Source organism: Kineococcus sp. NBC_00420 (genome assembly GCF_036021035.1).
Classification (GTDB): domain Bacteria; phylum Actinomycetota; class Actinomycetes; order Actinomycetales; family Kineococcaceae; genus Kineococcus.
In genome coordinates this window covers 4,647,919-4,704,843 of sequence record NZ_CP107930.1, presented here as the reverse complement: position 1 = coordinate 4,704,843, position 56,925 = coordinate 4,647,919, and the positions used below count along the sequence as shown (strand labels likewise).

The following is a 56,925-nucleotide window of genomic DNA, read 5'->3' as shown; positions in this document are numbered from 1 at the left end:
GTTCCTCATCGTGTTCGCGGTGGCGTTCGTCTTCATCAAGTTCCTGGGCGCCAACGTCACCGAGCAGCGGGCACCGAAGACGAAGAAGGCGGTCTGAGATGGCGATCACGTCCCGCAGCACCGCGACCGGGCGCAGCGGCAAGGTCACCGCGTCCGGCGTGGAGGTCGTCCAGCGCCGCAACGTCCCGGGCGCCGTCCTCACCTACGCCGGGGTGGTGCTCATCTGCCTGTGGGGCCTGCTGCCCTTCTACTGGATGATCGTCACGAGCTTCCGCGACGTCGGCTTCACCTTCGACACCACCCCGTGGCCGACGCACGTCACCTGGGAGAACTACAGCACGGCCTTCTCCACCGCCCGCGGCAACCACTTCGGCCGGGCCCTGCTGAACAGCGTGGTCATCGGGGTCATCACGACCGTGGTGGGTCTGGTCGTCGGCGTGTTCACCGCCTACGCCCTGGCGCGGCTGGAGTTCCGCGGGAAGTTCTACGTCCTGGGCCTGATCCTGGGGGCCTCGATGTTCCCCGGCGTCGCCCTCGTCACCCCGCTGTTCCAGCTGTTCACCAACATCGGCTGGATCAACACCTACCAGGCCCTCATCATCCCGGACATCTCGTTCATCCTGCCGCTGACGGTCTACACGCTGACGGCGTTCTTCACCGAGATGCCCTGGGAGCTGGAGGAGTCCGCCCGCATGGACGGGTGCACCCCCGGCCAGGCCTTCCGCAAGGTCATCCTGCCGCTGGCCGCCCCCGGGATCTTCACCACCGCGATCCTGGCCTTCACCGCGGCCTGGAACGAGTTCCTGCTCGCCAGTCAGCTGGGTGGGGACAAGGTGCAACCGGTCACCGTCGCGATCGCCAGCTTCGCCGGAGCCCAACCCCACCAGGAGCCGTACACCGCGGTCATGGCGGCCGGGACGATCGTCACCGTCCCGCTGATCATCATGGTGCTGGTGTTCCAGCGCCGCATCGTCTCCGGCCTGACCGCCGGCGGCGTCAAGAGCTGACACACCCCCACTCGACCAGGAGACCGCCGTGCCCCGCTCCCCCCGCCCCGGCGCCCCGACCGACGTCGTCCGCGCACGCCGGAACGCGCAGCACCTGGAGACGTTCGGCGGTCTCCTCGTCGCGATGACGGTCCTCGTCCTCGGCGTGACCATCCACGCCGAGGTCACCGGGGCCCCGGCGCTGAAGCTCGTCGGGATCCTCGTCCTGCTGCTCCTGGCCGACGTCGTGGTCGTCCGCGCCGCCCGCTCGCAGCGAGGACGCGCCGAACGGTGAACGCCACCGGGTGACGGTGGGCCGTCGTCCACCAGGTCGACGCCCGCTCCTGCGCGGCCCTCCCGCGCCGCCTGCGCCGACGCCGGCGAGCCGCCGCGCTCACCCGTTCGGCCCACCGTCCCCTCCAGTCCCCCTCCTGTCCCGCCCCGCGGGGCACGTTCCGTCCGAGCTCTCCCCTACGGTTCTCCGAGCACCACCGCAGACCGCAGGACATGGATCGGGGACCGATGAGCAACATCCGCGACGACCTGGCGCGCGCCACCCAGGCGTTCGCGCGGCCGACGCTCAACCTCCTGCGCCGCCCCAGCGGTCCGCTGGTCGTCGCCGTCCTGACGTGCGCCTTCGGCGGGCAGCGCACCCGCATCCCCGCCGACCGCTTCCACGCCCAGGTCCAGGGGCTGCTGGAGGAGGTGGCGCTGCACGGCCACGAGATCCCCGACACCCCCTCGCGCGAGCTGGTCCGGACCTGGGTCCGCGAGCAGTGGCTCTCCCTGGCCCCCACGGGCGAGGACGGCGAGGAGGAGTACGCGCTGACCTCGCACACCCAGGACGCGATGGAGCAGGTCTCCCGCCTGTCCGGGCAGCGTGTCCTGCTGGGCGAGTCGCGCATCCGGACCATCCTCGAGGTGGCGCGCCGGTGCGCCCTGGAGGCCACCCAGGACCGCGACGTCCGCGTGCAGCGCCTCGACGAGCAGATCCGCCACCTCACCCTGGAACGGGACCGGCTGCTGGCGGGGGGCGAGGTGGAGCACGCGTCCCGGGAGCAGATGCTCGGGGAGTACCTCAACCTCGAGGACCTGCTCTCGGCCCTGCCCGGCGACTTCCTGCGGGTCTCCGAGGAGGTCCGCCGCATCCACCGCGAGATCGTGGGCGACTTCCGCGCCGAGACGCGCCCCTCGGGTGACGTCCTCGACGACTACCTGCGCCGGGCCGAGGAGATGCTGACGGAGTCGATGTCCGGGCGGGCGTTCGCCGGTGCCGTCGAACTCGTCCGGGACGAGGCGACGGCCCGCGCGCTGGGCTCGGACCTCACCTCGATCCTCGACCACGACTTCGCCGCGGACCTGAGCTCCGAGCAGCGCTCGGCGTTGCGGACGACGCTGGAGACCATCGCGGAGGGCATCGAACTCGTGCTGGAGCAGCGTCGGCGGTTGTCCGCCTCGTTGCGTTCGCACATCCTGCGCCACGACCCGCTGCGCGACCGGGAACTCGACGACGCGCTGCGCGCGGCAGCGGACGCCCTGACGGGGTGGGTCGCCACCGCCGGGCCCCGGGCCACCCTCGACCTCGACCTGCCGGTGCCCGCGGCCCGGATCGCGATCACCACCCTGCGGACCCGCCTGCACGACCCCGCCGACGACGCCAGCCCCCCGCCGTTGCGCGAGCACGTGGACACCCCCGCCGCGTCGTCCTCGCTGGAACAGCTGAAGCGCTGGGGCGGACCGGACTTCGAGCGGTTGCGCGCCGCCCTGACCGGAGGGCGCGAGGACGGGGTGACCGGCACCGGCGAGCTGTTCGACGAGCTCCCGGGCGACCTGCGCCGTCCCGCCGACCTGATGGGGTTGCTGCACCTGGCCGTCTCCGCCGCCGGCGGTGACCCGGACACCTCCCCCGGCGCCACGGTCTACACCACGACCCGCCCCGACGGCGTCGTGCACCGCTTCCGCGGCCCCGACCTGACGTTCGCCACCCCTGAGCAGGAGATCGAGACCCCCGCATGAGCACGCCCGAGGACGAGTGGACCGACGCCGAACCGGAGGCCCTCGAAGCGCTCGACCAGGGGTCGGAGACCACCCTCGACGAGGACGGTCTCTTCCCGGGCGACACCGGCACCCTGCCGCAGGCGGTGCGGGCGGTCCTGGTGCAGCTGCTGAAACGCCGCTACCTCTCCGCCGAGGCGCACCCCCGACCCTGGCGGATCCTGCTGGAGCACCAGCGGGCGGTCCGGGCCCGGCTGAACGACCTGTTCCTCGACCTCGTGATCGACACCGACCACCAGGTCGCCTACAAGCAGCAGGCGGCCGCCCGTGACGGCCAGCGGTTCCCGACCCTGCTCTTCGACCAGCCGTGGTCGCGGGAGGAGACGATCCTGCTGATCTGCCTGCGCCGCCTCGCCCGCTCCCGCGCGGCCTCCGGGGAGGCCCAGGTGTTCGTCGAACGCGCCGAACTCGTCGACGAGGTCGGCCACTTCCGGCCGTTGAGCAGCACCAACCGGGCCCGTGACGAGCAGCAGGCCGCGACGGCCGTCGACAGCCTGCTGCGCCAGGAGGTCCTGCTGCGCACCGGGACGGAGAACCGCTACCGGGTGTCCCCGATCCTGGAACTCCTGCTGCCCGTGGACGTCGTCCAGCGCATCGTCGCCCGACTCACGGGCCCCGAGACCCCCACCCACGATTCGCCCGAGGCCCTGCAGGAGACGCTGTGAACGACGGACCGATGATCCCGGGGCTGGCCCTGGCCGGTGCCGGTCACCAGCAGTGGCACGTCGCCCACGTCCAACTGGTGAACTGGGGTGGTTTCGACGGCTACCACCGGGTCGAGTTCGACCCCCGGGCGAACCTCATCACCGGCGCCTCCGGCACGGGGAAGTCGACCACGCTGGACGCCTACATCGCGGTCATGATGAACACCACGACCGCGTTCAACGGCGCCAGCAACGACGCCACCACGGGCCGCGCCCGTTCCTCGACCCAGCGCAACCCGCTGTCCTACGTGCGCGGGAAGCTCGACGAGGTCCTCGACGAGGACACGGGCAGGAACCGCGACGAGACGTTGCGCGGTCGCGACGCCGGTGGGAACGCGACGAACGCCTGGTCCGGTCTCGCGTTCACGTTCCGGCACACCGGAGGTCAGAGCGTCACGACGATGCGGCTGTACTTCGCGCCCGCGTCGGCGAAGGACCCGCGCGACGTCAAGGACCACCTCGCGGTGTTCCGCGGCGACTTCGACCTGCGCCTCGTCGAACCCTTCGCGGAGCGCCGCTTCGACCACAAGCTCCTGCGCCGCCAGTTCAGCGGCCTGGAGTTCTACGACTCCTACTCGAAGTTCGCCGCCTTCCTGCACCCCCTGCTGGGCATCGGCGCCGACGGCGACGGCACCGCCGCGATGAAGCTCCTGGGCCGCATCCAGGCCGGCCGCGAGGTCGTCTCCGTCGACCAGCTGTACCGGACGATGGTCCTGGAACGCCCCCGCACGTTCGAGGCCGCCGACGCCGCGATCACCCACTTCACCGACCTCGAGGCGACGTACGAGACGATGAAGACCGCCGAGGAGCAGATCACCATCCTCGGCGAGGTCCCCCGGCTGCACGCCGAACTCCGGGGCGCCCGCGAGGCCATCGCACTCGTCGACGCGCTCGACGTGGTCGGGTCGTCGCGCCACAGCGTGTTCGGGGCGTGGGTCGCCCGCACCGAGCGCGACCTGCTGGACGTCGAGGTGCGCCAGGCCAAGGCCGTCGCCGACGAGGCCACCGAGTCGCTGCGAGCGGCCCGCGCGGCGCGTCTCGCGGTGGACCTGCAGCTCGACGACACGAAACGGCTGCTCGAGGCCCAGGGCGGTGGCGCGCTGGAGACCCTCGGGCTGCAGGTGAAGGCCGCCGAGCAGGAGCACGCCGACACCGAGGCCGCCTGGAGGCGGTTCGCCGAGCACACCCGCGTCCTCGGGGAGCTCCCCCGGGACCAGGCCGGGTTCACCGCGCAGCAGCGCGCCTCCGCCGACTTCCTGCGCGAACTGCCCGCGACCCTGCAGCGCCTCGACGAGCAGAGCCGGGCCCTCGACGAGTCCGCCGCACCGGACCTCGTCGACCGGCAGCGGCTCTTCGCCGAGCAGCGCTGGTTCTCGCAGCGCTCCGACCTCGTCCCCCACGACCTGGACGCGGCCCGCAACGCCATCGCCGACCAGCTCGGGATCGCCCCGCAGGACCTCCCCTTCGCCGCCGAACTCCTCGACGTCGCCCCCGAGCACGAGCAGTGGCGCAGCGCCGCGGAACTCCTGCTCGGGGGTTTCGCCCGGACCCTCGTCGTCGAGACCTCGTTGCGTTCCACCTTCCGCGAACGCGTCGACCAGCTCCGGCTGCGCAAACGGGTGCAGTTCCGCTTCGCCGAGGCCCACCGCCCGGTGCCGGACCTCGACCCGGCGACCCTCGTGGGCAGGCTGCGGGTCGCGGAGGACTCTCCCTACCGGGGGTGGCTCACCGCGCTGCTGGCCCAGGACTTCCCCCACCTCGCGGTCGAGGGGCCGGACGCCTTCCGCGACGACCGCGTGCGGCGCATCACCCACGCCGGTCAGGTGCAGAACGGCGACCGGGGCGCGCACGGCGGGCAGGACGGCCTGCGGGCGATCCTGGGGTTCTCACCCCAGGCCCTGCTGCAGCGCATCGGGGACGAGCTCACGGACGTCGACGCCCGCCTCGCGGGACACCTGCAGCGCCAGCGGGACCTCGCCGGGCAGCGGGAGTCCCTGCTGCGCCAGGAGAAGGCCCACCAGCGGCGCGGGGAGGTCCGCTGGGCCGAGATCGACACGGCGGCGACCGCGGGTGCCATCGCGCGACGCCAGGCCGAGATCGACGCCCTGCTCGCCACGAACGACCAGATCGGGGTGCTGGGCGCCGAACGCGACCGGCTGGAGTCCGAGGCCGACCTCGCCCGGCAGGTCGAGGCCTCGGCGAAGGTCGCGCGCAGGTCCGGCGAGAAGGTCTGGGGCGACCTCGTCGCCGTGCAGGACGAGGTGAACGACCTGCTCCTCGAACTCGAGGAACGCGGCGTCGGCGTGACCGAGGAACAGGTGGCCCACCTGGACGGCCTGCACCAGCGGTACCGGACCGAGGACACCCTGGAGAACTTCCGCCGGGTGCAACCCAAGATCCAGCAGGCCACCTCCGAGGGACGGGTCGCCGCCGTCGGGCGCGAGGCGGACGCCGCCGCCCGCTTGGAGCGCGCCTTCCGGGCGTTCCAGAGCCGCTGGCCGCAGCCGAACCTGGGCCAGGGCGTCGGCTCCTACGAGGGGTACCGCGAGATCCTGGACGAGCTGACGAAGCAGGGACTCGCGGCGCGGGCCGAGGAGTTCCGGTCCCAGGTGCTCAGCTGGTCCAGCGACGACCTGCTCACCCTGCAGACGAGGTTGCGCCAGGCCGGCGCCGAGATCGTGAACCGGCTGGCCCCGGTGAACGAGATCCTCGCCGGCCTCCCGTTCGGGCCGCACCAGGACCGCCTGCACATCGAGGTCCAGCCGCAGGTGATCCCCGAGGTCGCGGTGTTCCAGCGGGAACTGCGCGAGCTGGCGTCGGGCACGACGCGGATCGACGACCCCGCGGCCGTCGAGGCCCGCTTCCTCGCCCTGCGCGGGTTCATCGACCGCATCCGCAGCGGCGCCGGGGCGGCCTCGGAACGCGAACTGCTGCTCGACGTCCGCAAGCACACCTCGGTCCGGGCGCTGCGGGTCGACGCCGAGACCAGGGCGACGCTGAGCATCTACGACCACCTCGGTGGCAAGTCCGGCGGCGAGGTCCAGGAACTCATCGCGTTCATCGTCGGTGCCGCGTTGCGCTACCAGCTCGGGACGAGCCGCAACGCCCTGCCCGTCTTCGCCCCGGTGTTCCTCGACGAGGGTTTCGTGAAGTCCGACGGCGAGTTCACCGCCCGCGGGGTGAACGCCTGGCGCGGGCTGGGGTTCCAGCTCGTCATCGCGGCGCCGCTGGACAAGGTGCCGGCCATCGAACCGCTGATGCAGCGGGTCATCGAGGTGACCAAGACCCCCGGCGGCTACGCGAAGGCGATCACGCTGGTCGATGCCGACGCCGACGCCGACGCCGCAGGGGTGAGCTGATCAGAGCTCGTCGTGGTGCTCCGTGAACGCCCGGCCCATGCCGGTCAGGAAGCGGTGCACCACGTCGAGCTCGGCGTCGTCGAACTGGTCCATCACCGCGGTGGAGCGCCGGCCGAGGGGTCCGAAGAACTCCTGGGCCAGAACCTGGCCGGGTTCGCCGTAGCGCAGGAACACCTTGCGGCGGTCGGTGTCGCCGCGGTCGCGGCGCAGGTGGCCGTGCCGTTCGAGGCGGTCCACCACGCCGGTCGCGGCCCCGGTCGTCACGTTCAGCAGACCGGCGAGCTCGCCCGCGGTCAACGGGTCCCCCGCGCCTTCGCGCCGCATCACGTGGATGAGGGCCTGCAGGTCGGTGGGGTGCAGGCCGTGCCGGGCGGCGAAGGCGTGCGCGATGCGTTCGGAGACGCCCACCAGGTCGCGGAGGTCGTCGACGACCTCCTGCTCGCGGCGGGCGCGGGGAGTGTCTCGGGGCCGGTACATGCTCATCGGTTTGCCATCCTACTCCTCGACCGGTAGACATCTCAGTCACTGAGAGATTCACTGAATGAGGTGACCATGCGTTTCCTGACCGGCCGTCTGACGGCGTGGCTCGTGCTGCTCGCCGCGGTCCTCCTCGCCGGTGGGGTGAACGCCTTCGGTGGCGAGGCCCCCGCGGGCACCTCCGCGACCAGCGGGCCCCCCGCCTCGGCGGAGTCCGTCCGCGCGGCGGAACTCGCCGCCACCCTCCCCGACGACGGGGCCGGGAGCCTGCTCGTCGTCTACTCCCGCGACTCCACCCTCACCCCCGCCGACCTCGCCACCGCGAGCGCCCTGGGGACCCCGATCCCCAGCGAGGACGGGCAGGCGGTGCTCGTGACCGTGCCCGTCCAGGTCGACGTCCCCCGCGAGGAACTGGCCGCCACCGTGACGGACCTCCGCGCCCGGGTCGCCCGCGACCTGCCGGCCGGGCTCACGGTCGAGGTCACCGGTGGGCCGGCGTTCAGCGTCGACATCGCCGACTCCTTCAGCGGCGCGAACACACGGCTGCTGCTGGTCACGGCCGCGGTGGTGGCGCTGCTGCTGCTCATCACCTACCGCTCCCCCGTGCTGTGGCTGATCCCGCTGGTCGTCGTCGGGATCGCGGACCAGGTCACCACCCGGTTGCTGGAGATCGTCGGGCGCCTCACGGACTCCCCGGTCGACCCCTCCGCGACCGGCATCACGAGCGTCCTCGTCTTCGGCGCCGGGACGGACTACGCCCTGCTGCTCATCGCCCGCTACCGCGAGGAGCTGCGTCGCGAACCCGACCGGCGCGCGGCGATGCGCAAGGCCCTGCGGGGGGCCGGGCCGGCGATCGCCGCGAGCGCGACCACCGTCGTGCTCGCGCTGCTGACCCTGCAGGCGGCCGTCCTGCCGGCGGACAAGACCATCGGCCGCGACGCCGCGATCGGGATCGTCGTCGCCCTCGTGTTCGGGCTGCTGGTGCTGCCGAGCGCCCTCGTGGTCTGCGGACGACGGTTGTTCTGGCCGTTCGTCCCGACGGTGGGCTCGGTCGAGACGACCCGCACCGGGGTCTGGGCGCGGATCGCCGGGGCCGTCCTGGCCCGCCCCACCCGCATCGTCATCGGCTCCGTGGTGCTGCTCGGGGCGCTGGCCACGGGGCTGACCGGCGCGTCGCTGGGCCTGCAGCAGACCGACCAGTTCCGGGTCTCCGCGGAGTCCGTGGACGGCTCGCGCACGCTGTCGGAGCACTTCCCCGGCGCCGCGGCCGAACCCGCGCAGGTCCTCGTCCGCGGGGACGCGGGGAAGCTGGGCGCGGTGCTCGCCGCTGCCGAGGGTGTGACCGGCGTCGACGGGGTCAGGCCGGGACGCACCGCGGACGGGGTGAGCGAACTGCTCGCCACCCTCGACGCCGAACCGGGGTCGGCGCAGAGCCGGGAGACCGTGGAGCGGCTGCGGAGCGCCGTGCAGGCCGTGGCCCCGGACACCCTCGTCGGCGGTACGGAGGCCGAGGCCCTCGACACCCGGACCGCGACGGTCCGCGACCTGCTGGTCGTGACGCCGCTGGTGGTCCTCGTGGTGCTCGTCGTCCTGATCGCGCTGCTGCGCTCCCTGGTGGCCCCGTTGCTGCTCGTGGTGACGGTGCTCGCGACCTACGCCGCCGCGCTGGGGGCCGCGAACCTGCTCTTCACCCACGTCGCGGGGATGCCGGGCCTGGACAACCAGGTCCCGCTGCTCTCGCTGCTGTTCCTCGTCGCGCTCGGGGTGGACTACAACATCTTCCTCGTCACGCGGATCCGGGAGGAGACCCCGGAGCTGGGGACGCGGGAGGCGGTCCGGGTCGGCGTCGCGGTCACCGGTGGGGTGATCACGAGCGCCGGGATCCTGCTGGCCGCGGTGTTCGCCGTCCTCGGCGTCCTGCCACTCATCGTCCTGACCCAGATCGGGGTCGTCGTCGGCATCGGCGTCCTGCTCGACACGCTGCTGGTGCGAACGGTCCTCGTGCCGGCGCTGTTCGCCCTGCTGGGCCACCGGGTGTGGTGGCCCAGCGCGCTCGACTCCTCGGACGAGCGTCAGACGCGGTTGACGGCCAGCACCTCGGACGTGCCGTCGGCGCGGTAGCGCAGCAGGGTGCGCGAGCCCGGGTCCACGTGGATCCGGCGCTGCATCCGCCCGTCCACCCCGAGGACGGAGCGGAGCAGCACCCGCAGCGGGTCGCCGTGGCTGACCAGGACGACCCGCTTCCCGGCCCAGCGCCGCAGGAGCGCGTCGCGGGCGGCGAGGACCCGTCGTTCCACGGTCAGCAGGGACTCCCCGCCGGGCGGGGCCGCGTCCGGGGAGTCGTTCCAGGCGGCGAACTCCCGGGGCCAGCGCTTGACGACCTCACCGGCCGTCAGGCCGTCCCACTCACCGAAGTCGGTCTCGTCCCACTGCGGGTCGGTCACGACGTCGACACCGAGGGCGTCGGCGATGGCCCGCGCGGTCTGCTGGGAACGGCGCATCGTCGAGGAGACGACGACGTCGGCGCCCGCGACGTCCCTGCAGGCCGCGGCGGACCGCACTTCGGCGAGGCCGCTCTCGGAGAGTTCCGGGTCCTCGCCGTAGCGGCCGGAGACCCGGCGCTGCTCGGTCAGCAGGGTCGAACCGTGGCGCACGAGGACGAGGACGGTCGGCGCTGCGTCGGGGTCCGCCGCAGCGGCGGAACCGCCGGAGGCGGCCGCCGGGGCGACGGTCGCGCGCTGCCACTGCCGGCCCGCCGCGGCCGCGTCCATGGCCTCGTTGGCGAGACGGTCGGCGTGGGAGTTCTGCGCCCGCGGGATCCAGCCGAAGTCCACCAGACCCGGCCGGACCAGCGCGCGGGCCTCCTGGGCCAGGGTGCGCATGTCGGCGTGCTTGATCTGCCAGCGTCCCGACATCTGCTCCACGACGAGCTTGGAGTCCATCCGGACCTCGATCCGCGCGTCCGGGTCGATGGCGTGCGCCGCCCGCAACCCCGCGACCAGTCCGCGGTACTCGGCGACGTTGTTGGTGGCCCGCCCGATCGACTCCGCGACCTCGGCGAGGACCTCACCGCTCGTCGCGTCCTTCACGACGGCGCCGAAGCCGGCCGGTCCCGGGTTGCCCCGGGAGCCGCCGTCGGCCTCGATCCGCAGCACGCGGGCCATCCTCAGAGACCCGACTGGTCCGTGCGCACGAGGATCCGCCCGCACTCCTCGCAGAACACGATCTCGTCGGAGGGCGAGGACCGGATCGTGGAGATGTCGGAGGCGTTGAGGTCGAGGTGGCACCCCTCGCACCGACGGGCCCGCAGCATCGCCGCACCGACCCCGCTGCGGGGTGCGCGGACCTTCTCGTAGAGGGCCACGAGGGCGTCGTCGATCCCCATGACGATGGCCTGGCGGCGCGCCAGGGTGGCGGTCTCCTCACCGGCGATGGCCGCGAGCGCCGCGTCGCGACGTTCGGTGACGTCGGCGATCTGCTCGGCGAGCTCGCTGTCGGTGGTGGTGAGCTCGGCCGCGGCGAACTGGACCTGCTCGAGGCGCTCCATGACCACGAGCTCCTCGTCCTCCAGCACCCCCTGCCGGCGTCCGAGGGACTCGAGCTCGTGCTCCAGGGCGGCGGCGTCCTTGGCCGAGACCCCGCCGGACTGCAGCCGCTTGGTGTTGCGGTCGGCGCGGTCGCGGACCTGCGCGACGTCACCCTCGGCCTTCGCGACCAGTCGTTCGACGTCGCTGACGAGGGTGCGGGCGGCGACGAGCATGTCCGCCGAACGACGGCGTTCCTTCTCGAGGCCGTCCAGCTCGACCTGCTCGGGCAGCGTCCTGCGACGGTGCGCGAGCTGTGCGAGACGGGTGTCGATGGCTTGCAGGTCCAGCAGTCGCTGCTGGTCGATCGCCGGAGCCTTCGGCATGCGCCGGCTCACTCTCCTCGGCTGGGGACGCGCAACGTCCAGGGGTCGGTGCGCGTGGTGGACACGTGGGCGACCACCGTACGGCCGAGAGCGGCCAACGCCACCACCAGGCGGTCCGCGCACCCCGCCAGCCACGGCCACTCGCTGGCCCAGTGGGCGACGTCGACGAGGTACGGGCGCCCGTCCTCGAAGCCCGCCCGCTCGCGGGCCTCGGAGGCGGGGTGGTGGCGCAGGTCGGCCGTGACGTAGACGTCGGCGCCGCTGGCCCGGACCTGGTCGAAGAGGCTGTCGCCCGATCCCCCGCAGACGGCGACCCGCTGGACCATCGCGTCGGCGTCCCCCGCGACGCGGACGCCCTGCTCGGTCTCGAGCAACGCCTGGGCCACGCGGTCGGCGAAGTCCCCGAGCCGTTCGGGGACGGCGAGGTTGCCGACGCGACCGATCCCGAGCTCCGGGTGCCCCGGCAGCGGGTCCAGCGGGACGAGGTCGTCGAGGTCGAGGACGCGCGCGAGGGCGTCGGAGACGCCGGGGGCGCCGGCGTCGGCGTTGGTGTGGGCGACGTAGATCGCCAGTCCGGAGCGGATCGCGCGGTGCAGGACACCGCCCTTGAACGTCGTGGCCGCGATCGAGTTCACCGGCCGCAGCAGCAGCGGGTGGTGGGTGACGAGCAGGTCCGCCCCGGCGGCGATGGCCTCCTCCACGACGGCCTCGACGGGGTCGACCGCGAAGTGGACCCGGCGCACCGGCACGCTCGGGTCACCGCAGACGAGACCGACGGCGTCCCAGGACTGCGCCCATTCCAGCGGGTGCATCGCCTCGAGGGCGTCGGTCACCTGGCGCAGGGTGGGGGGCTCGCCGTCCGGGGAGATCACGGGGGCTGACCCTAGCGGTCGGGCGGGCGCTACGGTGGTCCGGTTGGGGCCTGTAGCTCAGTTGGTAGAGCACCGCGCTTACACCGCGGCTGTCGTCGGTTCGAGCCCGGCCGGGCCCACCTCAGAGCTGGTCGAGCGCGCTCAGGTGCGTCGCCAGGGACCGGGGCGCGCCGAGTTCCCCGCGCAGGCTCCAGCGCACGGTGTCGTCGACGACCAGCAGCGACACGCGCTGCGACACGCCGAGGTCCTCGTCGAAGGCGCCCAGGTCGCGGGACACCGTCCCGTGCGGCCAAAAGTCGCTGAGCAGCGGGAAGGGGTAGAACCGGTCCTCGGCCCAGGCCTTCAGGGACGTCACGGGATCGCAGGACAGCGCGGCGACCTGCACGCCCGCGTCGTCGAAGCGCTCGATCTCGAAGGCGAGGGAGCCGAGCTCGGCCGTGCAGTGCGTCGAGAACGCGGCCGGCACGAGGACCAGAAGCGCGGGCCCCTGGGCCCACAGCTCACGCAGGGCCAGCCGCTCGCCGTGCTGGTCTGGCACCACCGCGTCCGGGACGGGGAAGAGGTCTCCCCGTCCCGGCGTGGTGCGCAGCTCGTTCAGCGACGGCCGTTCTTCGGCGTCGTCATGCGTGTCCCCGCCCAGTTGGCGGAGGCGCTCACGCTCGTCGTCGCGTGCAGGCCCGCCGTGGGGGCCGCTTCGTCGATCTCGGCCGCGGGGACGTGGCCCGCGCGGTTCTTCTTCGGCGTCAGGAGCCAGACGATGCCGCCGTCGGCGAGGTTGGTGATGGCGTCGACGAGTGCGTCCACCAGATCACCGTCACCCTCGCGGTACCAGCAGATCACGACGTCCGCGACGTCGTCGGCGTCCTCGTCGAGCAGCTCGCTGCCGACCAGGTCCTCGACGGCCTGCCGGAAGTCCTCGTCGACCTGCTCGTCCCAGCCGAACTCCTGGACCAGTTGCCCGGACTTGAAGCCCAGCTTGGCCACTGCAGCCTCATCGGCCGCAGGGTCCGCGGTCGCACCCACTCGTGTTCCTGCCTCTCTCAAGGCCCCACTCCCGGTCGGTGGGGACGCTGAACGTGCTCGTGACCTCCTAGTGCACCGGAGAGTGCACCCCCAGCGCAAGGCGAACCGCCCGCACGGTGGGATCACGACCCCATCACGACTCGTCCACCGATGCCGCGGCGGGGGCTGCCGGGAGGCCCCGGGGGTGGCACTCTGAGCACGTGGGAAGGGTCACCGTCCGTACGCGCACCGTCCGTCTCGACCTCGCCGAGGGGTCCGCCAGCGCCCGCCCGGACACCCTCGCGGTCGAGGAACCGCTGCAGCTCGAGGTCGACGGCGAGCAGCTGACGGTCACGATGCGCACCCCCGGCGACGACGTCGACCTCGCGCTGGGCTTCCTGCACGCCGAGGGCCTGCTGACCGGCGCCGACGACGTGGTCCAGGCGATCCACTGCACCGACGTGGGCCCCGACGGCGAACCGACGTACAACCTGCTCCGGATCACCGCCCGTCCCGGCAGCCGGCTCGCCGGTCCGCGGGTGGCCCGGCCCTTCACGACGACGTCGGCCTGCGGGGTCTGCGGCTCGGCCAGCGTCGAGGACGTCCTCGCCCGCGTCCCCGCCCCGCTGCACGAGGACGCGGTCGCGCTGCGCACCGACGTCCTCGCCGTGATGCCCGACACGTTGCGCGCGGCGCAGGCGACCTTCGAGCGCACCGGCGGGCTGCACGCGGCGGGACTGTTCGACGCCGACGGCACCCTGCTCTGCCTGCGTGAGGACGTCGGCCGGCACAACGCCGTCGACAAGGTCGTCGGCTGGGGCCTGCGGGAGGGGCGCCTCCCGTTGCGCGGCAAGGTGTTGGTCGTCTCCGGACGCGCGTCCTTCGAACTCGTCCAGAAGGCCGCGATGGCCGGGGTGCCCGTCCTGGCGGCGGTGTCCGCCCCCTCCTCGCTCGCCGTCTCACTGGCCCGGGAGGTGGGGATGACGCTCCTGGGTTTCGTCCGTCCCCCGCGCGCCAACGCCTACTCCCGGGAGGACCGGCTGGTCCCTCCCGGGGCGCCGGAGGAGACCGGGGTGGGTCGGTGTCCGACGTCGGTCCTAACCTGAGTCCAGGAAGAGCTGGGCCCCCGCGGCTTCCAACCGGACCGCGGGACCCTCGACGACAGCGGGAGGACCACCACCGTGGCCAGACGCGATGAGGCGGGCAACGGCCCCGCCGGCAAGGGACCCATCCTCAACGGGATGCCCTCGCAGTTGCCGGACATCGACCCCGAGGAGACGGCCGAGTGGCTCGCCTCCCTCGACGGCGTGGTCGACGACCGCGGGAGCACCCGAGCGCGCTACCTGATGCTGCAGCTGCTGCAGCGCGCCCGTGAGCGCCAGGTCGGCGTCCCGAGCCTGACGGCGACCGACTACATCAACACCATCGGCCCCGAGAGCGAACCCTGGTTCCCGGGCGACGAGGACGTCGAGCGCCGCTACCGCGCCTGGATCCGCTGGAACGCGGCGGTCATGGTGCACCGCGCGCAGCAGCCGGGCATCGGCGTCGGCGGCCACATCTCCACCTACGCCTCCTCCGCGACGCTGTACGAGGTGGGGTTCAACCACTTCTTCCGCGGCAAGGACCACGCGGGCGGTGGCGACCAGGTCTTCATCCAGGGCCACGCCTCCCCCGGGGTCTACGCCCGCGCCTTCCTCGAGGGCCGCCTCAGCGCGGAGCAGCTCGACGGCTTCCGCCAGGAGGTCTCCAAGGCCCCGAACGGGCTGCCGTCCTACCCCCACCCCCGGCTCATGCCGGACTTCTGGGAGTTCCCGACGGTCTCGATGGGTCTCGGCCCGGCGAACGCGATCTACCAGGCCCAGTTCAACCGGTACCTGCACAACCGCGGCATCAAGGACACCTCCCAGCAGCACGTCTGGGCCTACCTCGGCGACGGCGAGATGGACGAGCCGGAGTCGCGCGGCTTCGCCCAGCTCGCGGCCTACGAGGAGCTCGACAACCTCACGTTCGTCGTGAACTGCAACCTGCAGCGCCTCGACGGCCCGGTGCGCGGCAACGGGAAGATCGTCCAGGAGCTCGAGGCGTTCTTCCGCGGTGCCGGCTGGAACGTCATCAAGGTCCTCTGGGGCCGTGAGTGGGACACCCTGCTGGCCCAGGACAACCAGGGCGCCCTGGTGAACCTCATGAACGCCACCCCCGACGGGGACTACCAGACGTTCAAGGCCGAGAACGGCGCCTTCGTCAAGGAGAACTTCTTCGGGCGCGACCCGCGCACGGCGAAGCTCGTCGAGGGCATGTCCGACGACGAGGTCTGGAACCTCAAGCGCGGCGGCCACGACTACCGCAAGGTCTACGCGGCCTACCAGGCGGCGGTGAACCACACCGGTCAGCCGACGGTCATCCTGGCCAAGACCATCAAGGGGTACGGCCTCGGGCCGCACTTCGCGGGCCGCAACGCGACCCACCAGATGAAGAAGCTGACGCTGGAGGACCTCAAGCTCCTGCGCGACTCGCTGCGCATCCCGATCAGCGACGAGCAGCTCGAGAAGGACCCCTACCGCCCGCCGTACTACCACCCGGGTGAGGGCGACGAGTCGATCCAGTACCTGCGCAAGCGCCGAGCCGACCTCGGCGGGCCCGTCCCGCAGCGACGCGTCCAGCACGCTCCGCTGCACCTGCCGGGCGAGGACTCCTACAAGATCGCCGCCAAGGGGTCCGGCAAGCAGGAGATCGCCACCACCATGGCCTTCGTCCGCCTGCTCAAGGACCTCATGCGGGACAAGGAGTTCGGCAAGCGCGTCGTGCCCGTCATCCCCGACGAGGCCCGCACCTTCGGGATGGACTCGCTGTTCCCGACGATCAAGATCTACAACCCGCACGGGCAGCAGTACACCTCCGTGGACCGCGAGCTGATGCTCGCCTACAAGGAGGCCACCGACGGGCAGATCCTGCACGTGGGCATCAACGAGGGCGGTTCGATGGCCGCCTTCACCGCGGCCGGGTCGTCCTACGCCACGCACGGGCAGCCGATGGTCCCGATCTACGTCTTCTACTCGATGTTCGGGTTCCAGCGCACGGGCGACAACATCTGGGCCGCGGCCGACACCATGGCCCGCGGGTTCATGATCGGCGCGACGGCGGGACGCACGACGCTGACGGGTGAGGGCCTGCAGCACGCCGACGGCCACTCGCTGCTGCTCGCGGCGACGAACCCGGCGGTCGTGTCCTACGACCCCGCCTACGCCTACGAGATCGGCCACATCGTCAAGGACGGTCTGCGCCGGATGTACGGCGAGGACCCCGAGAACGTCATCTACTACCTGACGGTCTACAACGAGCCGATGATCCACCCGGCCGAACCGGCGGACGTGGACGTCGAGGGCATCCTGCGCGGCATGCACCGCATCTCCGTGGGCGAGGGCGACGGTCCCCGGACCCAGCTGCTCGCCTCCGGTGTCGGCGTGCCGTGGGCGCTGGAGGCCCAGCAGCTGCTGAAGGACGACTTCGGCGTCGTCGCCGACGTGTGGTCGGTGACGAGCTGGAACGAGCTGCGCCGCGACGGCCTGGAGAGCGACGAGCACGCGTTCCTCAACCCCGGTGAGGAACGTCGGGTGCCCTTCGTCGAGCAGAAGCTCGGGGAGACCACCGGCCCCGTCGTCGCGGTCAGCGACTGGATGCGTCAGGTGCCCGACCAGATCGCGCAGTGGGTCCCGGGCGACTTCGCCTCCCTGGGAGCCGACGGGTTCGGCCTGTCCGACACCCGCGCGGCGGCCCGTCGCCACTTCCACATCGACGGCCCCTCCGTCGCGGTCCGGGCCCTGGAGATGCTCGCCAAGCGCGGCGAGGTCGACTGGCGCGCACCGGGTCAGGCCATCGAGAAGTACGAGCTGCACAACGTCCGTGCCGGGCGCAGCGGCAACGCGGGCGGCGAGAGCTGATCCGGCGGTGACCACGCGATGAGCAGCCGGCAGCTGCTGCCCGAGGAGGTGGGGATCACCGTCCTCGGGCGGTTGCTGCTGGTCGGTCTCGGCGCCGGCGCGCTCATCGGGGGCGCGACCGGCGCCGTCCTCGGTGCGGGGACGGCGAGCGGCCCCTGGACCGAGGTGTACGTCTACCTCGGAGTGGTGGTCGGGCTCTTCGCCGGCGTGCTGACCCAGTCCGTGACCGCTCTCGTGGTGCACCTGGTGCACCACCGCGTGGCGTGGGGGACGGTGCAGCGCAGCGCCCTCGTGCCCCCCGTGCTGGCCTCGGGTGTCCTCGCGGTGCTGGCGGGCGATCCGCTGCCGGCCGACCTGGGCCTCGCGGGCGCCGTCGCCGCGGTGTCCCTGGCCGCGGTGGCGGCCGTCGCCACCGTGCGGTGGTGCCTGGCCCCCTACCCGCGGCCCCGGTGGTGACTCAGCGGCGCGCGCGATCCGCCCGGGCCAGGGCGTCCTCGAGCTCCGTGCGCAGCTGCACGACACGGCCGGTGTCCGGGTGGTCGGCGAGCGCCTTGAGGTGACGCCGCGCCTCGGCGAGGCGACCGGCGTCGATCGCGGCCGCCACCAGGTGACGGCCGGCGTCGAGGTCGTGGTCGCGCGGGCGCCAGTGCCCGACGCCGAGACTCAGGGCCTCGTCGTTCATCCCGGCCTCGCGCAAGCCCGCGAGCGCCGCGGCCAGGGCCTGTCCGCTGGTGTCGCGGTCGGCCGCGATGCCGAGCCGACGCAGGGCCGCGTCCCGGTCGTCGGTCAGCGAGAGCCGCCCGAGCACCAGCAACGGTCGCCACGCCCTGGGGCTCTGGGCGAGTTCCTCCGCGAGGGCCCACACCGCGTTGTCCGCGGCGCGCTGCACCTCGGCGGGGTCGGGGGTCGCGTCCTGCGACTCCCGTCCGCTCAGTTCCTCGTGGGCCAGGGCGGCGCGGGTGCGGACGAGCTCGGCCAGGGCGGCGAAGGCCCGTTCGTCGTTGGGGTCCTCGCGCAGCACCTCGCGCAGCTGGGCCTCGCCCAGCACCGCCTCGGCCTGCTTCGCCCGTCGACGCGGACGGCGGCTGGTCGGGCGGGCATCGGGAACGGTTGCGGGGCGCGGCGTGCGCCACCTGTCGAGCAGTCCCATGCGTCCCCTTCCGTGGACCCCCCGGGGAACGTCCCCGGAGGTCGTCGGGCGGGTCACCCGGGCTGACCCTAGCCCAGCCGGGGGAACCCGGCCCCTCGCGTGCACCCGGCACCCGCGGGCGACACCGGGGGTGGGCCCCCACGCCCTACGCTCGCGTGCGTGTCCACCGCCCGGTCCGAACTGTCCCCGCCGACGGTCCGACGCCTGGAAGCGGCCCAGGGATCCTTCGCCTCCGCGATCGCGGCCCGGATGGACTCCGCCCACCCCTGGTACGCGGCGCTGCCCGCGGACGAGCGTTCCTGGGTCGGTCTGGTCGCCCAGGCCGGGTTCGGCGACTTCCTGCGGTGGCTCTCCGAACCCGAGCCCGACGTCCTGGCCGGGATCGCGGTCTTCGGGACGGCGCCGCGGGAGCTGATGCGCTCGGTGACCCTGCAGCAGACGGTGGAGCTCGTCCGGACCGCGATCACGGTCGTGGAGGAGGGACTGGACGCGGTCGTCGGCGACGGTCACCCGGCGGAGCAGGTCATCGCCCGCCAGGCCCTGCTGCGCTACTCCCGCGAGGTCGCCTTCGCCGCGGCCGCCGTCTACGCCCGGGCCGCGGAGGCCCGCGGCGCGTGGGACGCGCGGCTGGAGGCGCTGGTCGTCGACGCGGTGCTGCGTGGCGACGGCGAGGACACCATCGCCTCCCGCGCGGCGGCGCTGGGCTGGAGCCTCGACGAGTCGACGACCGTGGTCATCGGTCCCTCCGGCGAGACCTCCGCCGGCGCGGTGGCCCGGATCCGGACGCTGGCCCGCGCGGCGGGCGGCGAGGCGCTCGTCGGCGTGCAGGGTGACCGCCTCGTCGTCGTCCTCACCGGCGGACTGGACGTGCAGGCGACGGCGGAGCAGCTGGCGCGCAGCGAGTTCGGGCCCGGGCCGGTGGTCGTCGGGCCCACCGTCGCGACGTTGCCCGTCGCCGCGCGCTCGGCCCGGGCGGCGCTCGCGGGGGTCGTCGCGGCCCGCGCGTGGCCGGAGGCCCCCCGGCCGGTGCTGGCCGACGACCTGCTCCCCGAACGCGCCCTCAGCGGGGACGCGACGGCGAGACGCGCCCTGGTGGACCGCGCCTACGTCCCCCTCGAGGAGGCCGGCGGGGCACTGCTGGAGACGTTGACGGCCTACCTCGCCCACGGCGGGTCGTTGGAGGCCTGCGCACGCTCGCTGTTCGTCCACGCCAACACGGTTCGCTACCGACTGCGACGGGTCGCCGAGGTCTGCGGCTGGACGCCGTCGGCCCCGCGGGAGCGCTTCGTCCTGCAGACGGCTCTGGCGTTGGGCCGGTTGTCGCAGGCCGGGCCGGGTGGGCGGGCAGAGGGCCCACCGCTCGGTCGCTGAACCGTTCCCCACGCAGCGTCCCGAATCGGTGACGCACCGTTCACCCCCGCGAGTGACCCCTGGCCCCCTCCTTGGAGGATCCCTACAAGGAGGGCCCGCAAAGTCGGTTCGCGTCGTGACCGTGCCCGGGGCCCCGCACCGGGCAGGCTGTCACGGTGCTCGTCTTCGTCTTCCCCGGCCAGGGTTCGCAGTCACCCGGCTTCCTCGCCCCCTGGCTCGAACTGCCGGGGGTCGCGGACCGGCTGAACTGGGCCTCCGCCGTCGTCGGCGACGACCTGCTCGCCCACGGCACGGTCTCCGACGCCGAGACGCTGCGCGACACCGCCGTCGCCCAGCCGCTCATCGTCGCCGCCGGCCTGCTGGGGCTGCGCGAACTCATCACCTCCCCCACCGACCTCGCCGCCACGGCCGGGGCCGTCGCGGGCCACTCCGTCGGCGAGCTCACCGCCGCCGCCGCGACCGGTGCGCTCACCCCCGAGCAGGCCCTCGTCCTCGTCCGCGAGCGCGGTCGCGGGATGGCCGCCGCCGCCGCCGTCCGCCCCACCGGGATGAGCGCCGTCCTGGGCGGGGACCCCGCCGAGGTCGCCGCGGCGCTGCAGGAGCACGGACTCACCCCCGCCAACGCCAACGGCGGTGGGCAGACCGTCGCCGCCGGCACCCTCGAGGCGCTGGCCGCGTTCGCGGCGGACCCCCCGGCCAAGGCGCGGGTCGTCCCGCTGCAGGTCGCGGGCGCCTTCCACACCGAGCACATGGCCCCCGCCGTCGGCGCGCTGGCCGCGCTGGCCGCGGGGATCGACCCCGGCACGGCGAGCGTGCCGATCGCCGCCAACGCCGACGGGGAGCTCGTGACCGACGGTCAGGCCTTCCTCCAGCGGCTCGTGGCGCAGGTCAGCCGCCCCGTCCGCTGGGACCTCGTGACCGAGGCGTTCGCCCGGCTCGGGGTGACCGGTTTGATCGAGGTGCCCCCGGCGGGCACACTCACGAACCTGGCCAAGCGCACACTGAAGGGCGTGGACGTCCTGGCGCTCAAGACGCCGGACGACCTGGACAAGGCCCGCACCATGATCACCGACCACGGTGGCCTGGCCGCGACCGTGACGACCTCGGAGGCCACCCTGTGACCGCACTGACCGCTGCACCCACCCGCGAGGCACGCATCCTCGGGGTCGGCGCCCACCGCCCGCCCCGGGTCATCGACAACGCGGAGGTGTGCACCTGGATCGACTCCTCCGACGAGTGGATCCAGCAGCGCACCGGCATCAAGACCCGTCGCTGGGCGGCCCCCGACGTCTCCGTCGTCGACATGAGCGAGGACGCGGGCGCGAAGGCCCTGGCCGCCGCCGGTCTGAGCGGTTCCGACGTCGACGCGGTCATCCTCGCGACGGTCTCCTACCCCTTCCAGACCCCCGCGGCCGCGGCCGTCGTGGCCCACCGCCTGGGGGCGACCCCGGCGGCCGCGTTCGACATCTCCGCCGGCTGCGCGGGGTTCTGCCACGGCGTCGCCCTCGCGAGCGACCTCGTCCGCGGCGGCACCGCCCGCAACGTCCTCGTGATCGGGGCCGAGAAGCTCTCCGACTTCACCGACCAGCACGACCGCTCGACGGCGTTCCTCTTCGCCGACGGCGCGGGTGCCGTCGTCGTCGGCGCCTCCACCGAACCCGGCATCGGGCCCACGATCTGGGGCTCCGACGGCGGTCAGGCCGACCTGATCAAGTCCAAGTTCTCCTGGCTGGAGCTGCGCGCGGGCCAGACCGCGGACGCCGCGCTGGCCGCGGAGGAGCCCGGGACGGTCGGCGAGGTCGAGCACTGGCCGTTCCTGGAGCAGCAGGGCCAGTCGGTCTTCCGCTGGGCCGTGTGGCAGATGGCCCCCGTGGCGCAGGCCGCGATGGACGCCGCCGGCGTGAGCGCCGAGGACATCGACGTGTTCGTGCCGCACCAGGCCAACGCGCGGATCATCGACGCGATGGTCAAGCAGTTGAAGCTGCCGGAGAGCGTCCACGTGGCCCGCGACATCGTCGACATGGGCAACACCTCGGCCGCCTCGGTGCCGCTCGCGATGGAGCGCGCGGTCGCCGACGGTGACGCGCCCTCCGGCGGGCTGGCCCTGCTCATCGGCTACGGCGCGGGCCTGTCCTACGCCGCCCAGGTCGTCCGGCTCCCGTAGTCGGATGTCGTCTCCTGGCCACGAACCCCGTGGTCAGGTCGTTACCGGTGACCGCCAGGTCGCCGACCAGATGGAGGAGCAACGCATGGCCAGTGAGCAGGAGATCCTCAGCGGTCTCGCCGAGATCGTGAACGAGGAGACGGGCCTGCCCACCGACAGCGTCCTCGCGGACAAGTCCTTCACGGACGACCTCGACATCGACTCGCTGTCGATGATGACGATCGTCGTGAACGCCGAGGAGAAGTTCTCCGTCCGCATCCCCGACGAGGACGTCAAGAACCTGCGCACCGTGGGCGACGCCGTCGCCTACATCTCGCAGGCCCAGGGCTGAGCACCACCCACCGGCCGGCCCGCTCCCGCGGGCCGGCCACCCCGCCTCACACCACAGTTCGCCGCAGGGCTTCAGGAGGAGCTGACCGATCATGACCTCGACGACCACGAACAGGACGAGTTCGTCGCGCCGCGTCGTCGTCACCGGGCTGGGCGCCACGACTCCGCTCGGCGGCGACGTCCGCACCAGCTGGGAGGCCGCGCTCGCCGGCCGTTCCGGCGCCCGCTCGATCACCGACCCGTGGATCGAGGAGTTCGAGCTCCCCGTGACCTTCGCCGCCCAGGCGGCGGTGCGCGCCGACTCGATCCTCGAACGCCGCGAGATCAAGCGGCTCGACCCGTCCCAGCAGTTCGCCGTGATCGCCGCCCGGGAGGCGTGGGCCGACGCCGGCTCCCCCGAGGTGGACCCGCTGCGCCTGGGCTCGGTCGTGGCCACCGGCATCGGTGGCATCTGGACCCTGCTGACGGCCTACGACACCCTCAAGGAGAAGGGCGCCCGCCGCGTCCTCCCCCTCACCGTCCCGATGCTCATGGCCAACGGCCCGACGGCGGCGATCAGCATCGAGTTCACCGCCCGGGCCGGGGCGCACACCCCGGTCAGCGCCTGCGCGTCCGGGGCCGAGGCCATCGCCTACGGCGCCGACATGATCCGCACCGGTCGCGCCGACATGGTGATCTGCGGTGGCACCGAGGCCGCCATCCACCCGCTGCCGATCGCGTCGTTCACCTCGATGCACGCGATGTCCAAGCGCAACGAGGACCCGGAACGCGCCTCCCGCCCCTTCGACTCCGCCCGTGACGGGTTCGTGCTCGGGGAGGGGGCCGGGATCCTGATCCTGGAGTCCGAGGAGCACGCGAAGGCCCGGGGGGCCCGCATCCACGCCGAGGTGCTCGGCGCGGGGCTCTCCGCCGACGCGTACCACGTGGCCGCCCCCGAACCCGAGGGTGCGGGGATCAGCCGGGCCATGCTCGACGCGCTGCGCCAGGCGGACCTGACCCCGGCCGACATCGTGCACGTGAACGCGCACGCGACGTCGACCCCGGTCGGCGACGTGGCCGAGGACAAGGGCCTGCGCCTGGCCTTCGGTGACGCCGTGGACGGCATCGCGGTCTCGGCGACGAAGTCGATGACCGGTCACCTCCTGGGTGCGGCCGGCGCGGTGGAGAGCATCTTCACGATCCTCGCGCTCCGCGACCGGATGGCGCCCCCGACGATCAACGTCGACGACCTCGATCCCGCGATCACCCTCGACGTCGTCCGCAAGGAGTCCCGTCCGTTGCCGGCGGAGGGGCGCCTCGTCGGCCTCAACAACGCCTTCGGCTTCGGCGGTCACAACGTGAGCGCCGTCTTCGCCACCCCCTGAGGCCCCGCCCCACCAACTCCTGGGGGCTTCTCCACCCTTCCCGAGCGCGGGGAGAGGTGGAGAAGTCCCCAGAAGTCGTTGGAGGGAGGTCAGCCGACCTGGTGCAGCCAGCGCACGGGGGTGTCGTCACCCGCGTGGCGGAACGCCTCGAGCTCGCAGTCCCAGGCCTCGCCGACGGCCAGCGCGAGCGCACGACGGGCGGCGTCGGCGTTCCCCTCGGCCATGAGGTCCATCGCGGCCCGGACGCGGTCCTCGGGCACCTGGACGTTGCCGTGCACGTCGGTGACGGCGTGGAAGATCCCCAGCGCGGGGGTGTGGCTCCAGCGACCGCCGTCGCAGCCCTGGGACGGTTCCTCGGTGACCTCGAAACGCAGGTGCGACCAACCGCGCAGAGCGGAGGCGAGCAGTGCCCCGCTACCCTGCGGCGCCTGCCACGAGTACTCCGCACGCAGGCAGCCGGAAGCGACCGGCTGGCCCGTCCAGTCGAAGGACGCGCGCACACCGAGAACACCGCCGGCTGCCCACTCGATGTGCGGGGTCAGCGCTCGCGGTGCGGAGTGCACGAAGAGCACGCCGCGGGTCGTCGCACCGGACATGCCGTTCTCCTTCTGCGTCGGTGTGAGGGACGTCTTCCCCAACGACCTCACGACACGCAGCGAACGACTATCGGTGATGCTCTGACTACACGGTGTGCTGCTCCGTTACCGCCATCATGCCTCACCGGACACCGGCGGCACCACCGCCTCGCCGGACTCTCAGGAACCACCCCCGGGCTGCCGATGAACCCTTCGGACCATCGACGCAGCACCAGACCAGGGGGACCCCGCGTGGACGACCAGCTCACCCAGCCCACGACCAGGGCCGCCACCGGGGAGATCTCCGAGGTCATCCGCCCGGCCGCGATCGTGCCCGAGGAGGCGGCCCGGTCCGTCCTCGTCGAGCTCGCGCTGCGCGACGTGCAGAACGGTGGCGTCTGGCAGGCCGGCCCCTCGCTCTGGAGCCGCTACGACCGCCCCTGGCACGGCGCGGAGAACGCCGCGGGTGCCGAGTTGATCGGGCGCATCCACGTCGCCTACGGCACCCCCACCAAGTACGAGATCACGATCTACCGCGTGACCGTCACCCTCTTCGGCAGCCAGCTCGGCTGGAGCGTGGAGTCGCTGTGCGACGAGGCGCTCGGACACGGCGGCCTGCGCCTGCAGGACTGCCCCCGCGCCACCCTCGCCGCTCCCCCGCCCCCCTTCCGCGGCTGACCGTCCCCTCGCCACTCCTGGGAGACTTTCCACCCTTCCCGGGCACGGGAGAGGTGGGAAGTTCCCCAGAAGTCGTTGCGCGCGAGAACGGTGGCACCATCGTCGCGTGCCCGATCCCGCACAGCCCCCGCGCCGTCACCACCACCGTCCCGCCCTGCCCGGCGACGACGCCATCGTCTCCATGGCCGGCGGGGTCGACCCCTCCGCCGTCCAGGAGGCCGCCCACGCCGCGGCCAGCGCCCTCGTCCACGGGGCCCGCTCCGCCCAGGACTCCGAGGTCACCCGTCGCGTCGTCCGACTCGCGCAGGACGAGGGCCTCGAGGTCATCGCCGACCTGTGGGCCGACGCGCCCGCGGACACCCTCGCGGGCGCCCTGTGGCGCCTCTACGTCCTGCGGACGTGGGTGCAGCGCCAGCCCGTCGCCGTCTCCCGTCAGTACGCCGAGGGCCGACGGCACGCCCCCGTCCTGGAGGTCGTCGCCGGGGTCGCGGACCCGCCGGGACCGGCCGAGGTGTCGGCCATGGTCGACGCCGTCCTCACCGGGGTGGCGGAGGGGGACTTCGCCGTCACCCTGGAACGGGCCGCGGCCTTCTGCCGGATCCTCGCCGTCGGCCGGGCCCACGACGCCGACGCCCCCGCGGCGGAGGACGCCGCGAGCGCGCTGACCCACTCCGCGGCCCGCCTCGTCCGCACCGCGGAGCAGCTCGAGCACGCCGCCGGCCGGTGGCGACACGGAGATCTGGGCTGACCCGCAGCGCGCCTGGGCTGGGCGCATCGCCGAGGGCTCGTTACAATGGGAGTGCGTCGGGCCGCGGTAGCCCCGGGTCCCAATTCAAGCCGCTACGAGCGGCCGTGCGCCGTGAGGCGCTTCCCGGTCCGGCGCACCTTCGTGAACACCAGGGTCAGGTGAAGAGCCCCTCGCCCCACGAGCCCCCCGCGGAGATCCCGGGCGGGCACGCGAAGATCGCCGAGCCGGTGTGCTTGAGGTACTCCGTGAGCGCGTCCTTCGCGCCGAGCTTGCGCTGGACCGCGACGAACTGCGACGCGGGGTCGTTGCCGAAGACGATGAAGAACAGGCCCGCGTCGAGCTGTCCCGTGGCCAGGTCGAGACCGTCGGTGTAGGAGTAGCCGCGGCGCAGCATCCGCATCCCCCCGTTGGTCTCCGGCGCCGCCAGGCGCACGTGCGCGGCGACGTCGATGGCGGCCTTCCCGGTGGCCGAGGTCTTCGCCAGGTCGAGCGCGTCGAACTCCTTCGTCCCCGACAGCGGCGCCCCGGAGACCTTGGCCCGGCCGATGACCCGTTCCTGCTCGTGCAGCGAGGCCCGGTCCCAGCTCTCGATGAGCATCCGGATGCGGCGGGCGACCAGGTAGGTCCCGCCCCGCATCCACTCCTGGTCGACGGCGGGCGAACCCTCGCCCCCGACCCAGACGAAGCGGTCGAGGTCGGCGGTGTCCTCGGCGCGCAGGTTGGCGGTGCCGTCCTTGAAGCCCATGAGGTTGCGCGGCGTCGCCTGCGTGCTCGACGTCGTCGAGGTGCGCCCGAAGCCCAGCTGCATCCAGCGCACGGTGACGACGCCGCGCCCGATGCGCACGAGGTTGCGGATCGCGTGGAAGGCGACCTGCGGGTCGTCCGCGCAGGCCTGCAGGCAGAGGTCGCCGCCGCACTTGGTCGGGTCGAGCTGCTCCCCGGGTAGCGCAGGGAGCTCCTCGAGGTTCGCGGGGCGACGCTCGGCCAGGCCGAAGCGCTCGTCGAACAACGAGGGCCCGTAGCCGAGGGTCACGGTGAGGTTCGCGGCCGGCAGTTCGTGCGCCTCACCGGTGTCCTGGGGCGGTTCCCCCGGAGCGCCACCGAGGCCACCCGGGCCGCCGACGGGAACCCCGGTCGCCATGGTCGCGGTGGCCTCGCTCCAGCGCTGCAGGACGTCGGCGAGGTCGGCGGGGTTGCGGCTCGTGACGTCGAGCGCCGCGAACACCAGGGAGTCCTGGGCGGGGGTGACGATGCCGGCCTGCCGGGCACCGTGGAAGGCGACCGTCGAGGCCGCCCCGGCCGCCGCGGTCGCCGTGGTCGCGGTGTCCCGCCCGGCGAGGGCGCTGACGCCGACACCGACCCCGGCGGCACCGACGACCGCGGCGCCCGTGAGGACGCCGCGACGGCTGGGACGAGAAGCGCTCACGGGTTCGTCCTCACTGGTCCGCAGCGCCGACGACCTTGCCGGACACCGTGGACAGCGGCTCGGCCAGCGCGTCGACGGCGGTCGCGAGCTCGCGGACCTGGTCCGGGGTCAACGTCGTGTAGAGGGCGTAGGTGTCGCCCTGCTGGTATGGCGCCAATGCGCCGGTGACGGTGTCGAACTGGGTGGTGAGGGTCGTCACCAGGTCGGGGTCGGTGACCTGCAGCGCCGGGGTCAGCAGGTCGAAGGCCTTGCGGGCGCCGTCGACGTTGGCCGCGAAGTCGAGCAGGTCGAGGTGGGAGTAGGCCTCCTCCTCGCCCGTCACCTTGGACTTGGCGACCTCGTCGAGCAGCCCGCTGGCCCCGTTGGCGAGGTCGGCCGGCTGGTAGGTCGTCGTCTGCACGAGCTCGGCGAGCTTCGCCACGTTCGCGTCGAGCTCCTGGGCCACGGGGGTCATGCCCGCCGTCGTGCCGTCGACCCAGAGGGCCTGCTCGATGCGGTGGAACCCGCCCCAGGTGCTCGGGTCCTCGACGTCGGCGATGCGCGCGTCGATGAGCGGATCGAGGTCGCCGAAGCTCTCCGCGACGGGTTCGATGCGCTCGTAGGGCACGCGCGCCGGGCCGTAGAGGGACTTGGCCTTCTCGACGTCGCCGGCCTGCACCGCCGCGGTGAAGGCCGAGGTCGCGGTGACGAGGTCGGCGACCTGGGCCTCGACGTAGTCCTGGTAGCCCTGGGTGGCGGCCGCGAAGAGCGGGTCCGCGGTGCCCGACGCCGACGCGGCGGCCCCCGTCACGGTGAACTTCGAGGACTCGGTGGCGGCGTTGGGGCACTGGACGGTGTAGTCGCCGGCGTCGAGCGTCAGCGAGAACGTCCCCTTCAGCCCGGGGGTCAGGTTCTCCCGCTCACCGACGATCCGGCCGCCCGAGTTCACCAGTTCCCCCTCGGTCACCGAGCTCGCGCCCTCGTTGACGACCTCGAAGGTCCTGGCCCCCGCGGTCACCGAGGTCGGCTCCGCGGTGCAGCCGTCGTCGGTCAGGGTGATCTTCACGGTGCCCGGGGCGCCGGAGGCCCCGCCGGAGGCCGCCTCGGAACCCCCGCCGCAGGCGGTCAGCAGCAGGAGGGGACTCGCGGCGAGGGCGAGGAACAGGCGGGGCTTCGTGGTCACGACAGACCTTTCGCAGGGACGCGGGAGAGCGGGAGTCAGACGGAGACGGGTTGCGGCGCGGCAGGCTGGCGCGAGCGCCGCGGCCACAGGACGACGACGAGCATGGGCACCAGGTAGACCAGCCAGCCGATGACCTCGGCGACGGTCGGCCGGGGCTGCCAGCCGAGGACGCCCATCAGCAGGGCCGCACGGACGGTGCCGGGCTCCACGACGGTGGAGAGGTCCAGCGCCTGAGCCTGTCCGGCCAGCAGCCAGCCCGCCTCGTAGGCGGTGTGCGCGGCGGACATGACCAGCCCGGCGGCGACGAGGACGAGCAGGACACCCGTGACGCGGAACAGGCGAGCGAGGTTCAGCGTGATGCCGCCGCGGTAGACCAGGTAGCCGAGACCGACGGCCAGCAGGATCCCGAGCGAGGCACCGACCGCGCCCTCGGCGTTGCTGCCGGACGCCTGGTAGGTGGCGAGCAGGAAGACCGAGGTCTCGAGCCCCTCGCGCAGGACGGCGAGGAAGGCCATCGCGACCAGCGCCCACGCGGAGCCCTTGGCCAGGGCGCTCGAGGCGGAGGCCTCGAGGTCGGACCTCATGGAGCGGGCGTGGCGGGTCATCCAGACGATCATGTAGGTGACCATCGCGACGGCGACCAGGGCCAGGACGGTCTCGAGCTGTTCCTGCTGGCGCTGCGGGAGTTGCTGCGTCGCGACCTGCAGGGCGGCGGCGGCCCCGACGCAGAGGAGCACGGCCAGCACGACCCCCGCCCACACGGAGCGCAGCGCACGACGCTGCCCGCGCTGGACGAGGAAGGCGGCGACGATCCCGACGATGAGGGAGGCTTCGAGGCCTTCACGCAGTCCGATGACGAACGTGGCGAGCACGGGGAACTCCTCCGGCCGGGACGATGGGGACCCACCGAAGTGAGGTGAGCCTCGCCGATGCTAGGCCTGCCTCACCTGCTGCGGACTCCCTCGAGGCCCGGATGTGCGACACATCACACGGGCGCGCAGGAACGTTGCCGGGGCGGCGGCGTTGAGGGACCCGGTCCCACCACCCTGCTGGCTCTCGACGGGGAGGCACGGGCAGGATCGACCCCATGTCGCTCGACGCTGCCCGCCCCCCGGCGCCCACCACCAGCCCGTCCGGCGGCCTGCCGAGAGCCGCGGACGTCGAGGAGGCGGCGCAGCGACTGGCCCAGGTCGTCACCCGCACGCCGTTGGAGACGAACCCGCGGTGGTCGGCCGCCCTCGGCGCGCACGTCCGGGTCAAGCGCGAGGACCTGCAGGCCGTCCGTTCCTACAAGCTGCGCGGGGCCTACAACCTCGTCGCCCAGCTGAGCGAGGACGAGCGGGCCCGTGGCGTCGTCACCGCCAGCGCCGGCAACCACGCCCAGGGCCTGGCCTACGCGTGCGCGGCCCTGCGCGTGCACGGCCGCATCTACGTGCCCCGCACCACGCCCCGCCAGAAGCGCGACCGCATCGCGGCGCTGGGCCAGGAGTTCGTCGAGACGATCGTCCTCGGCGACACCTACGACGATTCCGCGGCCGCCGCGACGCAGGACGCCGCACGCAGCGGCGCGACCCTCGTCCCCGCCTTCGACGACCCCCGCACCCTGACCGGGCAGGGGACGGTCGCGGTCGAGGTGTTCGAGCAGCTCGCCGAGTTCGACGAGGAACCCCCGGACGTCCTGGTCGTCCCCGTCGGCGGTGGCGGCCTGCTGGCCGGGGTCCTGACCTGGGTCCGCGAACGCCACCCGCAGGTGCGGATCGTCGGCGTGGAACCCGAAGGGGCGCCGTCGATGGCGGCGGCGCTCGCCGCGGGCCACCCGGTGCGCCTGGACACCCTCGACACCTTCGTCGACGGTGCGTCGGTGCGTCGCGTCGGTGACGTCACGCACGCCGTCGTCGCCGGTCACGAGGTGGAACTCGTCACCGTGCCCGAGGGGGCGATCTGCGTCGAGATGCTCGCGATGTACCAGACCGACGGGATCATCGCCGAACCCGCGGGCGCGCTCGCGACGGCGGCCCTGGCCGAGGCCGTGCGCGTCGAACCCGGCCAGAGCGTGGTCTGCGTCGTGTCCGGCGGCAACAACGACATCAGCCGCTACGCCGAGATCATCGAACGCGCCCTGGTGCACGAGGGCCGCAAGCACTACTTCCTCGTCGAGTTCCCGCAGGAACCCGGCGCGCTGCGCCGCTTCCTCGACGAGGTCCTCGGGCCGGACGACGACATCGCGCTGTTCGAGTACGTGAAGCGCAGCAACCGCGAGTTCGGACCCGCCCTGGTGGGGATCGAGATCCCCGGCAAGGACGACCTGCCCGGGCTGCTCGCCCGGATGGAGGCCGCTCCCCCGACGTTCGAACGGATCTCCGCCGCCGAGCCGCTCTACCGCTACCTGCTCTGAGGCGTCTCGCCGCGCAACGTCGTCCGCATCCAGGCCTCCACGTTGGCGACGTGCAGCAGCGCGGCGGCGTGGGCGCGGTCGCGGTCGTGCTCGCGCACGGCCTGGTAGATCGCGGAGTGCTCGTCGATCGTGCGCTGGCGGGAGTCGGCGACGGTGAGCGCGCGCCAGACCCGGGCCCGCACGGTGGCACCGGAGACCCCCCGCAGGATCGCGGCGAGCGCGGCGTTGCCGCTCGCCGTCGCGAGCGCCGCGTGGAACTGCTCGTCGTGAGCGACGAGGGTCTCCTCGTCCTCGGCGTGCTCCATGCACCGCAGGTGGTGGGCCACGAGCGCGAGTTCAGGCTCGCCCGCCCGGACGGCGGCGAGCGCCGTGGCCTGTGGTTCGACGAGTCGCCGGCACTCCATGACGTCCATGAGGTCCTCGTCGCGCATGAGGTCCACGGCGTCGGCGATGCCGGTGAAGAGGAGGTCGGGCGTGAGGCTGGTGACGTAGGTCCCGTCGCCCCGGCGCACCTCGAGCACGCCCGCGGTCGCGAGGGCACGGACCGCCTCGCGCAGGCCGGACCGCGAGACGCCCAGCTGGTTCGAGAGCGCGGCTTCCGCAGGTAGTCGTTGTCCCGGCCGCAGCTCGCCGCTGATGATGAGTTCCCGGACCCGCCCGATGGCGGCCTCCGTCAGGGGTGCGGCCACACCGATCTCCTCCTCCACCGGGTGACCGGACCCCCGTGGAGTCCTGGACGTCGCCCGGCGTCACGTCGTCGGGACATTGTGCCTGGGTGGCCCCGTCGACATAGACATCTGATGTCTCCCCCGATACCTTCGACCTGACAGCTCCACCGACCGGCAGGAAGACGCGGTGGAGCGGGCGTCTGCCCCGGCAGTGCCCCAGGTACGACGTCACTGGAGACGCCGCGCCGACGAATCATCAGATGCCTGGAGGAATCGTGACCACCCGTCCCGCCGTCTTCACCGCCCTGGACGTGCACGACGTCCGGTTCCCCACCTCCGAGCACCTCGACGGCTCCGACGCCATGAACCCGGAACCGGACTACTCCGCCGCCTACGCCGTCCTGCGCACCGACGCCGGCGACGGGCACGAGGGTCACGCACTCGCCTTCACCACCGGGCGCGGCAACGACCTCCAGGTCGCCGCGATCCGGGGTCTGGCCCCCTACGTCGTGGGGCGGACGGTGCAGGAGGTGCTCGGTGACCTCGGCGCGTTCTCCCGCGACATGGTCCACGAACCGCAGCTGCGGTGGCTCGGACCGGAGAAGGGCGTCGTGCACATGGCCATCGGCGCCGTGCTCAACGCGGCCTGGGACCTGCGGGCCAAACGAGCCGGACAGCCGCTCTGGCGGTTGCTGGCCCACCTGGACCCCGAGGAACTGGTCTCGCTCGTCGACTTCCGCTGGCTCTCCGACGCCATGACGCGCCGGGAGGCCCTCGACCTCCTGCAGCGCGCCGTCCCCGGCCGGGCCGAACGGGAGGAGGAGCTGCTGCGCCTCGGCTACCCGGCCTACACGACGACACCGGGATGGCTGGGCTACTCCGACGAGAAGCTGGAGCGCCTCTCCCGCGAGGCCGTCGCCGACGGCTTCACCCAGATCAAGCTGAAGGTCGGCGCCGACCTCGTCGACGACGTGCGCCGGATGAAGGTGGCGCGGGCGGCGGTGGGCGACGACGTCCGCATCGCCGTCGACGCCAACCAGCGCTGGGACGTCAGCGAGGCCATCTCCTGGATGCGTGCGCTGGCCCCCTTCGACCCCTACTGGATCGAGGAGCCGACCAGCCCCGACGACGTCCTCGGCCACGCCGTGGTCCGGCGTGCGCTGCACCCCATCAAGGTCGCGACGGGTGAGCACGTCGCCAACCGGGTGATGTTCAAGCAGTTGCTGCAGGCCGGCGCCGTGGACGTCGTGCAGATCGACGCGGCCCGGGTGGCGGGGGTCAACGAGAACATCGCCATCCTGCTCCTCGCCGCGCACCACGGGGTCCCGGTCTGCCCGCACGCGGGCGGGGTCGGACTGTGCGAGATGGTCCAGCACCTCTCGATGTTCGACGTCGTCAGCGTCTCCGGGACCTGGCAGGACCGGGTCGTCGAGCACGTGGACCACCTCCACGAGCACTTCGTGACCCCCGTCCAGCTCGAACGCGGCCGCTACCGCGCACCCACCGCCCCGGGCGGGGGCGGGGAGATGCTGGTCGGCTCCGTCCTCGAGCACACCTACCCCGGCGGCCCGGTCTGGGTCGCCCGCGGCGCCCGCTGAAGCGCTCCACGCCCCCTCGCTCCACGCCCCCTCGCTCCACGCCCCCTCGCTCCAGCCCACCGGAAGGACCCAGCCCGTGCTCTCCCCGCACGCCCACCACGACGGCCACCTGAGGAGGCCCGCGTGAGCACCCACCTCGCGGCCCGCTACCACCGTGCGGGCACCGTGACCGCCGACGAGGTCCTCCGGCGGGAACCGGGGCCCGAGGAGGTCGAGATCGCCCCCCTGTTCACCGGCATCTGCGGCACGGACCTGCACATCGCGGCCGGGCACATGGACGGGCGCGTCAGCGTCCCGGCCGTCATCGGTCACGAGACCGTCGGGCGCGTGAGCGCGCTCGGTCGCGACGCCACGGGCTGGGAGGTCGGCGACCTCGTGACCGTCGTCCCGTTGCGCCCCGACGGGACCTGTCCCACCTGCCGCAACGGCCACTCCCACGTCTGCGACCACCTCGACTTCCTGGGAATCGACTCCGACGGGGCGCTCGCCGAGCACTGGGTGGTCCCGGCCCACACCCTCGTCCGCGTCCCCGAGGGCACCGAACCGCGCGACGCCGCGCTGCTGGAACCCACCTCGGTCGCCGTGCACGACGTCCGGCGCGCCCGGCTGGCCCCCGGTGAGCTCGCCGCCGTCGTGGGAGGTGGCCCGGTCGGCCTGCTCATCGCCCTGGTGGCCCGCCACGTCGGGGCCGAGGTCGTCCTCTCCGAACCCGACCCGACCCGCCGGGAGCTGGCCGCCCGGCTCGGCATCGACGCCGTCGACCCGACCCACGAGGACCTCGCCGACGTGACCCGCGCCCGTTCGGGAGGCGCCGGCGCGGCGGTCGCGTTCGAGGTGTCCGGCTCCGAGCCCGGGTTGGCCGCGGCGGCGGCCTCGCTCGCGGTGCGTGGCCGGCTCTGCCTCGTCGGCATCCACGCCGCACCCCGCACCGTCGACCTGCACCCGTTCTTCTGGCGCGAACTGGAGCTGCTGGGAGCCCGCCTCTACGAGCGCCGGGACGTCGAGGAGGCGGTCCGGTTGGTCGGGGGCGGGGAACTGCCGGTGGCGCAGCTCGTCTCGCACGTCCTGCCGCTGGCCCGCGTCGAGGAGGCGTTCGCCGCGCTGGCCGCGGGCGGCGCGGTCAAGGTCCTCGTCGACTGCCGGCCCGCCGGCGGGTCGACGTCGTGAGCGGCCCCTTCGACCTGACCGGCTCGGTGGCCGTCGTCACGGGGGCCAGTCGCGGCATCGGTCGTGCCTGCGCGCTCGCCCTGGCCGCCGCGGGAGCCGACGTCGTCGGGGTCGCCTCGACGCCGCCCGAGGGCGCCGTCGCCGAGGAGGTCCGGGGGCTCGGCCGCAGCTACGAGGCGCTGGGCTGCGACTTCGCCGACCCCGCGGCCGTCGCCGACCTCGGCGACCTGCTTGCCGCCCGGCGGGTGGACGTCCTGGTGAACAACGCGGGCACCATCCGCCGCTCGCCCGCCGCCGATCACCCGCAGTCCGACTTCGACCACGTCCTCACGGTCAACCTCACCAGCCAGTTCGCCCTCACCCAGCGGATCGGGCGCTCGATGCTCGCCCGCGGCCGGGGCAAGGTCGTGTTCACCGCGTCCCTGCTGAGCTTCCAGGGCGGGGTCAACGTCCCGGGCTACGCCGCCGCCAAGCACGCGGTCGCCGGCCTGACGCGGGCGCTCGCCAACGAGTGGGCCCCGCACGGGGTGAACGTCAACGCGGTCGCCCCCGGCTACGTGGTGACCGACAACACCGAGGCCCTGCGGGCCGACCCGGAGCGCTCCCGTGCGCTGCTGGAACGCATCCCGGTGGGTCGGTGGGCCTCCCCCCAGGAGATCGCCGGCCCCGTGGTCTTCCTGGCCTCCCCGGCGGCGGACTACGTCCACGGTGTCGTCCTGCCCGTCGACGGCGGCTGGCTCGCGCGGTAGGTGGCACGCGGAACGGGACCGTCCCCCCGGGGCGGTCCCGTTCCGACGTCGCTCAGGCGGTGACCACGTCCAGGACGTACTCCGTCCCGCCGCGGGCCGGGAAACCGACGCTGGCCCCACCCGGGAGCACCTCCCCGTGGAGCGAGACCGTCACCGCGTCCGTACCCGTGCCCCGGACGCTGACGCGCAGGTCCCCGTCACGACCGGCGACGATGCGCGCCCTGCGCAACGCCGAACCCGACCACTCCAGGTCGACGACGTGCCCGCCCCGCGCCCGCAGACCGCTGACCCGCCCGGCGACCCAGCTCGGCGGCAGCGCCGGCAAGAGGTCGAGGACCCCGTCGTGACCCTGCAGCAGGGTCTCGGCGATCCCGGCCACCGCGCCGAAGTTCCCGTCGATCTGGAAGATCGCGTTCCCGGGCCACCCCTCGTGCGGGTGCAGGTCCATCAGCGACTCCGAGGTGAGGTCGGCGGCGAGGACGCGCAGGTGCTCCTCGGCCCGGGCACCGTCGCCGAACCGGGCCGCGAGGCAGAGCACCCAGGAACGGCTCCAGCCGGTGTGCCCGCCGCCGTGCCCGAGCCGTTCGTCCAGGGCCGCAGCGGCGGCGTCGAGGACGTCGGGGCTCCGGCGGGCCGTGACCCGGGTCCCCGGGAACACGCCGTAGAGGTGCGACACGTGCCGGTGCCCGGGTTCCGCCGACCCCTTGCCGGGGTCCCACTCCTGCAGGACCCCGTCGAGCACGGCGGGCAGCGCCAGTCGGTCCAGCGCGGCCCGCACCTGCGCCGCCAGGTCCTCGTCGTCCGGTCCGCCCCCGTGGCCGGCCAGCAGCTCCAGGTAGTGCGTGAACACCTCGCGGAGGAGTTCCCGGTCCATGGTGGAGCCCGCCGTCACCGCGGCCTGCGACCCGTCGGGCAGCAGGAAGGTGTTCTCCGGCGACGTCGACGGACTCGGGACGAGCGCGCCGTCCGCGTCGGGTACGAGCAGGTCGAGGGCGAACGCGGCGGCGGCCCGGTGCACGGGGATCGCGACCCGCGTGGCGAAGTCGGTCCCCGCGGAGCTGAAGTCGAGGTGGTCGTAGGTGTGCGCGGCGAGCCAGGGCAACGCGGACGGCCAGTTCGACCACAACGGCCGTCCCGCCACGGCGCGGGTGAACCGCCACACGTCGGTGTTGTGGTGCACGACGGCACCACGGGCGCCGTAGTCCAGGCGAGCCGTCTCCGCACCCGCCTGCGCGAGGTCGAGCGCCAGGTCGAACAGCGGCGCGTGCAGGTCGGCCAGCGCGGTCGTCTCCGCGGCCCAGTAGTTCATGGGCAGGTTGATGTTGGTCGTGTAGTTGCTGCTCCAGCCCGGGCGGACGTCGACGTTCCAGATGCCCTGCAGGTTCGCGGGCTGGGTGCCCGGGCGTGAAGAGGCGATGAGCAGGTAACGGCCGAGGTCGAAGAGCTGCTCCGCCACCGCGACATCCCGTTCGTGGCCGGGGACGGCCTCCACCGCGAGTTCCACCCGGTCGAACCGCGACCGGTGTTCCTGCTCGGTGCGTTCCCGCAGCAGGGCCGTCGCCTCCCCCGCGGCGGCCAGCACCCGTTCACGAGCCTGCGCCAGCAACGGTTCCACCGCGCCGAGCGGACGTTCGCGCCAGCCGCGGAACCCGGTCACCACGGTGGCCGTCAACCGGACCTCGCCACCGGTGGAGTGCACCAGGGCGGCGACCGCGAACCCCGAGCCGCGCGCGACCGTTCCGTCGGCGTCGGGGTCGTCGTCGGCGTAGCGCACGGGGTCGTCGTCGGCGACGTAGTTCGGGACGACCGTCGCGGGAACCCGGCCGGCGGCCAGCAGCAGGGTTCCCTCGGGGACCTCGTGCACCTCCTGGACGAGCAACGGGTGCGGGCTGGAGAACCCCACCGAGGGGGCAGCGGTACCGGCCGCGGCCACCCCCACCAGGACCCCCGCGCCCGGGGCTACGAAGCTCTCCAGCCGGTGGTCCTGTCCGCCCCGGCGGTAGCGGGTGGAGGCGACGGCGCGGGCCAGGTCGAGTTCCCGGACGTAGTCGCTGACCCCCGCCTCCGGGCCCTCTGCCGCGTAGCGCCAGGTGAGTCGGCCCACCGGCTGGTACGACTCCGTCCACCCCGACGCGTGCAAGCGTCGCGCGAGGTCGTCGGCCCGGTGGTGGTCACCGGCCGCCACCGCCGCGCGCAGCGCGGGCAGGACGTCCGCCGCCCCTGCGTCGGTCCGGGGACCGACCGGGCCCCCGGACCACAGGGTGTCCGCGTTCAGGTCGAAGGTCTCCTCCCCCACCGCTCCCGCGACGGTCACCCCCAGCGATCCGTCACCGAGCAGGAACGCGTCGGCGAAGCGGGAGGCGGGTTCGGTGCAGCTGAGCACGTGACGAGGCGGGGCGGTGGGGTTCACTGTCTCTCCGAGCTGGGTGGGACGGGCGGTTCGTGGTGACGGCGCGGGTCAGACGCTGGCGTCGTAGGCGGTCTGCTCGATCTCGAGGTAGCGGGGCAGTCCCGTTCCGTCGAGTTCGTCGAGGTAGGCCTGCCAGGCGTCGTCGGCGTTCACGTCGCGGATGCCGGTGACGAACTCCGCGCTGGACTGGCTCACGAGGTTCTCGATGTTCGTCGTCAGCTCGGCGACCTCCGCGGTCTGGTCCTCGGGCACCCACACCGACCAGTAGGGGAAGACCTGGTCCTTCGGGGCGTAGGGCTCGTAGAGCTTGCTGGCCGCGAACAGCATGCGCTCGTAACCGTCGGGCGGCTGCACCTGACCGTTGCGGAACTCGGCGTTGGAGTTGTACTGCGCCAGCGGGCCCCAGGCGTTGTTCGCCGGCTTGACGTTGGGGTCGGCCGGGGGAACGCGGACGAACGGGGTCAGGCTCTCGTCCAGCGCGGTCTCACCGGGTGCGGGAGGGAACCACTCGACCCCTTCGAGCCCGAACTCGGCACGGACGTGCTGGTCCTGCGGGAACATGTGGTCGATCATCTCGATCGCGGCGACCTGCTCCTCCTCGCTGGCCTTGTTGGTCAACGCGAACGTCGCCCCCGGCATGCTGGGCAGGTTGTAGGAGGCGAACTGCACACCGGCCGGACCCTTCAGCGGCGGGAGCGCCTGGTAGGCCTCGTCCCGACCGTCGTCCTGGTAGGTCGTGACGAAGATGCCGGAGTGCAGGGCAGTCGCGGCCCCCACCAGCGGCGCGGCGGCGTTGTCGCCCTTGGCGATGAGCGCGTCGCGGTTCTGGGTGAAGGCCGCCGGGTCGATGAGCCCCGCGTCGTAGAGCTTCGCCATGTACGCGAGCGCGTCGCGGTAGGCCGCCTGGCCCGCCTGCAACGTGACCTTGCCGTCCTCCAGCGCCAACGTCGAGGGGTAGGTCGCGCTGCCCTGCGGGTCGTAGAGGAAGGCGTTGACGAAGTAGGGCAGCAACAGGTCGTCGACGCTGGAGGTCAACGGGATCTCGTCGGCCTGACCGTTGCCGTTGGGGTCCTGCGTCTTGAACGCCATCATCACGTCGAAGAACTCGTCGGTGGTCGTGGGCATCTTCAGCCCGAGCTTGTCGAGCCACTCGGTGTTGATCCACAACTTCGCCTGGTAGGAGCAGTGGAAGCAGTCGTTCCACTGCGGCAGGCCCCAGATCTTGCCGTCCGGCGCCGTGGCGAGCTTCTCGTACTCGGGGTTCTGCGCGAACGCCTCCTTGATGTTCGGCGCGTGCTGGTCGATGAGGTCGTTGAGCGGCAGCAGAACTCCCTGCTGACCGTAGCGCTGCAGGTCCTGCTGGGAGAACTGGTCCACCCACGGGACCATGAGGAAGGCCTCCGGGTAGTCCCCGCCCGCGAGCAGGATGCGCCGGGCCTCGGCCGCGGTCGTCCCGTCGTAGGTCGTCGTCTGCCAGTCGAAGGTGTACCCCGTCATCTTCTCCATCTCCTTCGAGAAGGTGTTGGTGGCGAGGTCGGTGTCCGGTCCCTGGGCCGCGAAGACGGTGAGCTTCTTCGCGTCGTCGGGGTCGTCACCGGCCGAGCAGGCGGCGGCGGCCAGCAGGGTCGAGGCCGCGAGGGCCACCACGGCCGTGCGAGCACGGGAACGTCGACGGATGAACATGGGAGGTCCCTTCGGTGGTGCGGCGACGGCGGTGTCGCCGGAGGTGGTGGGCGGTGGGGTTTTCTCAGCCCTTGACCGCGCCGACGAGGATGCCCTTGGTGAAGTACCGGGCCACGAACGGGTAGACGAGCAGCAACGGAACGGTGGCGATGACGATGAGCGAGTACTTCAGCAGGTTGGCCAGTTGCTGGCGTTCCATCATCGCGGCGGCGTCGGTGCTCCCGCCGGAGGTGTTCAGGATGAGGATGTTGCGCAGCACGATCTGCAGCGGCGCGAGATCGGCGTCGCGCAGGTACAGCAGGGCGTCGAAGTAGGAGTTCCACTGCGCGATGCCGTACATCAGGGCGATGACCGCGATGAGGGGTTTCGCCAGCGGCAGCACGACGGTGAACAGGATCCGGAGGTCGCTGGCTCCGTCGAGCTGGGCGGCCTCCAGCAGTTCGTCGGGGATGGAGGCCCGCAGGAACGCCACGGCGATGATGACCTGCCACACGCCGATGGCCTGCGGCAGCAGCAGCGCCCCCCGGGTGTCGAGCAGGCCCAGGGCCTGGACGACGAGGTAGGTCGGGATGATCCCGCCGGCGAAGAGCATCGTGAACACGACGAGCTTGGTGATCACCTTGCGGCCCCACAGGTCCGGGGTCGAGAGGGGGTAGGCGATCATGACCGTGAGCGTGACGCTGATCGCGGCCCCGGCGACGGTGTAGAAGACGGAGTTGGCGAAACCCCGGAGGATCGCGGAGTTGCTGAGCGCCACCTCGTAGCCGCGCAGGGTCGGGTCCACCGGCCAGAGGAAGACCCTCCCGGACGACACGGCCTGCGGCGAGCTGAAGGAGCTCGCCAGGATGTAGATCAACGGCACGAGCACCAGGACCAGCGCCGTCGTCAGCAGGACGTACACGCCGACCATGAACACCCGGTCGACGCCAGGGTCCTTCACCTGCCGGGAACGGTGCACCGGACGGTCGAGACGGGCTCGGTCCCGCCGGGAGAGCTTCTGCTCGGTACCGGTTCCGCTCACCACAGCCCGCTCCCCGTCACTCGTTTCGCGACCCGGTTGACGCTCACGAGGAGCACCAGGTTGATGGCGGAGTTGAAGAGGCCGACGGCGCTCGCCAGGCTGAAGTCGGCGTTGATGAGACCCACCTTGTACGTGTAGGTGGCGATGACCTCCGACTGCGAGAGGTTCAGGGGGTTCTGCAGCAGGAACGCCTTCTCGAACCCCAGCGACATGACGTTGCCGACCCCCAGGATGAGGATGACGACCGCCGTCGGGGCGATGCCCGGCAGGTCCACGGCCATGATCTTCTGCAACCGGTTCGCCCCGTCGACCCTGGCCGCCTCGTAGAGCGTCGGGTCGATCCCGGCGAGGGCGGCGAGGTAGATCACCGCGGAGTAGCCGGCCGTCTGCCACACGTCGGTCCAGACGTACACGTGCCGGAACGCGTCCGGGTCGCCCAGGACGTTGGGCTGGTCCATGCCGAAGAACCCGAACACGTCGGAGAGGAGACCGATGCGCGGGGACAGGATCAGGATCGTCATTGACACGATGATCACCGTGGAGATGAAGAACGGGGCGTAGGTGACGAGCTGCACCGTGCGCGCGAAGAACTTCAGCCGGACCTCGTTGATCGCCAGGGCCAGGATGATCGGGATGGGGAAGCCCGCGAGCACCGCGTACACCGACAGGACGAACGTGTTGGTGACGATCCGACCGAAGACGGGGTTGTCGAAGAAGCGCTGGAAGTTCGCCAACCCCACCCAGTCGCTGCCCCAGATGCCGTCGACGACGCTGTACTGCTTGAAGGCGATGACGGCGTTGACCATGGGGACGTACTTGAAGACGACGAACCAGAGCAGCGGGACGGCGAGCATGAGGTAGAGCTGCCAGTGCCGACGGAAGCTGCGTCGCGCCGCCGAGCGCCCGCGCACCTCCGTCCCGGCAGCCCGGGTCACCGCTCCCGGACGCAGCGGGGTCATCGCCACCAGACGGCCCGTTCCCTGCGCCCGACGCCACGGCCGATCGCACCGGTACGACGGTCAATCATCAGATGATTCTCCGGAACGACGCGGTAGGTCGTGCAGCCTGGAGCCGGCACGAGACGCTGATGCAACGAAAATTCGGCGAACACTGTGTCTCCTCTTTGAGCGCACCATGTCTTGCGTGAGTACGATCTGGACCGTAATCGTCTGATGTTTGGGGTGTCAACCCTCACACTCCTCAGCCGCACCCCCATCCGCGCCATCGCCAGCGAGGTCGACGGAAGGCTCGCGGCCTCCCCGACGTTGCCCCTGTCGTGATCGTCGAACTCTTCTCGTCCGCCTTCTGCGGTCCGTGCCGGACGGCGCGCACCGTGGTCGGCCAGGCCGCCCGCCTGGTCCCGCAGGTGCGGTTCGAGGAGGTCGACGTCGCCGACGACACCGTCCGGGCCGAGGCCGCGGACGTGTCGAGCACCCCGACGATCGTGGTGCGCGAGGACGACGGGACCGAGGTCTTCCGCGCCGCGGGCGCTCCGACGCTGCCGCAACTGCTGGCGGCGATGGGGCGCGCCGTCTGAGCGTCGTCCCGGCGACCACGTCGCGGTGACTGCGGACGGGTCACGGGGCGGGTTTCACCCGATCAGCCGCTGTCGTCACCGCCGTCGCGCCCCGATCTTCTAGTCATCACCGACTGCCTCTCGCACCGCACCCCACGATTCGAAACCTCCCTGGTCAGCACCCCCTCCCCCCTCGACGAGAGGTACCGCACCACGATGGCTGCACGTTTCGACCCGGCCCCGGGCCGGCCGTTCACCCCCGAGGGCCGGCTCCCACCCGCGGGCCGGGAACCGGACCCCTCTCGGCCGCCCGTCCCGCGGGGTCGACCGATCGTCGCGAACGGTACGGATTTCCCGCGCACGCCGTTCGGTCGTCCCCGCGCGTCGACGCGGACACCCCGTGGTCGCATGCTGCACCTGTTGCGCGGCAGGGTCTCGCACTGAGGACCCGAGGACGGCGGCACCGTCGCCGCTCCGGACTGCACCGCAGGGAGACCCCCGCGCACGGGCCTCGACCGGAACCTTCCGCGGTAGGGCGGGTGGGGCTCGAACCCACGACCGAGGAATTATGAGTTCCCTGCTCTGACCGACTGAGCTACCGCCCCTCACGACCCCCGCGCGACGGTGCCGGCGAGCGAACGCTCCGCCGGACTCTACCCGACCGGCCCCGACGCCCCCGGGGCCCAGGTCGGTTCAGGAGGGCGAGACGTCCTCGAACCCCTCGGCCGCGACGACGGTCGCCAGACGGTCGTGGTGGATCCGTCCAGCACTGTCCCGCAACGGTTTCCCCGTCCCACCCCACCGCGCGGCGGTGATCTCGGCGGCGATCGAGATCGCCGTCTCCTCGGGGGTCCGGGCGCCGAGGTCGAGCCCGATCGGCGAGTGCAGCCGGGCCAGCTGCGCCTGCGACACCCCCGCGTCGAGCAGTCGCGCGACGCGGTCCTCGTGGGTCCGACGGGACCCCATCGCCCCGACGTAGGCGGCGGGGCCGCGCAGGGCGAGTTCGAGCAGCGGCACGTCGAACTTCGGGTCGTGGGTCAGCAGGCAGAGCACCGTCCGGTCGTCGACGGCGGTCCGGGACAGGTAGCGGTGCGGCCAGTCGACGACGACCTCGTCGGCCATCGGGAACCGCCGCGCGGTGGCGAAGACGGGCCGCGCGTCGCACACCGTGACGTGGAACCCGAGGAAGCTCCCGACGCGGGCGAGCGCCGCGGCGAAGTCGATGGCCCCGAAGACGATCATGCGGGCCGGCGGCGCGAACGCCTCGACGAACACCTCGAGGTCGTCGGGGCGGCGTTCCCCGTCCGGACCGACGTGCAGCACGCCGCTGACGCCGGCGTCGAGCAGTCCGCGGGCGTCGTCGGTGACGGCGGCGTCGAGGCGTTGCGAGCCGAGCGACCCGGTACGGCCCAGCGGGTCCACGAGCATCCGCCGGCCCTGCGCCGCGCCCGGTCCGACCACGGTCGCCAGCGCCACCGCCGAACGCGCCGCGACGGCGGTGGACAGCGCACGGACGAGGTCGACGTCGTCGACGAGGGTGACGAAGACCTCCAGCTCGCCCCCGCAGGTCAGCCCGACGGCGAAGGCGTCGTCGTCGCTGACCCCGTAGCGCGCGAGGACGGGCCGCCCGTCCGCGACGACCTCGCGGGCGAGTTCGTAGACGGCCCCCTCGACGCACCCCCCGGACACGCTCCCGACGACCTCACCGTGGTCGTCGACGGCGAGCGACGCGCCGGGCTGGCGGGGAGCCGAGCGCCAGGTGCGCACGACGGTCGCGACGGCCACCCGGCGACCCGCCGAGAGCCACCGGTCCACCTGGTCCAGGACGTCGCGCACACCCCATGGTCGCTCACGCACCCCCGTGACCGGCCCGGACGTCGTGCACGACCTCGGGCACGGTGTGGCCGGGGCGCGAAGGTCCAGATGGTGGGAGCACGCAGCGCCGACCGCTAGTCGCACCCGGCACGACGGAGGGGCGGGCCTCTCGGCCCGCCCCTCCGTGGAAGCTCCCGCAGTTGGACTCGAACCAACAACCTGCCGGTTAACAGCCGGCTGCTCTGCCAATTGAGCTATGCGGGACCACTTCTCACGACCGGGATGTAACCCCCGGTCACGACTGTCCAACCGTACCAGCCTCACGGACCGCTCCGTGCACGGCACGGGATCACGCGCCCTGGGCGCGCTCCTGCCAGGTCCGCCGGGCGGCTTCGAGGCGGAACAGCTCGGCCGAGGCCTCCCCGTACTCCGCGCTCGCGGGGTCGAGGCGCTGCAGCGTACGGCGGGCCTCGGCCACGGCACGGGTCGCGGACTGCCCGGCGAGGGCGGCGACGAGCTGACGTCCCCAGCTCTCCAGCTGCTCCTCGCTGGAGACGGGCAGGTCGGTGGCCGCGAGCTCGTCGACGAGGGCCGCGACGGGGCCGTCGGCGTAGTCGAGGACGCCGGCCAGCCAGGCCGGTCCCTGCGGAGCCTCCCCGGGGCCACCGGCGGCGGTGACGGCGTCGTGGACGGCCCGGTGGCCGGGCGCGGCGAACGCGTCGGACTCCAGGGAGTCGAAGACCTCGGCGACGGCCCACGGCGCCTGCAGGACGCAGGCCAGCACCTGCCGCTCGAGCTGGGCCACGGGGTCGTTGGCAGCCATCGAGCGGACCGGCTGCCGGGCGGGCGGCTGCTGCGGCCTCCCCTGCTGCTGCGGTGCCCCGCTCCCGGAGTGGCGGCGGACCCGGTCGAGCACGAAGCGCTCGTCGAGGAACCCCGTCCAGCGGTCCAGGTTGATGGCGTAGCGCTGCTGCAGCCCGCGGTCGCGGATGGCGGCGACGATGGGCGCGGCGGCGTCGAGCGCGGCGAGGCGGCCGGCGTCGGAGTTCAGGTCGAACCGTTCGATGGTGGAGCGGATCGCGAACTCGAACAGCGGGACCCGGCCGTCGACCAGTTGCGCCACAGCGGCTTCCCCGGCGGACAACCGCAGGTCGCACGGGTCCTGACCCTGCGGGGCGACGGCGACGTAGGTCTGGGCGCTGAAGCGCTGGTCGAGCTCGTAGGCCTTCAGCGCCGCCTTCTGCCCGGCCGCGTCGCCGTCGAAGGTGAAGACGACCTCGGCGGAACCGTCGCTCTCCCCCAGCATCCGCTGGACGATCCGGGCGTGGTCCTCGCCGAACGCCGTGCCGCAGGTCGCGACGGCCTGCCCGACCCCGGAGAGGTGGCAGGCCATGACGTCGGTGTAACCCTCGACCACGACGACGCGCTTGGTGCGCGAGATCTCCCGCTTGGCGAGGTCGAGGCCGTAGAGCGCCTGCGACTTCTTGTAGATGGGGGTCTCCGGGGAGTTCAGGTACTTCGACTCGATGCGGTCGTCGTCGAAGAGCCGGCGGGCCCCGAACGCGACGGTGTGCCCGCTGACGTCGCGGATCGGCCACACCAACCGCCCGCGGAAGCGGTCGTAGAGGCCCCGCTGGCTCTGCCCGGCCAACCCGGAGGTGACGAGCTCCTCCTCGCCGAACCCCTTGGCGCGCAACTGACGCAGCAGGGCGTCACCGGTGTTGGGGGCGAAACCGACCCCGAACCGGGCGGCGTCCTCCCGGCTGAACCCGCGTTCGGCGAGGAAACCCCGCGCCGTCTCCGCCGGACCGACCCCCTCGAGCTGCTGGGCGTAGAACTCCTCGGCGAGGGTGTGCATCTCGAGCAGGCGCTGGCGCTGGCCCGCGTTGGAGGCGGGGCGCTGGGCGCTGCGACCACCGTCGTCGACGTAGCGCAGCTGGATCCCCGCGCGCTGGGCGAGGCGCTCCACGGCGTCGGCGAAGCCGAGACCGTCGATGCGCATGACGAACTCGATCGCGTCGCCGGACTCCCCGCAGCCGAAGCAGCGCCAGCGCCCGGTCGCGGGACGCACGGTGAAGCTGGGGGTCCGCTCGTCGTGGAAGGGGCAGAGGCCCTTGAAGGAGCCGACACCCCCCGTCCGCAGGGAGACCTGCTCGCCCACGACCTCGTCGAGGCGCACGCGTTCCTTGACCGTCTGCAGATCGTCTGGATGGATGCGCCCGGCCACGGGTGGAGTGTAGGCGCCGGGGCGCCACCGACCGGGTGGCAGGATCGCCCTGTGAGCAGCGAACGGACGAGCAGCAGCGCCGCGGGCAGCGACGACCGGGCCTGGGGCTTCCGCACCCGGGCCGTACACGCCGGGGCGGTCCCCGAGCCGACGACGGGCGCACGCGCCGTGCCGATCTTCCAGACGACGAGCTTCGTCTTCGAGGACGCCGCCGACGCCGCGAACCTCTTCGCGCTGCAGAAGTACGGGAACATCTACTCCCGCATCTCCAACCCGACCGTCGCCGCCTTCGAGGAGCGCATGGCCTCCCTGGAGGGCGGGCTCGGAGCACTGGCCTGCGCGAGCGGGCAGGCCGCGGAGTTCCTCACCTTCGCCGCCCTCGCCGGCGCGGGCGACCACGTCGTCGCCTCCAACAACCTCTACGGCGGCACCGTCACCCAGCTCGACGTCACGCTGCGCCGCTTCGGCGTCGACACCGTCTTCGTCGCCCCGGAGCCCGAGACCGTCCGCGCCGCGATCACCGAGAAGACCCGCTTCGTCTTCACCGAGCTCGTCGCCAACCCCTCCACGGTGATCGCCGACGTCCGGGCCCTGGCCGACGTCGCCCACGAGGCCGGCATCCCGCTGATCGTCGACGCGACCACCGCGACCCCCTACCTCTGCCGGCCCATCGAGCACGGCGCGGACATCGTCATCCACTCCGCGACGAAGTTCCTCGGCGGCCACGGCACCACGCTGGGCGGCGTCGTCATCGACGCCGGCACCTTCCCCTGGGACAACGGGAAGTTCCCGGCCATGACCGAACCGGTCGCCTCCTACGGCGGCCTGAGCTGGTGGGGCAACTTCGCCGAGTACGGCTTCCTCACCAAGCTGCGCAGCGAGCAGCTGCGCGACATCGGCGCGACCCTCTCGCCGCACTCCGCGTTCCTGCTGCTCATGGGCGTGGAGACGCTGCCGCAGCGGATGCGCGAGCACGTCGCCAACGCCCGCACGGTCGCCGCCTGGCTCGAGGCCGACGACCGCGTCTCCTGGGTCCGCTACTCCGGTCTGCCCAGCCACCCGCACCACAGCCGGGCCGAGCAGTACCTGCCCGAGGGTCCCGGCGCCGTGTTCTCCTTCGGGGTCGTCGGCGGACGCGCAGCCGGCGAGCGGTTCATCAACAACGTCCAGCTCTGCTCGCACCTGGCCAACATCGGCGACGCCCGCACCCTCGTGCTGCACCCGGCCTCGACGACCCACCAGCAGCTCTCCGCCGAACAGCTCACCGCCGCCGGGGTCCCCGAGGACCTCATCCGGATCAGCGTGGGACTGGAAGACGTCGAGGACGTGTTGTGGGACCTGGACCAGGCGCTCGCCGTCGCTGTGGAGGGGAACCGATGAACGACTCGACCAGTGGGGCGACCGGCACCGTCCCGGACGCGGGCGCGGACCTCGGCTCGGTCGCCGCCCCGGAGAACCTGGAGCAGGCCCCCGCCGCGACCGGTTCCAAGGACGCCGCCCCGACGTCGTGGACGGCCCCCGGCGCCGGGGAACGTCTGCGCATCCTGCGCCGCACGAAGACCGTCGCGATCCTCGGCGCCTCGAACAAGCCCTCGCGCGCCTCGTACTTCGTCGAGACCTACCTGCTCGCGGACTCCGACTTCGAGCTGTGGTTCGTCAACCCGAACGAGACCGAGATCCTCGGTCGGCCCGCCTACCCGTCGTTGCGTGAACTCCCCGGGGTCCCCGACCTCGTCGACGTGTTCCGCCGTCCGAGCGAACTCGGGGGTGTGCTCGACGACGTCATCGCGGTCGGCTCCCCCGTGATGTGGATGCAGCTGGGCCTCGCGGACGACGCCGTCGCCCAGCGCGGTGCCGAGCACGGCGTGACGGTCGTGATGAACCGCTGCCTGAAGATCGAGCACGCGAGGTTCCACGGCGGTCTGCACCTCGCCGGTTTCGACACGGGCGTCATCTCGGCCCGGCGCCGCGCCCGCTGAAGGTTGTCCACAGCTCGACCGCGGAGAACTCCGGGGTGGCCGCGACGCGCCTAGCGTCGCGGCCATGACCGGACGACCCCCGAAGAAGCTCCGCTGGATCCTGGTCGGGGTCGGCGCCGCCGTCGGCCTCCACCTCCTGATCGGTGTGGCGGTGGTCGCCGCCGGGTTCGCCCGCAGCGCCTCCGACGTGCGCAGCATGGCTGCGCCGCAGTCGGTCCGCCTCTCCTCGACCGTCACGTGGACGGTGGGGACCTGTCTCGCGGAACGCTCCGAGGTCTCCTGTGCGAGCGGACACGACGCCGAGGTCGTCGCCGTCGTCCCGGTCACCGACGACCTCCGCGACGGACGACGGCGCTGGGGCGCGAACTCCTCCTGCGCCCGCGAGGTGGCGGCCGTCATCGCGGCCGGGGAGTTCAGGCCGGACACCGTCACCTACGCCTCCGCCTACCCGCCCCACGAACTGCACGACGAGCGGGTGTTCTGCCTGCTCGTCGCACCCGACGACTCCCCGATGCGGGGGTCCTGGACCGGCGGGGACCTGCTCGGGCCGACCGCCCCGGCGCCCTTCGAGTGAGTCCCCGGACACGACGGGGCGCGGTACGCCGACCGCCGCGCCGAGACTCGCCGTAACCTGGGCGGGTGATCGAGCACCGGCCGCCACGACCCACCGACGGGTTCTCCCTCGCCGCGCTCGTGACGGGAATCCTGGGCACCGGCCCGGTCGCCTTCGCCCTCGGCGCGATCGGGCTGCACCGCACCGGCCGAGCGCAGACAGCGGGCCGCGGGTTCGCGATCGCCGGGATCGTGCTGGGCGGGCTGCAGATGCTCGCGACGTCGATCGCCGTCGCCTGGATCGTCGGTACCGCGGTGGCCGGGGTCTCGTTGCTCGGCCGCCTCCCCGCGGACCCCTTCGGGACGAGCACGGGCCCGACGACGATCGACGACCTGACGGCCGGCGACTGCTTCGACAGCGGGGACGACGACGGTCTGCACGGCACCGTCGAGCGCACCGCCTGCGCCGACACCCACGACGGCGAGGTCCTCGAGATCGTCACCCTGCCCGACGGGACCTACCCCGGCGAGGCCGAGCTGGAGACCTACGCCGAGGACCACTGCCGGTCCGACGCCTCCACCGCGGTCGACGACGCGGGCCTCGACCCGGGCGACTTCGAGTACGGCTACTACTACCCGTTGGAGCAGGACTGGGCCGACGGCAGTCGGCTGCTGCAGTGCACCATCCACGGCTGGGAGGGCGACCTGCAGGGTTCCGTCCTGGACGGGGACGCCGCCGTCACGTCGTGAGGTCGCGGGGCGTGAGCCGGCGGTGCCAGGCCAGGGCGGAGACGTCGGTGAGGGAGGCGACCTGGTCGATCACCACCCGCAGGCGGGCCGCGTCGTCGGTCGCGAGGGCGTGGTCCTCCCGGAACGGCGGTTCGAGGACGTCGGGCCCCTGCCGGACGAGGGCGTCGAGGAGTTCGCGCAGCAGTTCCCGCTGGCGGGCGTAGAACGGCTGACGTTCCTGCGCGCTCATGACGAACGTGGCCGCGACGCCCTTGAGGACGGCGACCTCGAGGGTCGTGTCCACGGGGACGACGACGTCGGCGGCGTAGCGGGTGAGGCGGCCGTCGCCGTGGCGTTCCCGGGTCGCGTGCTCGGCCGCGTTGGCGAACCGGCCGATGAGCTGGGAGGTCATGTCCTTCAACGCCGCCAGGTGACGACGACCGCCGAACACCTCACCGGGTTGTTCCCGGGCCCAGAATCCCGACGTCGAGAGCCGTTGCAGCGCAGCGGCGACGGCCTCGTCGGAGGCGTCGGGCAGGTACCAGTCCCGCACCTGGGCGGCGACCCGGGCACGGATCTCGTCCTGGTCCAGCCAGTCGAGGCGGACGTGGCCCGCGACGATTGCGTCCTCGACGTCGTGCACCGAGTAGGCGACGTCGTCGGAGAAGTCCATGACCTGGGCCTCGACGCACGGCCGGTTCTCCGGCGCGCCGTCGCGCAGCCACGCGAACACCTCGGCGTCGTCGACGTAGGCCCCGAACTTCGACGTCACGCGCGGCGCCTTCCCGTGCAACCACGGGTACTTCGTCGAGGCGTCCAGGCTGGCGCGGGTCAGGTTCAAGCCGACGGGCGAACCGTCGGCGGCGACCGTCTTGGACTCCAGCCGGGTCAGCAGCCGCAACGTCTGGGCGTTGCCCTCGAAACCCCCGATGTCCTGAGCCGCGTCGGCCAGCGCCCGTTCGCCGTTGTGGCCGAACGGCGGGTGGCCGAGGTCGTGGGCCAGGCAGGCGGTGTCGACGACGTCGGGGTCGCAACCGAGCGCCGCCCCGAGTTCGCGGCCGACCTGCGCGACCTCGAGGGAGTGCGTGAGGCGGTTGCGGACGAAGTCGTCGGTGGCGGGGCCGACGACCTGGGTCTTGGCGGCGAGCCGACGCAGCGAGGAGGAGTGCAGGACGCGGGCGCGGTCCCGCATGAAGGCGCTGCGACCGTGCGTCTTCGGCGGTTCCGTGGCCCAGCGTTCGAGGTCGCCCTCCTGGTAGCCCGCGCTCATCCGCCGGACACCGAGAGCTCGGCCTGGGCGATCATCTCGGCCGCGGCGCCGGTGAGCTCCTGGGTCTCCAGCCAGCCCTCCGGCAGCGCGACCCTCGCCTGCGGCGACCCGGCCCGGCCGCGGGAACCCTCCGCGGCGGCACCCGGGTAGTCCTGGTCGAGGTCGAGGTCGGCGATGAGCTCGTCGAGGGCCTCGAGGGTGTCGACGAGGCCGAGGCGGGCCCGCATGTCGCCGCCCACGGCGTAGCCCTTGAAGTACCAGGAGATGTGCTTGCGGATGTCGCGGCAGCCGCGCAGTTCGTCGCCGTAGAACTCGACGAGCAGGTCGGCGTGGCGGCGCAGGACCTTCGCCACGTGGCGCATCCCGGGCCTCACCCGGTCCTCGCGACCGGCGAACCCCGCCTCGAGGTCGGCGAACAGCCACGGTCGCCCGAGGCAACCGCGGCCGACGACGACCCCGTCGCACCCGGTGCGCCGCATCATCTCCACCGCGTCCTCGGCGCTCCAGATGTCGCCGTTGCCGAGCACGGGGATGGTGGTGACCGTCTCCTTGAGGCGCGCGATGGCCTCCCAGTCGGCGTGGCCGGAGTAGTGCTGCGACGCCGTCCGCCCGTGCAGCGCGACGGCGGCGGCACCCTCCTCCTCGGCGGCCCTGCCGGCCTGGAGGTAGGTGAGGTGGTCGTCGTCGATGCCCTTGCGCATCTTCACCGTCAGCGGGATGCCGCCCTTGGACGCCTCGCGCACCGCCCCGCGGACGATGTCGCGGAACAGGGTCGCCTTCCAGGGCAGCGCGGACCCGCCGCCCTTGCGGGTGACCTTGGGGACGGGGCAGCCGAAGTTGAGGTCGACGTGGTCGGCGATGTCCTCCTCGACGACCATCCGGACCGCCGCGGCGACCGTCGTCGGGTCGACCCCGTAGAGCTGCAGGCTGCGCGGGGTCTCGGTCTCGGTGAACGTCACCAGGCGCATCGTCTCGGCGTTGCGTTCGACGAGGGCGCGCGAGGTGACCATCTCGCTGACGTAGAAGCCCTCACCCTGCTCGCGGCAGAGCTGCCGGTAGGCGGAGTTGGTGATGCCGGCCATCGGTGCGAGGACGACCGGCGTCGCGGAGACGTGCGGTCCGATCCGCAGCGGCTGGACGGCCGTCAGGGTAGGTGCGCTCACACACCCATTGTGACGGCCCACGCGGGTGCCGGGGAGCCGGTGCTCGTGTCCGGCTCGGGGACGGACAGCACCGGGCACGGCGCGTCGAGCACGACGAGCCGTGCGCGACCGCCCAGGAGGTCGTCGACCCCGCGCCGGGCCAGGCCGACGACCAGCAGGGCGGCCTGTTCGCGTTCGGCCAGGTCGAGGACGGCCTCGACGACGTCGGCCCCCTCCGGAGGCAGGCGCAGGTCGAGTCCGACGGGGGCGCTGCGCAGGCGCAGCAGCAGCCCGTCCGGCAGCGGCGCCGCGGCCACCACCACGATCGTCCCGCCGCGCAGGCGAGCCTGGGCGAGGGCCTCGAGGACGGCGTGCTCGTCCCCCGGTTCGTAGCCGACGACGATCAACGGGTGCTGCCGGGACCTCGGACCGCACATCGAACGCTCCTTCGCGTCAGGGGTGGATCGACGACCTGGGCACCGTAGGATCCGGGCAAGCGCTTGCGCAAGCGCTTGCCTGTTCCTATGGCCAGACCGTGACAGGCCTACCGGGCCGGGTTCGACGAGCGAGGGGGCTCCTGCGGTGGTGACCATGGCCGACGTCGCGCGGCTGGCCGGGGTGAACGCCTCGACCGTCTCGCACGTCCTCAACGGGACCCGCACGGTCAGCGGACCCACGCGGGAAGCGGTCCTGTCCGCGATCGCCCGCACCGGGTACCGCCAGAACACCCTCGCCCGCTCACTGGCCCGGTCCTCGACGACCACGCTCGGCCTGGCGAGCCGCTTCGTCTCCAACCCGCACTTCGCCGACCTCGTCACCTCCATCGAGGGCGCCGCCCGCGCCGCCGGGTACACCCTCGTCCTCGCCGACACCCACGACGACCCCGTCGAGGAGGTGCGAGCCGTCCACGAGCTCGCGGACCGTCGCGTCGACGGGATGCTGCTGGCCCCCTCCGTCCACGCCGAGGTCGAGGCCCTCCCCTTCCTCGCCGCGCACGGCATCCCCACCGTCCTGCTCGACCGCTTCGCCGACGCCGACGTGGACCAGGTGGCGCCGGAGAACACCGAGGCGACCGCGCTGCTGACCTCCCACCTCGCCGGCCTCGGCCACCGCCGCATCGCGTTCGTCGCGGGGCTGGCCGGGCTGAGTTCCACCTCCGAACGCCACGCGGGGTTCTCCCGGGTCCTCGCCGAACGCGGACTGACCGGAGTCGTGCTGGACGGGGGCAGCGAGACCTCCCTCGCCGAGACCGCGGTGCTCTCGGCGTTCGCCGGTGCCGACCGTCCCAGCGCAGTCGTCGTCGGCAACAACTCGATGACCGTCGGCACCCTGCGCGCGCTGCGGTCGCTGGGGTTGTCCGTCCCCGACGACGTCGCCCTCGTCTGCTACGACGACCCCGAGTGGGCCGACCTCGTCGAACCCCGCCTCACCGCCATCCACCAGGACGTCCCCGCGATGGCGACCCGCGCCGTCACCATGATCCTCGAGCGCCTCGCCGGCACCGCCCCCGGAACCCCCCGCCGCGAACGCATCCCCCCCACCTTCCGGCACCGGAACTCCTGCGGCTGCTCCTGACCCTCCTCGTGGCCGGCGGGTTCGGGTCGTGGACGCCACGCACCACTAGGTTCGGCGCGTGGCGTCCACGACCCGGAGTCATCCCGGTGTCCACAGGAGCGCAGGAGTCCCCAGCCCTGCACAGACGGCGAGGCCGGCGAGCGGCGACCACGCGTTCCTCCCGCACGATCCCCGCATGCCCCGGAAGAAGAACTACGACCGTGCCGCGGTCGATGCGTTGATCGCGCGGTCCGACGGCGTGGTCAAGCGCGCAGACCTGGTCCTCCTCGGAGTTCCGGACTCCACGCTGACCAGCCTGACGGGACCTCGCGGTCGCTGGCAGCGCATCCTCCCCGGCGTCGTGCTCACGCACCGCGGAAACCCCACGCTTCTCGAACGGCGCCGGGCCGCGTTGACGTACGCAGGGCCCGACAGCCGCCTCAGCGGCCACCACGCCCTGGACGTCTGGGGTGCGCTGGGTCGGCGCGTCGACGTCGGCCGGGAGATCCTGGTCGTGGTCCCCCATCCGCGGCACCGCGTGTCGAGCGGGTTCTGCGTCGTCGAGCGGTCGGAACGTGGAACGGGACGCGCCGAACGGGGTGGGCTGCGCGTCACGGGAGTCGCCCGAGCCCTCGGTGACGCCTGCCGACGACAGGACCTCTCGCTCGACGACGTGCGCGAGGTCATGAGCGCCGTGCTCGCCGCGGACCGGTGCACCCTGCGACAACTGGACGCCGTGATCAGGCACGGCCCCACCCAGCGCAGCGGGCACGCACGGGTGGCGCTGGAAGAACTCGGCGCGGCGACTCGCAGCGCGGCCGAGGGGCGCGCCTTCCGCGTCGTCTCCCGATCCGGACTCCCCCAGCCGGTGTGGAACGAGCCCGTCGTCGTGGCCGGACGGTGGATCGGGAACGCGGACGCCTACTGGCCCGACCTCGGCGTCGTCCTCGAGATCGACTCGATGACGTGGCACCTCGGAGCTCAGGCGCTCCGCCGCACCCAGGCGAAGGCTCGACGCTACGCGGAGGCCGGTGTCATCCTGCTCTCCATCGCCCCCGCCGATCTCCTGGGCGACCCGACGGCGTTCCTGGACCAACTGCGGCGGACGCTCGAGACGGCGGCCGCGGCCAAGCGTTCGGGGCGTTGACGCCACGCGACGAACCTAGTGGCGCGAGGCGTCCACGACCCGAACCCCCGGACCCCGCGACGACGACGACGACGACGACTACAGCCACCCCCGCGACTCCGCCAGGCGTACCGCCTCGGCGCGGGTCCGCGCGCCGGTCTTCCCGATCGCAGCGGAGAGGTGGTTGCGCACCGTGCCCTCGGACAGCGACAGCCCGGCGGCGAGGTCGGCGACGGTCCGGCCGTCGCGGGCCAGGCGCAGGACGTCGGTCTCGCGTTCGGTCAGGGGGTTCACGCCCGCGGCCAGCGACTCCGCGGCCAGCGCGGGGTCGACGACGCGCAGCCCGGAGGCGATGCGGCGCACCACGTCCGCCAGTTCCCGGGACGGGGTGTCCTTGACGACGAACCCGTGGGCGCCGGCCTCCATCCCGCGGCGCAGGTAGCCGGGACGGCCGAAGGTGGTGACGATGAGCACCCGCACCGAGGGCACCGCGCGGCGCAGCGCCGCGGTCGCGGCGATCCCGTCGAGGCCGGGCATCTCGATGTCGAGCAGCGCGACGTCCGGGCGGTGCTCGCGGGCGGCGGCCACGACGAGGTCCCCGCGCGAGACCTCGCACACGACCGACAGGTCCTCCTCCAGCGACAGCAGCGCCGCCAGCGCACCCCGCACCAACGCCTGGTCGTCGGCCAGCATCAACCGGATGCTCACACCCGGACCCCCAGTTCGAAACCGCCCTGGGTGGACCGGCCGACGGTCAACGCGCCCCCGGCGACGCGGGCGCGTTCGGCGAGGCCTGCGAGTCCCGCTCCGCCCCCGGACCCCGGCCGGGGCCCGGAGCCGTCGTCGCAGACGACCACGGCGCAGGACGAGACCGTGATCCAGCAGGTGCGCGCCCCGGAATGGCGCACCACGTTCGTGACCCCTTCGCGCACGACCCAGCCGAACAACTCCTGCAGCTCCCCCGGGACCTCGTCCACGGAACCGGGCAGCCGACCCGTGACCCCCGCGGCGGCGAGCGCCTGGCGGGCGCCGGCGAGTTCCGCGCCGAGGGACACCTCGCGGTAGCCCTCCAGCGCGGCCCGGACGTCGGTCAGCGCGGTGCGCGCCAGGCGTTCCACGTCCTCGACCTCCACACGGGCCCGTTCCACGTCGACGTCGAGGAGCCGTCCGGCGAGTTCCGCCTTCAACGTGATGACCGTCAGCGAGTGACCGAGGAGGTCGTGCAGGTCCCGGGAGAAGCGGGTGCGCTCCTCGGCGACGGCGAGGCGGGCCAGGTCCTGCTGCGCGGCCGCGAGCTGTCGGCTGCGCCGGATGAGCCGGGTCATCCCGAGGGTCGCGACGGCCGCGAAGAACGTCCCGATCGCGGTGCCCTGCAGGTCCGACCAGCCGTCCACCCACCGCCCGGCGAGCACCAGCGCGACGACGCAGACGAGGAACAGTCCCAGCGCCGGTCGCAGCGGCAGCGTGAACGCGGCGTAGGCGGAGATGAAGTACACGGTGTTGAAGCCGCTGGAACCGGCGCCGGGGACGATCACCGCGGTCAGCGCGAACAGCGCCGCCAGCCCCAGCACGGCCCGCCGGCGGGTGGCCCCCAGGTCGCCGGTGGCCCGCATCGTCGACCAACCCCGCGACAGCAGGACGAAGTAGAGGACGGCGAAACCGAGGGTCGCCACGATCGCGAGCGCCCCCAGCGCGCGGTCGGGGTTCTTCCAGGCGTCCTCGACGGTCTGGACGAGGATGAGCAACCAGACACCCGCGAACACGAACCCCGAGCCCCGCATGCGCGGGATCGCCAGGGCGGGCAGCGGTTCGCGCGGCGGCACGGGAGCACCCTCCCACGCCACCGCGCTCTCGCCGGAGGTCACACGCGGCCGGTGTCGCGGCGGAACAGCCACGCCGCGGCGGCTCCGAACACCCCCGTCCACACCACGAGGTTCACGACGGCTCCGACGAAGGAACCGGTGTGCTGCACCTGCCAGTGCGCCAGCACCCCGACCCCGTAGGCCGGGGTGAAGGACGCGACGGTCTGCAGCGTCGAGCCGAACAGCGTCAGGGGGACGAACAACCCACCCATGAGGGCCAGCAGGGCGAGCACCGGACCCATGACCTGCATGGCGTTCTCGGAGGGCACCAGGTAGCCGATGGCGAGGCCGAGGGAGGCGAAGACGAGGGATCCGATCCAGGCGACGAGACCGCCCACGACCCATGCGGAGGCCCGCATCGTCGCCCCGGTCACCGCCCCGAGGAGCAGTTCCACGACGACGGGGATGAGGGCGATGCTCGCCGCGGACAGCACCTTCGAGGTGACGTAGGTCGCCGGGCGCATCGGGGTCAGGCGCAACTGCCGGCTCCAGCCGCTGGCTCGTTCGACGGCCACGGAGGCGCCGACGCTGGTGGCCGCGACCATCGCCCCGTAGACGGCGAAGCTGATCATCACGTAGCCCTTCGCGTCGCCGTCGGACTGCGACGCGCCGAACGCGAAGTAGAAGACGACCGGCATGACGATGGTGAAGACCAGGGTGCGCCGGTTGCGCAGCACCCGCCGGATGTCCAGCTTCAGGTAGGTCGGGTTCACCAGTCCGCGCGGAACCTCGGGGGCGATCGCGGTCATCGGGAGACCTCCTGGGTGGAGTCGCTGGTCAGGGAGACGAAGGCGTCCTCGAGACCGCGGGCGGTCACCTCGAGGTCGGTGGCGGGGGTGCGCGTCAGCAGGAACCGGGCGACGGCGTCGGAATCGGTGGCCTGCACCAGGACCTGGTCGCCGTTCACCTGCAGGTCCTCCACGCCCGGCATCTCCGCGAGGTCGTGCAGGCGCACCCCGGGCCAGGTGGCGCGGACGGTGCGCCCGGCGGAGAGCGCCTTGATCTGCGACGGGGTGCCGTCGGCCACGATCCGTCCGTGGGCGACGAGGACGATGCGGTCGGCGTAGGTGTCGGCTTCTTCGAGGTAGTGGGTGGCGAACAGGACGGTCCGCCCGCGCCGGGCGTCGTCGCGGATGGCGCCCCAGAAGGCCCGGCGGCCCTCGACGTCCATCCCGGTGGTGGGCTCGTCGA

General features: G+C 72.8%; 53 protein-coding genes and 3 tRNA genes (2 of these 56 cut by a window edge). 29 read left to right on the top strand and 27 right to left on the bottom strand.

The annotated features are described in order from the left end of the window. The 6 genes from OG218_RS23025 to OG218_RS23000 all read left to right on the top strand — a co-directional run. Positions 1–97, top strand: partial view of a carbohydrate ABC transporter permease gene (locus OG218_RS23025; protein WP_328295546.1) — the end only. It extends 920 nt beyond the left edge of the window; the window shows 97 of its 1,017 coding nt (coding positions 921–1,017); its start codon lies beyond the left edge, outside the window; the stop codon is at positions 95–97. A gap of 1 nt (position 98) precedes the next feature. Beyond that, positions 99–1,007: a carbohydrate ABC transporter permease gene (locus OG218_RS23020; protein WP_328295545.1), complete on the top strand. Its 909-nt coding sequence runs from the start codon at positions 99–101 to the stop codon at positions 1,005–1,007. Between the two features lie 28 nt (positions 1,008–1,035). Continuing rightward, complete coding sequence (locus OG218_RS23015; protein WP_328295544.1) at positions 1,036–1,281, top strand: hypothetical protein; 246 nt, start codon at positions 1,036–1,038, stop codon at positions 1,279–1,281. A 227-nt stretch (positions 1,282–1,508) separates the two neighbouring features. Further along, positions 1,509–3,002, top strand: coding sequence for a DUF3375 domain-containing protein (locus OG218_RS23010; protein WP_328295543.1), 1,494 nt, complete (start codon positions 1,509–1,511; stop codon positions 3,000–3,002). Then, a complete protein-coding gene (locus OG218_RS23005) occupies positions 2,999–3,706 on the top strand; it encodes a DUF4194 domain-containing protein (RefSeq protein WP_328295542.1) in 708 nt (235 codons plus the stop codon). Before OG218_RS23010 ends, OG218_RS23005 begins: the two co-directional genes overlap by 4 nt. Beyond that, positions 3,703–7,104, top strand: coding sequence for an ATP-binding protein (locus tag OG218_RS23000; RefSeq protein ID WP_328295541.1), 3,402 nt, complete (start codon positions 3,703–3,705; stop codon positions 7,102–7,104). Before OG218_RS23005 ends, OG218_RS23000 begins: the two co-directional genes overlap by 4 nt. Here the strand turns inward: OG218_RS23000 and OG218_RS22995 are convergent, their stop codons facing one another. After that, a complete protein-coding gene (locus OG218_RS22995; protein WP_328295540.1) occupies positions 7,105–7,587 on the bottom strand; it encodes a MarR family winged helix-turn-helix transcriptional regulator in 483 nt (160 codons plus the stop codon). A gap of 69 nt (positions 7,588–7,656) precedes the next feature. Here OG218_RS22995 and OG218_RS22990 point away from each other — a divergent pair, with 69 nt between their 5' ends. Beyond that, complete coding sequence (locus OG218_RS22990; RefSeq protein ID WP_328295539.1) at positions 7,657–9,702, top strand: MMPL family transporter; 2,046 nt, start codon at positions 7,657–7,659, stop codon at positions 9,700–9,702. On the opposite strand, the gene OG218_RS22985 is transcribed toward OG218_RS22990, so the two are convergent. From OG218_RS22985 to OG218_RS22975, 3 genes are read right to left on the bottom strand one after another with little or no spacing between them, the layout of a single operon-like run. Continuing rightward, the gene (locus OG218_RS22985; protein ID WP_328295538.1) at positions 9,654–10,745 is read right to left on the bottom strand and encodes a bifunctional RNase H/acid phosphatase; all 1,092 of its coding nucleotides are present in this window, start codon (positions 10,743–10,745) and stop codon (positions 9,654–9,656) included. The two genes, OG218_RS22990 and OG218_RS22985, sit on opposite strands and share 49 nt — an antisense overlap. 2 nt (positions 10,746–10,747) lie before the next feature. Then, positions 10,748–11,491 carry a zinc ribbon domain-containing protein gene (locus OG218_RS22980; RefSeq protein WP_328295537.1) on the bottom strand — a complete coding sequence of 248 codons (744 nt, stop codon included), beginning with the start codon at positions 11,489–11,491 and terminating at the stop codon, positions 10,748–10,750. A gap of 8 nt (positions 11,492–11,499) precedes the next feature. Beyond that, positions 11,500–12,363 (bottom strand): Nif3-like dinuclear metal center hexameric protein, encoded by an 864-nt coding sequence (locus OG218_RS22975; protein WP_328295536.1) that lies wholly within the window; start codon positions 12,361–12,363, stop codon positions 11,500–11,502. A 46-nt stretch (positions 12,364–12,409) separates the two neighbouring features. Between OG218_RS22975 and OG218_RS22970 the strand changes: the two genes are divergently transcribed. Next, positions 12,410–12,482: transfer RNA gene (locus OG218_RS22970), tRNA-Val, on the top strand. 2 nt (positions 12,483–12,484) lie between these two features. Here the strand turns inward: OG218_RS22970 and OG218_RS22965 are convergent. After that, positions 12,485–12,952 carry a redoxin domain-containing protein gene (locus OG218_RS22965; RefSeq protein ID WP_328296284.1) on the bottom strand — a complete coding sequence of 156 codons (468 nt, stop codon included), beginning with the start codon at positions 12,950–12,952 and terminating at the stop codon, positions 12,485–12,487. 5 nt (positions 12,953–12,957) lie between these two features. Then, positions 12,958–13,386: a DUF3052 domain-containing protein gene (locus OG218_RS22960; RefSeq protein WP_380157175.1), complete on the bottom strand. Its 429-nt coding sequence runs from the start codon at positions 13,384–13,386 to the stop codon at positions 12,958–12,960. A gap of 200 nt (positions 13,387–13,586) precedes the next feature. Here OG218_RS22960 and fdhD point away from each other — a divergent pair, with 200 nt between their 5' ends. The 3 genes from fdhD (at position 13,587) to OG218_RS22945 (ending at position 17,759) form a co-directional block, all read left to right on the top strand. After that, complete coding sequence (gene fdhD / locus OG218_RS22955) at positions 13,587–14,471, top strand: formate dehydrogenase accessory sulfurtransferase FdhD (protein WP_328295534.1); 885 nt, start codon at positions 13,587–13,589, stop codon at positions 14,469–14,471. A gap of 135 nt (positions 14,472–14,606) precedes the next feature. Then, on the top strand, positions 14,607–17,303 hold the full coding sequence (aceE, locus tag OG218_RS22950) for a pyruvate dehydrogenase (acetyl-transferring), homodimeric type (RefSeq protein ID WP_328296283.1): 2,697 nt from the start codon (positions 14,607–14,609) through the stop codon (positions 17,301–17,303). A gap of 18 nt (positions 17,304–17,321) precedes the next feature. Beyond that, positions 17,322–17,759 (top strand): hypothetical protein, encoded by a 438-nt coding sequence (locus OG218_RS22945; protein WP_328295533.1) that lies wholly within the window; start codon positions 17,322–17,324, stop codon positions 17,757–17,759. A gap of 1 nt (position 17,760) precedes the next feature. Here the strand turns inward: OG218_RS22945 and OG218_RS22940 are convergent, their stop codons facing one another. Further along, entirely contained in the window at positions 17,761–18,453 is a 693-nt protein-coding gene (locus OG218_RS22940) for a hypothetical protein (RefSeq protein ID WP_328295532.1), read from the bottom strand. Between the two features lie 159 nt (positions 18,454–18,612). On the opposite strand from OG218_RS22940, the gene OG218_RS22935 reads away from it, so the two are divergent. From OG218_RS22935 to fabF, 5 genes are all read left to right on the top strand, one after another. Continuing rightward, positions 18,613–19,824 (top strand): PucR family transcriptional regulator, encoded by a 1,212-nt coding sequence (locus OG218_RS22935; RefSeq protein WP_328295531.1) that lies wholly within the window; start codon positions 18,613–18,615, stop codon positions 19,822–19,824. A gap of 155 nt (positions 19,825–19,979) precedes the next feature. After that, complete coding sequence (locus tag OG218_RS22930) at positions 19,980–20,945, top strand: ACP S-malonyltransferase (protein ID WP_328295530.1); 966 nt, start codon at positions 19,980–19,982, stop codon at positions 20,943–20,945. Beyond that, positions 20,942–21,988: a beta-ketoacyl-ACP synthase III gene (locus tag OG218_RS22925; protein ID WP_328295529.1), complete on the top strand. Its 1,047-nt coding sequence runs from the start codon at positions 20,942–20,944 to the stop codon at positions 21,986–21,988. The genes OG218_RS22930 and OG218_RS22925 overlap by 4 nt, the downstream gene beginning before the upstream one ends. An 85-nt stretch (positions 21,989–22,073) precedes the next feature. Then, positions 22,074–22,319 carry an acyl carrier protein gene (locus tag OG218_RS22920; RefSeq protein ID WP_012086932.1) on the top strand — a complete coding sequence of 82 codons (246 nt, stop codon included), beginning with the start codon at positions 22,074–22,076 and terminating at the stop codon, positions 22,317–22,319. Between the two features lie 91 nt (positions 22,320–22,410). Continuing rightward, positions 22,411–23,682 (top strand): beta-ketoacyl-ACP synthase II, encoded by a 1,272-nt coding sequence (fabF, locus tag OG218_RS22915; RefSeq protein WP_328295528.1) that lies wholly within the window; start codon positions 22,411–22,413, stop codon positions 23,680–23,682. A gap of 89 nt (positions 23,683–23,771) precedes the next feature. On the opposite strand, the gene OG218_RS22910 is transcribed toward fabF, so the two are convergent. Next, positions 23,772–24,278 carry a DUF3145 domain-containing protein gene (locus OG218_RS22910; RefSeq protein ID WP_328295527.1) on the bottom strand — a complete coding sequence of 169 codons (507 nt, stop codon included), beginning with the start codon at positions 24,276–24,278 and terminating at the stop codon, positions 23,772–23,774. A 231-nt stretch (positions 24,279–24,509) separates the two neighbouring features. On the opposite strand from OG218_RS22910, the gene OG218_RS22905 reads away from it, so the two are divergent. Together OG218_RS22905 and OG218_RS22900 are read left to right on the top strand one after the other, a co-directional pair. Continuing rightward, positions 24,510–24,935: a hypothetical protein gene (locus OG218_RS22905; RefSeq protein WP_328295526.1), complete on the top strand. Its 426-nt coding sequence runs from the start codon at positions 24,510–24,512 to the stop codon at positions 24,933–24,935. 106 nt (positions 24,936–25,041) lie between these two features. Further along, positions 25,042–25,683, top strand: a complete 642-nt coding sequence (locus OG218_RS22900) for a hypothetical protein (protein ID WP_328295525.1) — start codon at positions 25,042–25,044, stop codon at positions 25,681–25,683. Positions 25,684–25,837: 154 nt separating this feature from the next. Here the strand turns inward: OG218_RS22900 and efeB are convergent, their stop codons facing one another. From efeB to efeU, 3 genes are read right to left on the bottom strand one after another with little or no spacing between them, the layout of a single operon-like run. Beyond that, on the bottom strand, positions 25,838–27,109 hold the full coding sequence (gene efeB / locus OG218_RS22895) for an iron uptake transporter deferrochelatase/peroxidase subunit (protein ID WP_328295524.1): 1,272 nt from the start codon (positions 27,107–27,109) through the stop codon (positions 25,838–25,840). 10 nt (positions 27,110–27,119) lie between these two features. Beyond that, on the bottom strand, positions 27,120–28,271 hold the full coding sequence (efeO, locus tag OG218_RS22890; RefSeq protein ID WP_328295523.1) for an iron uptake system protein EfeO: 1,152 nt from the start codon (positions 28,269–28,271) through the stop codon (positions 27,120–27,122). A gap of 35 nt (positions 28,272–28,306) precedes the next feature. Then, positions 28,307–29,143, bottom strand: coding sequence for an iron uptake transporter permease EfeU (gene efeU, locus OG218_RS22885; protein WP_328295522.1), 837 nt, complete (start codon positions 29,141–29,143; stop codon positions 28,307–28,309). Between the two features lie 215 nt (positions 29,144–29,358). Here efeU and ilvA point away from each other — a divergent pair, with 215 nt between their 5' ends. Next, positions 29,359–30,666 (top strand): threonine ammonia-lyase IlvA, encoded by a 1,308-nt coding sequence (ilvA, locus tag OG218_RS22880; RefSeq protein WP_328295521.1) that lies wholly within the window; start codon positions 29,359–29,361, stop codon positions 30,664–30,666. On the opposite strand, the gene OG218_RS22875 is transcribed toward ilvA, so the two are convergent. Further along, positions 30,654–31,355 (bottom strand): FadR/GntR family transcriptional regulator, encoded by a 702-nt coding sequence (locus OG218_RS22875; protein ID WP_328295520.1) that lies wholly within the window; start codon positions 31,353–31,355, stop codon positions 30,654–30,656. The two genes, ilvA and OG218_RS22875, sit on opposite strands and share 13 nt — an antisense overlap. Before the next feature lie 239 nt (positions 31,356–31,594). On the opposite strand from OG218_RS22875, the gene OG218_RS22870 reads away from it, so the two are divergent. From OG218_RS22870 to OG218_RS22860, 3 genes are all read left to right on the top strand, one after another. After that, entirely contained in the window at positions 31,595–32,932 is a 1,338-nt protein-coding gene (locus OG218_RS22870) for an enolase C-terminal domain-like protein (RefSeq protein ID WP_380157188.1), read from the top strand. Between the two features lie 123 nt (positions 32,933–33,055). Next, positions 33,056–34,099 (top strand): zinc-dependent alcohol dehydrogenase, encoded by a 1,044-nt coding sequence (locus OG218_RS22865; RefSeq protein ID WP_328295518.1) that lies wholly within the window; start codon positions 33,056–33,058, stop codon positions 34,097–34,099. Continuing rightward, complete coding sequence (locus tag OG218_RS22860) at positions 34,096–34,848, top strand: SDR family oxidoreductase (protein WP_328295517.1); 753 nt, start codon at positions 34,096–34,098, stop codon at positions 34,846–34,848. The genes OG218_RS22865 and OG218_RS22860 overlap by 4 nt, the downstream gene beginning before the upstream one ends. Before the next feature lie 52 nt (positions 34,849–34,900). Here the strand turns inward: OG218_RS22860 and OG218_RS22855 are convergent, their stop codons facing one another. The 4 genes from OG218_RS22855 to OG218_RS22840 form a co-directional block, all read right to left on the bottom strand. Beyond that, positions 34,901–37,231: a glycosyl hydrolase family 95 catalytic domain-containing protein gene (locus OG218_RS22855; protein WP_328295516.1), complete on the bottom strand. Its 2,331-nt coding sequence runs from the start codon at positions 37,229–37,231 to the stop codon at positions 34,901–34,903. Between the two features lie 75 nt (positions 37,232–37,306). Then, on the bottom strand, positions 37,307–38,941 hold the full coding sequence (locus OG218_RS22850) for a hypothetical protein (RefSeq protein WP_328295515.1): 1,635 nt from the start codon (positions 38,939–38,941) through the stop codon (positions 37,307–37,309). Positions 38,942–39,005: 64 nt separating this feature from the next. Next, positions 39,006–39,851: a carbohydrate ABC transporter permease gene (locus OG218_RS22845; RefSeq protein WP_442906547.1), complete on the bottom strand. Its 846-nt coding sequence runs from the start codon at positions 39,849–39,851 to the stop codon at positions 39,006–39,008. 107 nt (positions 39,852–39,958) lie between these two features. Beyond that, a complete protein-coding gene (locus OG218_RS22840; RefSeq protein WP_328296282.1) occupies positions 39,959–40,921 on the bottom strand; it encodes an ABC transporter permease in 963 nt (320 codons plus the stop codon). Between the two features lie 317 nt (positions 40,922–41,238). Between OG218_RS22840 and OG218_RS22835 the strand changes: the two genes are divergently transcribed. Next, positions 41,239–41,499 (top strand): thioredoxin family protein, encoded by a 261-nt coding sequence (locus OG218_RS22835; protein WP_328295513.1) that lies wholly within the window; start codon positions 41,239–41,241, stop codon positions 41,497–41,499. A 510-nt stretch (positions 41,500–42,009) separates the two neighbouring features. Here OG218_RS22835 and OG218_RS22830 read toward each other — a convergent pair. From OG218_RS22830 to dnaG, 4 genes are all read right to left on the bottom strand, one after another. Then, positions 42,010–42,083 (bottom strand) — tRNA-Ile (locus OG218_RS22830). Positions 42,084–42,171: 88 nt separating this feature from the next. Continuing rightward, a complete protein-coding gene (locus tag OG218_RS22825; RefSeq protein WP_328295512.1) occupies positions 42,172–43,314 on the bottom strand; it encodes an XdhC/CoxI family protein in 1,143 nt (380 codons plus the stop codon). Positions 43,315–43,484: 170 nt separating this feature from the next. Further along, a tRNA-Asn gene (locus OG218_RS22820) sits at positions 43,485–43,557 on the bottom strand. 85 nt (positions 43,558–43,642) lie between these two features. Continuing rightward, positions 43,643–45,520, bottom strand: a complete 1,878-nt coding sequence (gene dnaG / locus OG218_RS22815; protein ID WP_328295511.1) for a DNA primase — start codon at positions 45,518–45,520, stop codon at positions 43,643–43,645. A gap of 51 nt (positions 45,521–45,571) precedes the next feature. Between dnaG and OG218_RS22810 the strand changes: the two genes are divergently transcribed. The 4 genes from OG218_RS22810 (at position 45,572) to OG218_RS22795 (ending at position 48,801) form a co-directional block, all read left to right on the top strand. Further along, positions 45,572–46,900 (top strand): O-acetylhomoserine aminocarboxypropyltransferase/cysteine synthase family protein, encoded by a 1,329-nt coding sequence (locus OG218_RS22810; protein WP_328295510.1) that lies wholly within the window; start codon positions 45,572–45,574, stop codon positions 46,898–46,900. Further along, on the top strand, positions 46,897–47,499 hold the full coding sequence (locus tag OG218_RS22805; RefSeq protein WP_328295509.1) for a CoA-binding protein: 603 nt from the start codon (positions 46,897–46,899) through the stop codon (positions 47,497–47,499). The genes OG218_RS22810 and OG218_RS22805 overlap by 4 nt, the downstream gene beginning before the upstream one ends. Positions 47,500–47,563: 64 nt before the next feature. Further along, a complete protein-coding gene (locus OG218_RS22800; protein ID WP_328295508.1) occupies positions 47,564–48,073 on the top strand; it encodes a hypothetical protein in 510 nt (169 codons plus the stop codon). A 65-nt stretch (positions 48,074–48,138) separates the two neighbouring features. Further along, positions 48,139–48,801 carry a DUF4190 domain-containing protein gene (locus OG218_RS22795; protein WP_328295507.1) on the top strand — a complete coding sequence of 221 codons (663 nt, stop codon included), beginning with the start codon at positions 48,139–48,141 and terminating at the stop codon, positions 48,799–48,801. Here the strand turns inward: OG218_RS22795 and OG218_RS22790 are convergent. From OG218_RS22790 to OG218_RS22780, 3 genes are read right to left on the bottom strand one after another with little or no spacing between them, the layout of a single operon-like run. Then, on the bottom strand, positions 48,791–50,050 hold the full coding sequence (locus tag OG218_RS22790) for a deoxyguanosinetriphosphate triphosphohydrolase (RefSeq protein ID WP_328295506.1): 1,260 nt from the start codon (positions 50,048–50,050) through the stop codon (positions 48,791–48,793). The genes OG218_RS22795 and OG218_RS22790 overlap by 11 nt on opposite strands. Then, positions 50,047–51,213, bottom strand: a complete 1,167-nt coding sequence (gene dusB / locus OG218_RS22785; RefSeq protein WP_328295505.1) for a tRNA dihydrouridine synthase DusB — start codon at positions 51,211–51,213, stop codon at positions 50,047–50,049. The genes OG218_RS22790 and dusB overlap by 4 nt, the downstream gene beginning before the upstream one ends. Further along, the gene (locus OG218_RS22780) at positions 51,210–51,629 is read right to left on the bottom strand and encodes a universal stress protein (RefSeq protein ID WP_328295504.1); all 420 of its coding nucleotides are present in this window, start codon (positions 51,627–51,629) and stop codon (positions 51,210–51,212) included. Before OG218_RS22780 ends, dusB begins: the two co-directional genes overlap by 4 nt. A 154-nt stretch (positions 51,630–51,783) precedes the next feature. On the opposite strand from OG218_RS22780, the gene OG218_RS22775 reads away from it, so the two are divergent. Together OG218_RS22775 and OG218_RS22770 are read left to right on the top strand one after the other, a co-directional pair. After that, positions 51,784–52,767, top strand: a complete 984-nt coding sequence (locus OG218_RS22775; protein WP_328295503.1) for a LacI family DNA-binding transcriptional regulator — start codon at positions 51,784–51,786, stop codon at positions 52,765–52,767. A 175-nt stretch (positions 52,768–52,942) separates the two neighbouring features. After that, entirely contained in the window at positions 52,943–53,893 is a 951-nt protein-coding gene (locus OG218_RS22770) for a hypothetical protein (protein WP_328295502.1), read from the top strand. A 78-nt stretch (positions 53,894–53,971) separates the two neighbouring features. On the opposite strand, the gene OG218_RS22765 is transcribed toward OG218_RS22770, so the two are convergent. The 4 genes in view from OG218_RS22765 to OG218_RS22750 are tightly spaced (at most 38 nt apart) and all read right to left on the bottom strand, a layout consistent with a single transcriptional unit that may run on beyond the window. Further along, on the bottom strand, positions 53,972–54,580 hold the full coding sequence (locus OG218_RS22765; RefSeq protein WP_442906424.1) for a response regulator: 609 nt from the start codon (positions 54,578–54,580) through the stop codon (positions 53,972–53,974). Then, complete coding sequence (locus OG218_RS22760; protein ID WP_328295501.1) at positions 54,577–55,695, bottom strand: sensor histidine kinase; 1,119 nt, start codon at positions 55,693–55,695, stop codon at positions 54,577–54,579. Before OG218_RS22760 ends, OG218_RS22765 begins: the two co-directional genes overlap by 4 nt. A 38-nt stretch (positions 55,696–55,733) precedes the next feature. After that, a complete protein-coding gene (locus tag OG218_RS22755) occupies positions 55,734–56,483 on the bottom strand; it encodes an ABC transporter permease (protein ID WP_328295500.1) in 750 nt (249 codons plus the stop codon). Then, on the bottom strand, positions 56,480–56,925 hold the 3' end of the coding sequence (locus tag OG218_RS22750) for an ABC transporter ATP-binding protein (RefSeq protein ID WP_328295499.1). 496 nt of this gene lie beyond the right edge of the window; 446 of the gene's 942 nt are visible here — the last part of the coding sequence; the start codon falls outside the window, past its right edge; the stop codon is at positions 56,480–56,482. Before OG218_RS22750 ends, OG218_RS22755 begins: the two co-directional genes overlap by 4 nt.

What these genes read in the sequence shown, in the direction of transcription:
- OG218_RS23020 (WP_328295545.1), top strand. Translation starts at nt 99, where the DNA reads ATGGCGATCACGTCCCGCAGCACCGCGACCGGGCGCAGCGGCAAGGTC.
- OG218_RS23010 (WP_328295543.1), top strand. Translation starts at nt 1,509, where the DNA reads ATGAGCAACATCCGCGACGACCTGGCGCGCGCCACCCAGGCGTTCGCG.
- OG218_RS23005 (WP_328295542.1), top strand. Translation starts at nt 2,999, where the DNA reads ATGAGCACGCCCGAGGACGAGTGGACCGACGCCGAACCGGAGGCCCTC.
- OG218_RS22995 (WP_328295540.1), bottom strand. Translation starts at nt 7,587, where the DNA reads ATGAGCATGTACCGGCCCCGAGACACTCCCCGCGCCCGCCGCGAGCAG.
- OG218_RS22990 (WP_328295539.1), top strand. Translation starts at nt 7,657, where the DNA reads ATGCGTTTCCTGACCGGCCGTCTGACGGCGTGGCTCGTGCTGCTCGCC.
- OG218_RS22985 (WP_328295538.1), bottom strand. Translation starts at nt 10,745, where the DNA reads ATGGCCCGCGTGCTGCGGATCGAGGCCGACGGCGGCTCCCGGGGCAAC.
- OG218_RS22980 (WP_328295537.1), bottom strand. Translation starts at nt 11,491, where the DNA reads ATGCCGAAGGCTCCGGCGATCGACCAGCAGCGACTGCTGGACCTGCAA.
- aceE (WP_328296283.1), top strand. Translation starts at nt 14,607, where the DNA reads ATGCCCTCGCAGTTGCCGGACATCGACCCCGAGGAGACGGCCGAGTGG.
- OG218_RS22945 (WP_328295533.1), top strand. Translation starts at nt 17,322, where the DNA reads ATGAGCAGCCGGCAGCTGCTGCCCGAGGAGGTGGGGATCACCGTCCTC.
- OG218_RS22940 (WP_328295532.1), bottom strand. Translation starts at nt 18,453, where the DNA reads ATGGGACTGCTCGACAGGTGGCGCACGCCGCGCCCCGCAACCGTTCCC.
- OG218_RS22920 (WP_012086932.1), top strand. Translation starts at nt 22,074, where the DNA reads ATGGCCAGTGAGCAGGAGATCCTCAGCGGTCTCGCCGAGATCGTGAAC.
- fabF (WP_328295528.1), top strand. Translation starts at nt 22,411, where the DNA reads ATGACCTCGACGACCACGAACAGGACGAGTTCGTCGCGCCGCGTCGTC.
- OG218_RS22910 (WP_328295527.1), bottom strand. Translation starts at nt 24,278, where the DNA reads ATGTCCGGTGCGACGACCCGCGGCGTGCTCTTCGTGCACTCCGCACCG.
- ilvA (WP_328295521.1), top strand. Translation starts at nt 29,359, where the DNA reads ATGTCGCTCGACGCTGCCCGCCCCCCGGCGCCCACCACCAGCCCGTCC.
- OG218_RS22870 (WP_380157188.1), top strand. Translation starts at nt 31,595, where the DNA reads ATGCCTGGAGGAATCGTGACCACCCGTCCCGCCGTCTTCACCGCCCTG.
- OG218_RS22850 (WP_328295515.1), bottom strand. Translation starts at nt 38,941, where the DNA reads ATGTTCATCCGTCGACGTTCCCGTGCTCGCACGGCCGTGGTGGCCCTC.
- OG218_RS22845 (WP_442906547.1), bottom strand. Translation starts at nt 39,851, where the DNA reads ATGGTCGGCGTGTACGTCCTGCTGACGACGGCGCTGGTCCTGGTGCTC.
- OG218_RS22840 (WP_328296282.1), bottom strand. Translation starts at nt 40,921, where the DNA reads ATGACCCCGCTGCGTCCGGGAGCGGTGACCCGGGCTGCCGGGACGGAG.
- OG218_RS22805 (WP_328295509.1), top strand. Translation starts at nt 46,897, where the DNA reads ATGAACGACTCGACCAGTGGGGCGACCGGCACCGTCCCGGACGCGGGC.
- OG218_RS22800 (WP_328295508.1), top strand. Translation starts at nt 47,564, where the DNA reads ATGACCGGACGACCCCCGAAGAAGCTCCGCTGGATCCTGGTCGGGGTC.
- OG218_RS22790 (WP_328295506.1), bottom strand. Translation starts at nt 50,050, where the DNA reads ATGAGCGCGGGCTACCAGGAGGGCGACCTCGAACGCTGGGCCACGGAA.
- OG218_RS22780 (WP_328295504.1), bottom strand. Translation starts at nt 51,629, where the DNA reads ATGTGCGGTCCGAGGTCCCGGCAGCACCCGTTGATCGTCGTCGGCTAC.
- OG218_RS22775 (WP_328295503.1), top strand. Translation starts at nt 51,784, where the DNA reads ATGGCCGACGTCGCGCGGCTGGCCGGGGTGAACGCCTCGACCGTCTCG.
- OG218_RS22770 (WP_328295502.1), top strand. Translation starts at nt 52,943, where the DNA reads ATGCCCCGGAAGAAGAACTACGACCGTGCCGCGGTCGATGCGTTGATC.
- OG218_RS22755 (WP_328295500.1), bottom strand. Translation starts at nt 56,483, where the DNA reads ATGACCGCGATCGCCCCCGAGGTTCCGCGCGGACTGGTGAACCCGACC.